Raw genomic sequence first — 49,642 nt, 5'->3', positions numbered from 1 at the left:
CTAGTGGTTCATCACAGTGGTTTTGACTCTTTGGCGGCAACTGGATAGGCGCGACCGAGTTTGGCGCGGGCTTTGTCGGTTGTGAACATCCATTTGATGCGGTCTCGCGCCTTGTTTCGCTGCCGTTGCCATGCTGCGATTTCTTTTCGAAGCCTTTTGGGATCGTCGATGCGACGGCCGAGACACTGGCGCTGCAGCACGCTGATCTCGCACTCGACCATATTGAGCCAGCTGGCGTGTTTCGGGGTGTAGTGGAACTCGAGGCGGCGCAGGATGCGACGGGCCTCGGCAGGCGCAAATGCCTGATATAGCGCGCCGGCCGTATGAATCGACAGATTGTCCTGCACCACACGGATGCAGGCGGCATTGGGATAGTGGACGTCGACGAGTTCGCGCATGCAGTGCGCGTAGTCGACCGCGGCGCGGTGGTCTGTAACCTTGACATTGCGCCAGCCGCGATGCGGATCGAAGGTGACGAAGAGATTGACGGTACCGTTGCGGCGATATTCGTAATCGTAGCGCTCGCGCTGTCCCGGTTGGGCAGGGATCGGCTGGCGTACCTCGCCGATCAGCTGGACTGGGGTCTCGTCGAAGCAAACCAGGGGCCGCTCGGGATCCGGCGCCTCGGCGTAGAGATCGAGCACATCCTCCATCCGGGCGACGTATTCGCCGTCGACATGAGGAATGCACCACATATCCCGGCGCCACGGCTTGAGGTCGTTGTCGGCCAGCCGGCGGCGCACGGTCTCGCCCGACAGGCTGGCGTGATCGGTGAGCTTGACCATCGCGTCGGCCAGCAATGTCAGCGTCCAGCGTTTGCGGCCGGCGGGCGGCTTGGCGCATGCCGTCGCCACCAGCAGGGCCTCTTCCTTGCCTGTCAGCTTGCGTTCCGCGCCCGGACGCGGCTCCTCACTCAAGGCCCGCTCCAGATTGCCTTCTACGAAACGGCGTTTGGTCCGGCCGACGGTGGAAAGGCTGACCCGGACGGTTCGGGCAATCTCCGCGTCGCAGCTGCCTGAATCGGCCGCCAGCACAATCTGAGCCCGTTTGAGTTTGCGGGCGGAATGCGTGCCGCCGCCGAGCATTGCCGTCAGTTCGTCCCGCTCGGCTTGGCTCAATTCGACCCGATAACGTACATTCATGCTTCGCCTCCTTGTCGGAGGCCGGGACGAATCCAGCTATGAGTCAAAAATCAGGCGCGCACTTCACCGAGAAGCAGGGACACTATCTCGCTTTCATCCATACCTACTCGTACATGTTCGGACAGCCGCCCGCCGAGGCCGACATCCAGCGGCATTTCCGCGTCAGCCCGCCGTCAGTCCACCAGATGATCCTCACCCTCGAACGCAACGGGTTCATTCGTCGCCAGCCCGGCGTCGCTCGAAGCATCGAGATCCTCTTGCCACCCGAAAAGTTGCCTATCCTCGGATGGCTCGGTATCAAAACGTCAAAATCACTGTGATGAACCACTAGTTGCCATCTAACCAAGCAATGTCGCTTATTGGCCCTTCGCGACATATTGCGCTGCCCACGAACCTGGTCGCTATCGGGACAAAGCGGACGTACTCTTCATCGGATCACTCTGCCGATTTATGGGTACACAGCCTGGTGCAAGGCTCGATTGTGAGCCGATAGGCGATCAGCTTGCTACCGTCAAAAACTTCTAGCGAGGTATTGCAGGCGGGGCAGTGATACTCGCCTTTCTCCCCGGGCTGCGATGATAGTTCGAGCCGTCGAAACCCAGCGCCGCACTCAGAACAGGTTACATCGCTCTTCTTCATGCGGAACTCCACCAGACTTCTCGACTGTGACTCCCAACCGCGATTGCATGCTCTTCCGCGGCACGGCTCGCGGTATCCGATACTCACCTCTTTCCGTATTCCGTGAAAACGTAGTCGCGGTTTTGCACCACCGTGTGGCACGCGAACCCGCACTTCGCGTCGTTCTCCTGCGGCGGATTGTCTGCAGTGGTGAAGGGCCTAAACGTATCGGACGCCGCGTCGTATGCGAAGGCAGCCCATCCCCATCCGCCGCTGTCCGCGAACCTCTTGCTGTCCTTCACCATGAAATCAACGTCATGCTGGACGCCCGGCACGGTCGGCTGACCGGGGTACGTCTCTTGCTTTTTCGGGCTCCAATGAATCTTCGCCATCCTGGCACCGTCCGGGAAGGGCTTGCCATTTGCGGGCACGCCTTCCTTGTAGGCGTCGATCATTGCCGCATTCCCCACGATTACGGCGATCAGGCCTTCGTTCTCGCTGAGCGCGATCACCGGCCAGTCCTCGTATCCCCTGAACTCGGAGAACGCGAGCCCGTTCGGGACTTGCACAGTGTACTTGTCCTGCGCGGAAATCGCGACACCAGCCGCCAGGGCCGCGATCGACACCGAACCACTTAAACCGATCAGCGTGCTTCTTTTCATTGTCGCATCTCCCTCATCCGGTCTGGCGGCAAATGACGATCGATTAGCTCGACGCATTGCCTTCTCCGCAGGTTCAGGACCGCGCCGACTATTGCTCACGAAGAATATCATACAGCGTGGATTTCGCGTTGCGAAAATCGGGCCGATGCCACGTTAAGGTGGATCGCAGGATGGGTTGAGCTCTTCGCGACCCCCGCGTTGCTCCACCCAACCTACGAGCCGGTATCCGTCTGCCGGCAGCGGCATTGATCTGCTCCGAGGCACGGCCGCCAGTCGACGAGATGCGCGCAATCTTCATATGATTACGACGAACATGAGCGATACATTTCTTGCAGTCGCCTTCCGCGCAGGAAGATTGTGCGTGGTGTTAAGCCCCCACGGTGAGCGATCCACCGTCGGACGGGCGCCGGATACATTGAATAGACCATTCGGGTCGCTCCGAAATTCGTAACGGCCCTGCCGCGGCGTCCAAAATCCCATGCCGCGTGAAAGGCAAGCTCCGCGTTGGGAGTCACGCAAATCCTGCTCGACGGGATAGTCCCCAGAACAATCGTGCAAGCCGAGGCGCAGAAGCCGCCGATGATTACGCGCTGGCCTGAAGCACGCAGCTTCTCATATCTGTATATGTACTTCCCGATTTGTCCGCCGCGATCGTCCGTGATCCACACGGCGGCATTGCTCGCGCGCGTTCCGATGACCAGAAGAGCCGCGGCAGCGAGCGCCATCGAGCGCTTCATGTGTTCCCCCTAAGGATGGAACGGCCCCGGCCAGCCGCGCTCGATCCTTTGGATCGACGCGCACTCGACCTTGATCCAGATCAACGAAGATGCGGACTGCTCAAAACCTGGCTCGTCTGTCTCCGGAGAGGACATCGACAGCCCGTGGGGCATCTGCGCGGACGAGCAACGAGGGCGGCACAGTGGTATGGGAATGCCTGCAAGCACGCCCTGTCCAAGAGCGACGAGATCGCCGAGCGAGCGAAGGCAGATGCGGGCGTTGCCGGATGAAGCGCGAGCCGCGAAGACCGAAGCCGCCATATCCCGATTTAGAAAGCCTTAAGGTCTCTCGTTCATATCGCGGGTTCGATGGTGCCATCGGCGCGGCGGATGCCCGGTACCGTCTGGATGCCTATCTACGCTCTCGAATAGAGCCTTCTAGCAAAGCCAGCGCGACCAACTGAAGACCTTCGGGGGGCCTGCCTCATGGGGCGGAGACGCGCGTCGACTTATCAAACCCAACGCAAGCTGCTGATTATTCGCGAATGGCGGCGCTGGCTTCAGGCTCAGTCGATCGATCGTGGGGCAGCTACCGCCCGCGATACGTTGAGCTTCTTTTGCGAACTAGAGGACAAGCGCTCGCCGCTCCTGAAATTCCAAGCGAGGGGGCGAGACAAGTGGGAAATCATCAACGGCTGGTTGCTGGCTTGCGGCCAGCATGGGGACGGACAATGCCCGCAGTCTTAGACCCGGAGGAGATTGTGGTCTTGGCCAACCACGGAGCGATGAGACTGCGCTCTGCGGTCGCGAGAGCGATGGCCTTGCTGCCCCAAGATCGCGATGTGGCGATAATCGTCCGAAAGGGTCAACTGTCGCAGTCGATCCTCGATTTCGAGCAGATCAAGGAGCTTGCGGCGCGGTGGGAGCTGGCGGAACAGCCCGTACCTCCGGGGACTGCTTCTCCGGGTCCGTAGCCATCATGCGGCTCGCTGCCGAACAGGAAACTTCCGGGCCCCCTTGAGGCGACCGAAGCGGTTCGACAGAACGGAAAGGCCAGATTCATAGCTCGCCCCGCGCCGTGGCGAGGCAGCTCATGGGATGGGTTAAGCTCTTCGAGAAACCCATCATCATCGCGGACAAATTGATGAGTTTCGCTTCCGCCTTCGCCCGTTGGGCTTCGGCGGACAAGTTGCTCCACCCATCCTAAAAGCTGCTGCATAGAGCGACCTCACCTCAATCCGGCAGACCCGCATCGCGGAGCGCTTTCGCAAACATCGCGAAGTCCTCCGGCCGGCGAAACGGCGTCAAATCTCTCAAGCTGGAAGCACTCAAGTCGGGATTGTTTTCGAGCGCCTGTGAGATGGCTTTGCGTGCCGGCTCCATCCGCCCGGCGCGAACGTTGCTGGCGGCATGGATGCAGATTGACAGCAGGAAAGCCGGGTTGTCGCGCGTTGCCTTTTCGGCGCATGACAGCGCGGCATCGTAACGGCCCGCCAGGAAATGAGCATAGGCCATGGCGCCGCGCGTGGTGTAGTACATGGACGGGTCAAGCGGACTTAGCCGCATGGCATGCGCAGCGTGCTCGAGTGCGAGGTCCGGCTCGCCTCTCCAGATTCTCAACCAGGCGCTGAGCATCCAGGCTCGTGCCAGGTTCGGATTGACAGCCAGTGCCCGATCGACGAAATCCGCGGCATCGTCGAACTCGCGGGCTAAAAAGGCGAGCGCGTAAGCTCCCATCGACAGGGCAAATGGATCGTCCGCTCCCAGATCCACCGCCTTGCGAGCCAATCGTATGGCCTCTGCGCTTTGCTGGTCGTTCGTCTCACCGAGCGCCTTGCGTCGAACATGGCACCACGCGGCCATGCCATAGGCGCAGGCAAGACGAGGGTCGAGCTCGATCGCCTTGCAAAAGAGATGCAGCGCTTCGTTGTTCGCCTGCTTGGACCAGCGAGCTTTCGCCAGCCCGCGCAGGTAATAGTCGTATGCGTCCAGATTTTCGGTTGGCTTGCGCCTGGCCCGCTTGATCTCCTCATGCTGCAGCTTCGGAGCGATCGCACCCACCACGCATGACGTCAGATGATCCTGCAGATCGAACATATCCTCGATCGGACCCTCAAAATGGTCCGCCCAGAGATGTGCCCCCGTTTCGGCGTCGATCAGCTGAGCCGCAATGCGAACGCGATTTCCGGCTCTGCGCACGCTGCCTTCGAGCGCATACCGCACGCCGAGCTCGCGGCCGACCTGCTTCACGTCCACCGGCCGCCCCTTGTAGGCGAAGCTGGAATTGCGTGCGACCACAAACAGCCAGCGAAACAGCGACAGCGCCATCGTGATATCCTCGACGACGCCATCTGCGAAATAGTCCTGCTCGGGATCGGAGCTCAGATTGGCGAATGGGAGCACGGCAATCGAGGGCTTATCGGGCAGTGGGAGGGCGACTATCCTCGCGTCTTGCTGGCCATGGATGGCCTCCAAAGGATCCGGCTTCTGTGCTTCCCGAACTGCTCCGACGAAACGGAAGCCCTTGCGCGGGAGCGTCTTGATCAGGCGCTGCGCTTCACCGCGGTCGCCGATCGCGGTGCGGGCGGCATTGAGGCGGGTCGTGAGCGCCGCCTCAGAGACGATGCGCCCTTTCCAAATGGCGTTCATCAGGTCGTCTTTGGTGACGACGCGCTCCCTGTTGCGGATCAGGTAATCGAGAATGTCGAAAACCTGCGGCGCAACGGAAACGAGATCAGCTCCGCGATGCAGCTCGCGCCGATCCGTGTCGAACACGTACTCCTCGAAGAGATAGCGCAATTGCCAATCCCCGCAGGCGACCTCCCTCAAGCCTCGGAGCCAATACTCGCGTTCGGCCCCGGGGAAATATGCCGCAGTGTTGAACGCGGGATAAGCGCTCTTTCGTTGATGCAGGTCAAAGGTGTTGGCGCCCGCCGAAGCTCGCATGGTCGCGGTCTTCAACGATTGGTGCTGCTTTGCCGTTCACTTGGTACGTTACGTTCGAGGTGCGCAAACGAGGTCTCTTGCGGAAGAAGGAGCGCAGCCCGCGCTCAACCAGAGCATTTGAGACCGAGACTGAAGCCAAGGCATTCGCACGCGCGAGATTGGAGGAAGGGCTGGTCGTCTTTGCCGGCACCCTCAATCCGCACCTGCCAAGGAAGCTGATCCATTCCCAAGGCATCGCTGACTGGCTGGCCGATGCGCGAGACCAATGCGGGCGCGTACCCTGACGATAAATAGCCAAGCGGTAACATGGGAGGGCTGCGGCCGATTGTTCTGCCCTGTTGCCATTATGGCACGCGGTTTCAGCGCTGTTTGCCTAGTTTTCCCGCACAATCTGATTTGAACAAACGTAACTGATCGTATCGAAAGCGCAGCTTGGGGATCCATCAATGAAGAAGTTTCTGATTGCCGGTGCCATAGCGTTGAGCATGGCTACTCCCGCCTTGGCGGCCGACATGGCGGTGAAGGCTGCCCCTCCGCCGCTTCCGATTCCCGTCTACAACTGGACCGGCTTCTATATCGGAGCAAACGGCGGCTGGGGCGAGAGCCGCAATTGCTGGGATTTCGCACCTGCCGTCGGCGCAGTTATCCCTGACGGGTGCAGCACGCGCTCGGGAGGCGTGGTCGGCGGTCAGCTCGGCTATCGCTGGCAGATGAACCAGTTTGTGTTTGGTCTCGAGGGCCAAGGCGATTGGGCCGATCTGAAGAGCTCCCGCGTCAGCGTGATCCGTCCCGCGTTTTCGACCACGACGAAGACGGACGGCATCGGGCTGTTCACGGGCCAGCTCGGCTGGGCCTGGAACTCCGCGCTGTTCTACGTGAAGGGCGGCGCTGCGGTAACGAGCAATCGATTCGAGGTCTTCACGAACCCCGGCGGGGTATTCGTCGCCTCTGCAAGCGCGACCCGTTGGGGCGGCGCTGTCGGCGTTGGCTTCGAATACGGCTTCACGCCGAACTGGTCCGTCGGCATCGAATATGACCGGCTCTTCATGGGCAACGCGAACAACTCGTTCTCTGTCGCCAATCCGATCGTTGCAGGCGCAGCCAATCGGATCGGACAGGACGTGGATCTTCTCACCCTGCGGCTGAACTATCGCTTCGGCGGCCCGGTGGTCGCGAGATACTGATTCTCGTAGCTGCAGATGCAAAAGCCCCGGTGCGTGCACCGGGGCTTTTCTTGTTGCCGCGCCAAACCTGCGTTTCGTGCTGACAGCGCAACGCTACGCCGCTGGTTGACGTAAGTCCCTTACCGCCGCACTCAATCCGGAATAAGAGACCTGCCCCTCCCGCCGTTGGCACCCCTCCCCCAATCGTGTAACCCCACCCAAACCCTCGCCGGGGACGAAACGATCATGACTGCGGTTGCCACGGATGAAGCGGGAGATGGCACCCGCGCGCTGATTCTTGCGCTGCTTGCGCTCGCCTGCGGGCACATGCTCTCGACATTGCTGCGCACCATTCCGGCGGTCAGCCTCGACCTGATGGCGGCGGATTTCCGCATCGAGCCGCAGGCGCTGGCGAGCCTCACCTCGGTCTATCCGTTCGCCTTTGCCGCGGCGCAGATCCCGGTCGGCGCGGCGATGGATCGCTTTGGCGTGCGGCCGGTGTCGCTCAGCCTGCTCGTGGGAACCGTGGTCGGCGCCATCGTCTCCGGCTTCGCGACGGGGCCCGAGAGCTTTGCGGCCGGGCAAGTGCTGCTCGGCGTCGCCACCTCCGGCATGCTGATGTGCCCGATGACGCTCGCTGCCAAGCAATTGTCGGCGGCGCGGTTCGGCCTGTGGTCGGGCGCGATCCTCTCGATCGGCAATATCGGCATGCTGCTGTCGTCGAGCCCGCTCGCCTTCGTGGTCGACCATTACGGCTGGCGCGCCGGGTTCTGGATTTCGGCGGTCGCCGGCGTCGCGGTGGCGTTCGCGGTATTCGCGCTGGTGCCGAACCAGCCGGCCGAGCACAAGGACGATTCCTCGCCGCTGTCGCAGATGATCGAGGTGCTTCGGCTCGGCTTCTCGCGTCCGCTACGCGGATTGATCGCGCTGGCGCTGGTGTCGCTTGCGACCTCGCTGGTGCTGCGCGGCCTGTGGGGCGGGCCGTGGCTGATGCAGGTCAAGGGACTGACGCGGGTCGAGGCCGGCAACCAGCTCGGCGCGTTCACGATCGCGATGATCATCGGCCCGCTTCTCATCGGCATGATCGATCGCAAGGTCGGCCGCCGCCGCGAGCTCGTGGCCGGCGCGCATCTAACCGGGGCGCTGCTGCTGGCGCTGATGGCGCTCGGCGCGCCGAACTACGCGGTCTCGTTGCTACTGGGGGTGCCCGTGATGCCGCCGCAATACGACCTGGTGCTGTTCGTGCTGATTGGCCTTGCGACTTCCGCCCAGCCGCTGCTGTTCGGCATGTCGCGGCAACTGGTCGACGCGCAGGTCGCCGGCAAGGCGCTCGCCGCGATCAACCTGGCCTTCTTCCTCGGTGTCGCCCTGATGCAGTCGACCACCGGCGCAGTGGCGGCGCTCGCGGGGCTGCCGGCGGTGCTGCTGTTCATGGCCGCGGCGCTGCTGTTGGGCTCGCTGATCTTCCTGGCCTATACGCGGTCGGTCTGAGGCGTCTTGCGAAATCAGGCGCCGCGGGAGATGCTGACGCGTACCAAGCATTCAAGGAAATAAATCATGCCTGTCGACACGCAAGCTGCCACCGACCGCCTCATGCGCTTCCTGTCTGTGGAGGGCGTGACTGGACAGGAAGCCGCGATCGGGCGCGAGCTTACCGCGGCGCTGAGAAAGGCCGGCGTGCCGGCGGGTGCAATCCGCTTCGACGACGCCAATACGCGCATTCCGCTGCCGACCGAGACCGGCAACCTCATCGTCGATCTGCCCGGCCGCGGCGCGCTGCACAACCAGCCGCGCATCATGTTCATGACCCACATGGACACCGTGCCGCTGTGCGCCGGCGCCAAGCCGAAGGTTTCGGGGCGCAAGATCGTCAACACGGTCAAGACCGCGCTCGGCGGCGACAACCGCTGCGGCTGCGGCGTGCTGGTGACGCTCGCCGCCGAGCTTGAAAAGCAGAAGCTCGATCATCCACCGATCACGCTGCTGTTCTGCGTGCGCGAGGAGAGCGGGCTGCATGGCGCGCGCCACGTCAAGCTGGAAGAGCTCGGCTCGCCGGTGATGGCCTTCAACTATGACGGCGGCTCGGCCTCCAACGTCACCATCGGCGCGGTCGGCGCGGATCGCTGGCATGTCGAGATCTTCGGGCGCGCCTCGCATGCCGGCGTCGCGCCTGAGCGCGGCATCTCTTCGACCATGATCCTTGCGCTGGCGCTCGCCGACCTCAAGGCCGGCGGCTGGTTCGGCAAGGTGGTGAAGGGCAAGCGCCAGGGCACCAGCAATGTCGGCCCCGTCACCGGCGGCGAGGGCCGCCCCGCGGGCGATGCCACCAACGTCGTCACGGACTATGTGCATGTGCGCGGCGAAAGCCGCAGCCACGATGCAAAGTTCTTCAAGGAGATCACCAAGGCCTACAAGGCGGCGTTCGAGAAGGCGGCAAAGCGCGTCAAGAACAGCGAAGGAAAGTCCGGCCGCGTCAAGTTCAAGGCCGAGACCGAATATCATCCGTTCCGGATGAAGGAGAGCCTTCCCGTGGTCAAACGCGCGGTCGCGGCCGTCTCCGCCGTCGGCGGAGCGCCGAACATCCGCGCCGCCAATGGCGGCCTGGATGCGAACTGGATGGTCCGCCACGGCGTTCCGACCGTGACCTTCGGCGCCGGGCAGAACGAGGCGCACACCATCGACGAATGGATCAACCTTGGCGAATACGACCGCGCCTGCGCGCTGGCACTGCAGCTTGCGACGATGCGGTGAGCTGCCTTGCGCTGCTCGCAGTTGCCGGTCAGCGCACACCGGCCTAGCCTGCCAAGAAAAGCTTGGGAGGACGCATTATGCGCATGGCAACGATCGAGACCGGACTCTACCGGATCCCCCTCCCCGTCACCCTCTCCGACAGCACGCATGGCAGAATCGCGGCGTTCGAGCTGATCACCTGCCGCATCCGCGATGCCGATGGCGCCGAAGGCGTCGGCTACACCTACACCGTTGGCCGGAACGGCGGGGCCGTCGCCGACATCCTCAGCCGCGAGATCTCCGAACTGGTCGAGGGCCGCGAGGCCGACGACACCGAGGCGCTCTGGCATGACGTCTGGTGGGGCCTGCATTATGGCGGGCGCGGCGGGCCGACCGTGCTGGCGCTGTCGGCATTCGATATCGCGCTGTGGGACCTGAAGGCGCGGCGCGCGGAGCTGCCGCTGTTCCGGCTGCTCGGCGGCTTCGATGACCACGTGCCTTGTTACGCCGGCGGCATCGACCTCGATCTTTCCGTCGATGATCTGCTCAAGCAGACCGACGGCAATCTCGCCAAGGGTTTTCGCGCCATCAAGATGAAGGTCGGCCGGCCCGATCTCAAATCCGACGTCGCGCGGGTCTCTGCGATGCGCGAGCATCTCGGCGACGGCTTTCCGCTGATGGCGGACGCCAACATGAAGTGGACGGTCGAGGAAGCCATCCGCGCCGCCCGCGCGCTTCAACCCTTCGACCTCACCTGGCTCGAGGAGCCGATCACACCCGACGATATCGCCGGCCATGTCCGCATCATGCAGGCCGGGGGCGTGCCGATCGCGGCCGGCGAGAATTTGCGCTCGCTCTGGGAGTTCAAGAACTACATCGCGGCCGGCGCGGTGTCCTATCCCGAGCCCGATGTGACCAATTGCGGCGGCGTCTCCGCCTTCATGAAGATCGCGCGGCTCGCGGAGGCCTTCAATCTTCCCGTCACCAGCCACGGCGCACACGACATCACCGTGCACCTGCTCGCGGCCTGCCCGAACCGCTCGTATCTGGAGGCGCACGGCTTCGGGCTCGACAAATATATCGAGCATCCGCTGGTGCTCGAGGACGGCAAGGCGGTGGCACCCAGGCGGGCGGGCCACGGCATCAACTTCGACTGGAAGGGGCTGGCGAAGCTTTCGGCGTAGGCAACGCTTTCTGCTGCAAGCGAGGCATACGCCGGCGCAGGATGCAGCGGCCGGATAATCCGCTATGGTGTCGAACGCCGACACCATCCGAAAGACCAAAAACCTTGACACCCGAGCTTCACCAGAAACTGACCGCGTGGCGCCAGCACCTGCATGCCAACCCGGAGCTGTCCCTGCAGGAGAAGGCGACTGCAGCTTTCGTGCAGGAGAAACTCACCGAGCTCGGCATTCCCTTCGAGGCCGGCATTGGCGGCCTCGGCATCGTTGCGACGCTGACGCGCGGGTCGGCTGACGGCCGCGTCGGTCTGCGCGCCGATATGGACGCGCTGCCGATCACCGAGGATACCGGGCTGGCTTACGCCTCGCGCAATCGCGGCGTGATGCATGCCTGCGGCCATGACGGGCACACGGCCTCTCTGCTCGGCGCGGCGGCGCTGCTGGCGGCGGACACCGACTGGAGCGGCACCGTCGATTTCATCTTCCAGCCGGCCGAGGAAGGCTATGGCGGCGCGCGCGCGATGGTCGGGGCCGGCCTGTTCGACCGTTTCCCGATGACGCAGGTGTTCGGCTTTCACAACTGGCCGGGCCTCGAAGCGGGCACGATCGCAGTCCATGACGGCGTCGTCATGGCCTCCGGCGGACGCGTCAGCATCACGATCGAAGGCCATGCGGGACACGCCGGCATGCCGCATCTGACACGCGATCCGGTGATGGCCGCGGGCCACCTGATCGTGGCGATGCAGTCGATCGTTTCGCGCAGCGTCGATCCGCTCGACACCGCCGTGCTCTCGCTGTGCACGCTCGAAGGCGGCACGGCGCGCAACCAGATCGCCGGGCGCGTCGTGATCGGCGGCACACTGCGGTTTCATCGCGAGGCGGTGAAAAACACCATCGTCGCGCGGATCGACGAGATCTGCGCCGGTATCGCGACGAGCTTTGGCGTCAAGGTCACGCCCGAGATCGTCATGGGCGTCGGCACCGTGATCAACACACCGGCGGAAGCGGGCCTTGCGTGCATCGCCGCGGACAAGGTGCAGGCGCAGCTCAGGACCGGCCTTCCGCCCAGCATGGCCGGCGAGGACTTTGCCTTCTACCTCCAGCACCGGCCCGGCGCCTTCGTCTGGATCGGCAACGGGCCTTTACGCGACGGCGCGGAGCTGCACGGCCCGCGCTACGACTTCAACGACGCGATTTTGCCGGTCGCATCCGGCTGGATGGCCGAGGTCGCCAAGACCGCGCTGTCGACGAATTAGAGCATGTCCGGAAAAGTGTGCAGCGGTTTTCGTTGCGACAAACTCGGAACCCGTTTGCGCGGAGATCGGTTCCGAGCCGCCGTTCCGGATAATGTCTGCGCTGCCGCGCGACGCGCAGCAGACAAATCAGCCAAAACGACCGAAAAGCCTGCAACCCGTTGAACCTGCTGCGGCAATGATCGCGCGACGGGGGCGCGCCTTGCCGCCGCCTCGGCGCGTGCGCTTGACGCAGGGCGCCCATAGGCGTCTAATGTCATTTGACAACAATTGTTCGCATTCCGATCAAACATAATCGAGCGACAACCGGGCAAAGCGGGCCTCACAACACCGCGTCCGCGTCACCAGAGGAAACACCGCCGATGCAAGCCATCCTCAATGGAGAGAGCACGCTCATCGTCACGATGATCGTGGCCTACATCGCCTTCACGTCCTGGCTCACGCTCAAGCTGCGCAGCACGACCAGCGACCAGTTCATGACCGGCGCGCGCGCCATGCCGGCGATCGTCGTCGGCGTGCTGATGATGTCCGAATTCGTCGGCGCCAAGTCGACCGTCGGCACGGCGCAGGAGGCGTTCCAGTCCGGCATGGCTGCGGGGTGGGCCGTGCTCGGCGCCTCGATCGGCTTTCTGCTGTTCGGCCTCCTGATGGTGAAGAAGCTCTACAATTCCGGCGAATACACCATCTCGGCCGCGATCGCGCAGAAATACGGCAAGTCGACCATGCTCACGGTGTCGGTGATCATGATCTACGCGCTCTTGCTCGTGAATGTCGGCAATTATGTCAGCGGAGCGGCTGCGATCGCCACCGCGCTGCATGTCAGCCTGCCGGTCGCGATGTGCATCATCGCCGTGGTCAGCACCTTCTATTACGTATTGGGCGGGCTGAAGGGCGTCGCCTGGGTGACGATCCTGCACAGCGCCTTCAAGGTCGTCGGCATTCTCATCATCTTCGCGGTTGCGATGTCGCTGACCGGCGGCGTTGCACCGATGCAGGCCAAGCTGCCCGCCTACTACTTCAGCTGGGACGGCAAGATCGGCTTTGCCACCATCTTCGCCTGGACCTTCGGCACGGTCGGCGCGATCTTCTCGACGCAGTTCATTGTCCAGGCGATCTCCTCGACGCCGAGCGCGGATGATGCCCGCAAGGCGACCCTCTATGCCGCGGCGTTCTGCCTTCCGCTCGGTTTCCTGCTCGCCCTGATCGGCGTCGCGGCGAAGTTCCTCTATCCCGACATGAACAGCCTCTATGCGCTGCCGGTGTTCCTGGAGAAGATGCCGCCGCTGGCCTCCGCCTTCGTCACGACCTCGCTGGTCGCCTCGATCTTCGTCAGCGTCTGCACGGTTGCGCTGGCGATTGCCTCGCTGGTGGTGCGCGATTTCTACGTCCCCCATTGGAAGCCGACCCCGGAGCGCGAATTGAAGATGACCCGCGTGTTCTCGGTCGCGATCGGCATCGTGCCACTGGTCTTCGTCTTCTTCATTCCCGAGATCCTCAAGCTGTCGTTCTTCACGCGCGCGCTGCGCCTGTCGATCACGATCGTCGCGATGATGGGCTTCTACCTGCCGCTGTTCGCGAGCAATCGCGGCGCCACGGCCGGCCTGATCGGCGCCGCGATCTCGACGACGGTCTGGTACGTGCTCGGCAATCCCTTCGGCATCGACAACATGTATGTCGCCGCCGTGACGCCGCTGGTCGTGATGGCGGTCGAGCGCCTCGTGCTGGGCCGCCCACCCGCCAGCCTCGCCTCGGCCCAGACGGCGCAACACGATGCATTGATGGAAAGGACCTCAACATGATCATGGAACGCGAGACTGCGGCCGACGGCGTCGTTCGCCAGACCGCCGGCGATCCCGACCGGTTCGACGCCTTCATTCCCTCGCCCTGCGTGCAGAATCACGCGGCCAATTTGATGCCGCTCGCCAACGGCGATCTCGCCTGCGTCTGGTTCGGCGGCACGCAGGAGGGCATGTCGGACATCTCGGTCTATTTCTCGCGCCTTGCCCGCGGCGCGACGCAATGGTCGCCGGCCGAAAAGCTGTCCGACGATTCCGCCCGATCCGAGCAGAACCCGGTGCTGTTCCCTGCCCCGGACGGCACGCTCTGGCTGATATGGACGGCGCAGCTTGCGGGCAACCAGGACACCGCCCTGATCCGCCGCCGCATCTCCCGCGACCACGGCCGTAGCTGGGGCCCGATCGAGACGCTGTTTCCCGAGCAGCGCGGCCGCGGCACCTTCATCCGGCAGCCGATTGTCGTGCTCGACAATGGCGACTGGCTGCTGCCGGTCTTCTACTGCCACAGCACGCCGGGACGGAAATGGAACGGCGACGAGGACACCAGCGCGGTGAAGATTTCCTCCGATGCCGGCGCGACCTGGCGCGATGTGGACGTCCCGGGAAGCCGCGGCTGCGTCCATATGTGCATTGCGCGCCTCGACGACGGCTCGCTGCTCGCGCTGTTTCGCAGCCGCTGGGCTGACAACATCTACGAGAGCCGCTCCACCGATCACGGCCGCACCTGGTCGGCGCCGGTTGCGACGGCGCTTCCGAACAACAATTCCTCAATTCAGTTCACGCGCCTTGCCAACGGTCATCTCGCGCTGGTCTTCAACGACAGCAGCGCGGCTGCTGCGACCGAGCGCCGCCTGTCGCTCTATGACGAGATCGAGGACGACCTTCCGCCGGTGATCGCCGGCGACGGCAACGCGGCGGACGGTCGCACCGCGTTCTGGGGCGCGCCACGGGCGCCGATGACACTCGCCGTCTCCACCGACAGCGGACGAAGCTGGACGAAGCGCGATGTCGAGACCGGCGACGGCTATTGCATGACCAACAATTCCCGCGACCAGACCAACCGCGAATTGTCCTACCCCTCCGTCAAGCAGAGCGCGGATGGCGCGCTTCACCTCGCCTTTACCTTCCATCGCCGCGCGATCAAGTATGTGCGCGTCACCGAGACATGGGTGACGCTCGCCCGCTGCAGCTAGAAACCATGGAGAAGAGGCCCCACGCGCTCGTCACGGGCGCCAGTTCTGGGATCGGCGCGGCGGTCGCCACGCGCCTCCTGCGCGACGGCTGGCGCGTGACCGGCGTCAGCCGCCGTCCTGCGCCGTTCGACCATCCCGCCTTTGATCACCTGTCGCTCGACTTGAGCGACGTCGACACCATTGCGGGCGCCGTAGCGGCCCTGGAGCCGACCGCGCTTGTTCATGCAGCCGGCATGCTCAAGGTCGGTCCGCTCGGAGCGCTCAACCACGACGACGGCGCCGCGATGTGGCGGCTGCATGTCGATGTCGCCGAGCGCCTCGCCAACGCGCTCGCGCCTCGCCTGCCCGAAGGCGGGCGCATCGTGCTGATCGGCAGCCGCACCGCATCGGGCGCGGCCGGCCGCGGGCAATATGCCGCGACGAAAGCGGCGCTGGTCGCCCTCGCCCGATCCTGGGCAATGGAGCTCGCGCCGAAAGGCATCACCGTCAATGTCGTCGCGCCGGCCGCCACCGAGACGCCGATGCTGAAGGACCCGACGCGCGCCGATGTCGCGCCAAAACTGCCGCCGATCGGCCGCTTCATTCGTCCGGAGGAAGTCGCGGGCGCAGTCGCATTCCTGCTCTCGGCGGAAGCCGCCGCCATCACCGGCCAGCAGATCGTGATCTGCGGCGGCAGCTCGCTCTGATCTTCACGAGGAATCGACCCGTGGCTGCTCCGGATCGGTTGCTGTACGATGCATCTCGTTCAAGCAAGCGAGATCCAGATGAACCGGCGCGAGTTTGTTTCGGGATTGACCCTTGCAACCGCGTTTGCAGGTCTGCTGCCGACCGGCGCCGCGGCGGAGGGCAAGCGGGTCGCGCTGGTGATAGGCAACGGTGCCTACAGGAACGTGCCCACGCTGCTCAATCCGCCGAACGACGCCGGCGACATCGCCGCGGCGCTGAAGCGGCTCGGCTTCTCGGTCTCCCTGATCACCAACGCCAGCTTCGATGAGATGCGTCGCGGCCTGATCGCATTCGGTCGCGAGGCCGCTGGTGCCGACATGGCGACTGTGTACTTCGCAGGCCATGGCATGGAGATCAATGGCGAAAACTGGTTGATCCCGATCGACGCTGAACTGAAGCGGGACACGGATGCGGCAAACGAAGCCATCAGCCTGCAGGGCGTGATGTTGCAGGTTTCCAACACCACGAGCCTTGGCCTCGTCATCCTCGACGCCTGTCGCAACAATCCATTTGCCGTCAAGATGAACCGCTCGCTCGCCACGCGGGCGGCCCCGAGCGGCGGGCTCGGCCGCATCGAGCCCGTCGGTAACGTCCTCGTCGCTTATGCTGCACGGGACGGCACCACGGCGCTTGACGGTGACGCGCGCAACAGCCCGTTTGCGGCTGCGCTCCTGCGCAACATCGAGGCGCCTGGCGTCGAGGTTACATTCATGTTCCGTAACGTGCGCGACGACGTGATGGAAGCGACCCGCAACGAGCAGCAGCCCTTCGTCTACGGCTCGCTGTCGCGCAAGGCGATTTATCTCGCCGGCCGGCCATCGGGCGGCGCCGAGGGAGCCGAGCCTGTCACCGCGCGTCCGGCCGTGGTCTCCCCTGCACCCGCGCCGACATCATCGACGATCGATCCTGCGCTGGTCGGCACCTGGGAGATCATGGTGCCGAGCGGCCGAGGACAGTCGCGATGGATCTGGCAGATCATGGGTGACGGCACCTACAAATTCCACGCCGAGCCACAGCGCTCGGCTCGTCCGCACGAAGGCATGATGACGGCCGCGAATGGCCGCTGGACCCTGCATGCCCTCAGAGGCCTCTCGGGCTATAGCGATGCTGGCGCATACGAGATCCGCGACACGCTGGCGGTGATCACGGGCAAGCTGGGCACCGGCGCCTGGAAGCGCAGCGCGGAGTGACGGCGTGGCCCGATACATATCCGCTAGATGATGCCGTCTTGCCGAAGCACTGCAATCGCTGCCGCGTCGTAGCCGAGTTCGGCCAGGACAAGGTCGGTATGCTCGCCGAGCGTCGGCGCACGCGTCGCGATCTCACCCGGCGTTTCCGACAGCCGGACGGCGGCGCGTGCGACCGGCGCGCGTTTCGGCAAGCCCGGATAATCGACGTCCTGCATGAAGCCGGCGGCGCGAATGTGCGGATGATCCAGCGCCTGTTGCGGGCTCAGGACGGGCCCGGCGGGAATCATCGCACGTCCCAGCGTATCGACAGCCTCCTGCGTGGTGCGCTCGGCGCACCAGCGCGCCATCCGCGCGCTGATGATGGGACCGTTGTCGCCGCGCTTGATGTCGTCGGCAAAACGCGGATCGCCGAGCCATTGCTCCTCCTCACCCATCAGCTTCGCCCAGCGCTTGAATAGCGGATGACCCGTGACCTGGCACAGCACCCAGCCGTCCCTGGTGCGGTAGATGTCGGCCGGCGCGGCGGTCTGGCCGAGATTTCCGGTCGGAACGCGATTGACGTTGATTACCGCCTGCTCGATCAGCGTGGCATTGGTGAAGGACAGCGCGGTGGCAAGCAGCGCGCCCTCGACGATCTGCCCGCGCCCGGATTTTCCGCGCTCGATCAGCGCGGCAAGTGTCCCGAACGCGCAATGCAGCGCAGTTCCGAAATCGACCCAGTTCACCGCGGCCCGGTAAGGCGGATCGCCTTCGCCCGTCATGTACACCGAACCCGACATGACCTGCCCGACACCGTCGAAGCCGACGCGGTCGGACCAGGGCCCCGGCCCGCCGAACGCCGTTGCCGTCGTCAGGATGATGTCGGGCTTGATCGCCTTCAATGAGCAGTAATCGAGCTTCATTGCGCGCAGGGTCTGCGGCGGCAGGTTGGCGACGACGACGTCCGCGGTCGCGACCAGGCGGCGCATCACCTCCTGTCCCGCCGGCTTCATCGGATCGAGCGTGACGCACTTCTTGTTGCGGTTGACCTGCAGAAACAGCGCGCCTTCGCCGCTCTCGCCGACCGGCGCTACGAAGCGATCCTCGCTGCCGTCGCGCTTTTCCACGCGAATGACCTCGGCGCCGAATTCGGCCAGCAATGTCGCGCAATACGGCCCCGCGATATAGCGCCCGAAATCGAGGACGCGCACGCCCTCCAGAACTCCCCCCATCGATCTCTTCCCTTATGTTTCGGCCAGATTACAGGGAACAGCTTCCACGGCAAGTTGGCAACCGCTAGTCTATGCCAGCAGAAGTGATCACCCTGTGGTTCGACTGGTCGCTGTTCTGCTCTAGTATGCCTCGTCCGTCATCCGTACCCAGGGCCGCCCTATGCCGCAGCAATTCGACCGATCCACCGAGGATCTCGGCAACGCGATCCATCTCGAGCACGTCAACATCCAGGTCCCGGATCAGCGCCTCGCCAGCTTGTTTTACGTCGCGGGGCTCGGGCTCACCCGCGACCCCTACCTGATGGTGTCCGACACCAACATGTGGATCAATGCCGGCCAGAGCCAGTTTCACTTGCCGAGCGGCAAACCCCAGGTGCTGCGCGGTCACGTCGGACTGGTCGCGGCCAGCATCTGTTGTTCCGCGAGACCGACCGGCCCCAGCCGGACTATGACGGCCATCATGTGCAGATGTACATCACCGATTTCTCCGGTCCCTACCGAAGGTTATCGGCGCGCAAGCTGATCTCCCGCGAGGACAATCAATACCAGTACCGGTTTTGCGACATCGTCGATCCCAGCAGCGGCAAGCATCTCTTCATGGTCGAGCACGAGGTGCGCAGCGCAACCCACCCGATGTTCATGCGGCCGATGGTCAATCGCAATCCGGCGCTGACCAACCGCAACTACGCTTTCGGCCACGATCAATCGCTCTGGGCGATAGGGCTGGATCAGTACGAGGGATAGGGAGCGGCACGGAGAGCCTACGCCGCTCCCGGGACCCTCAGGTTCATATGCCGGTTGACGTCCTTGTAAAGAAGATAGCGAAACCTACCGGGGCCACCTGCGTAGCACGCCTGCGGGCAGAACGCGCGTAGCCACATATAGTCTCCGGCCTCGACCTCCACCCAATCCTGATTGAGACGGTAAACGGCTTTGCCCTCCAGGACATAAAGGCCATGTTCCATGACGTGCGTCTCTGCGAAGGGGATCGACGCGCCCGGCTCGAACGTGACGATATTGAGGTGCATGTCATATCGCATATCGGCCGGATCGATGAAGCGTGTGGTCGCCCACCGTCCGTCCGTGTCGGGCATGGGTGTCGGCGCAACCGAGTCTTCATTCATCACGATGAGATCGGGCGCAGCGAGCCCGGCCACCCGCTGGTATAGTTTGCGGATCCAATGAAACTGCGCCGGGCTCGAGCTGCGGTTGCGAATGCGCCAGGCGCAGCCGGGCGGGATATAGGCAAAGCTACCCGGCAGCAGCTCCCGTTCTCCATCTGCGAGCGCGAGACTCAACTTGCCGCCGACGACAAAGAGCGCAGCTTCGGCCTCCTTATCCGGTTCCGGCATTTCACTTCCTCCAGCCGGCGCCACGTCCATCAGATAATGGGCAAACGTCTCGGCGAAACCGGAGAGCGGTCGCGCCAGCACCCAGAGGCGCGTGTTGCCCCAGTGCGGCAGATGACTGACGACGATATCGCGCTGCACTCCGTTGGGTATGACGGCATATGCGTTCGTAAACACTGCGCGGCCGCTCAAGAGATCCGTCTGGCGCGGATGGCCACCCTGCGGCACGTGATAGGTTCGCGATGACATTCTCAAGCCTCGTGAAAGTTACCGGTGCAACGTGTCAACGTGCAGCTGCCCTGCCCGCGGACCAAATTACGAAAGGGGGATCCGGTTAAGATCGAGCTGCATCGTCTCGTCCAACCAATGCTCTTCGAGATTCCCGTCATCGGCCTTTCGGTCGACAACAAGGAACGGGCTTGCGTCCTTGAGAGCAAGGAGCGGATGGTGCCAGCAATTCCGGGCATAGTTCACACCCTGGTGCCCCGTTGCCGCGAACGCCCGATAGCTGGAGGGTGCGAGGGGATCCGTGCAGACCACGACCAGCCAGTCCGCTCCGTTCAAGGGCATGAACATTTGGCTCCCAAGCGGGTGGCGCTCCATCAGGCGAATCGCGATCGGCGCAGGCCGCACCGAGGCAACGAACCAGCTGATGTTGATCTGTCCCCCCTCCGCAGCAACATCGATCCTGGCGAGGTCGTTGAAGCGCCGCGCATAGCCCTGGTTGATCGACAGCGGCGTCAACCCGTCGGTTTCGACCACTTCACCGAACGGCGCGAACGCCTGCTTCGTCAAGCGCTCAATCGAAAGCGTCAGCATCGCCGGACCTTATCCGCATTCTCGTTTTCAAGACGTCTGCAGACCTGCGACCGGAGCATCTGGGTCGAGTGTATCGACACCTGGAGTCTCACTTGCGGGATCTACCTCGCCGTTCAGGATGCGATGCGTCTTCGCCCGATCGAGATCGCCTTCCCATGAGGCGACGACGACGGTCGCAACGCAATTTCCAACATAGTTGCCGAGCGCGCGGGCGATGCCGATGAACCAGTCCACGGACAGAATGAGGACCAGTCCGATCGCCGGAATCGCCGGAATTGCCGCCAGAGTCGCCGCGAGAACGACGATGGCCGATCCCGGAACACCGTGAGCACCCTTGGAGGTCAGTAGCGCAATGCCAAGGATCGCCATCAGATCACCCGTAGCAAGCGGCGTATTGGTCGCCTGCGCGATGAACACCGCTGCCAGGGTCAGGTAGATCGAGAACGCGTCCAGATTGAACGAGTACCCGGTCGGGATCACCAGGCCGACCGTTGAACGCTTGATACCCAACAGCTCGAGCTTTCGCATGGTCTGCGGAAGCACGCTGTCGCCCGCAGCGGTGCCGAGAACAATCATCAGCTCCTCGCGCAGGTAGGCGAGTAGCTTGAACAGGCTGAAGCCCGACAGCCGCATGATCGCTCCGAGCACGACAACCACGAAGAGGATCACCGACAAGTAGAACAGTGCAACCAGTCCCCCGAGTTGCTTGAGCGAACCAATTCCGTACTTGCCGACGGTGAAGGCGATCGCGCCGAAGACACCGATCGGGGCAAGCCGGACGACGAAATTCATCATCTTGAAGATGATCTCGTTCGCGCGCTCGATGAACTCGACGACCGGCTTGGCGCGTTCGCCGCACAGTGACGCGGCGCAACCAAACATGATCGAGACGATCAGCACTTGCAGGACATCGCCTGAACTGAAAGCACCCACCATCGTCGAGGGGATGAGCTTCATCAGGAATTCGGAGACGCCGCCGCCTGCGACCTGAGCCGCGGTCTGACTGAACCCGCTGAGTGCCTTGGCGTCCAGCGTTCTCGGGTCGATGTTCATGCCGGCGCCGGGCTGGAAGTAATAGGCCAGCGCGATGCCGAACACCAAAGCGATGGTGGTCACGATCTCGAAATAGAGAAGCGAACGGATGCCGACCCTTCCGACTTTCGAGAGATCGCCGGCCGCTGAAATTCCCTGCACCACGACGCAGAACACGATGACGGGCACCAGCATCTTTATGAGCTTGATGAAGCCGTCGCCGAGAGGCTTCATCTGCAACGCAATGTCCGGATAGGCAACGCCGAGCGCGATACCGGCTGCGAGTGCAACGACCACCTGGAAGAAGAGTGACTTGAAGATCTTGGGCACGGCTTTCCTCGCTCGCTGGGCTTCCATCGGTCTGGCTTGGTCGGCCTGAGCCTCTGCCACTCTTGTCTTTGGCGACGACGGGGTCGCTGCGTACCGAGCCGTCCGTCGACGGACTAGCTCTCGATGCGGAACGTGCGACGCGACATCGAGACGGCTCTATCGGTCATTCGTTGACGATGCTCGATGGCAAGTCCAATATATAGAACGACACGATCAATAGGTTTTTGCTATGGATCTCCGCCAGCTCCGATACTTCGTTGCAGTTGCCGAAGAGCGCAGTTTCACCCTCGCCGCTCGACGGTTGAACCTCTCGCAGCCGCCGCTGAGCCAACACATTCAGACGCTCGAGGCCGAGCTCGGGACTCAACTCCTCTACAGGACCAGCCGCAGGGTCGAGTTGACGCAGGCCGGCGAAGCCATGCTGGTGCGGGGGCGCGCGATCCTGCAACAGGTCAAAGCCACGGAAACCGAAGTTCGGTCGATCGGCGCGGGCCTGGTCGGCACGCTGGATGTCGGAGCAACCGGCTCCATCCTGCGCGGTCGTCTTGCCGAGATGCTCGCGGCCTACCGCAAGGTCGCTCCATCGGTGAAGATGACAGTGCATGAGCAGGCACCGGCGCTGCAGATCGCGGCACTCCTCAACCGCACGACGAACATCTGTCTCATTCGCGGCATTCCCGCCGAACGCGGTCTGACCAGCGAGCTCGCATGGCGGGAGCAGGTTGTTCTCGCAGTGCCCCGCACCCATCGACTGGCGCAACGCAAGCGCATCGCCCTCGGCGAACTGGCGTCGGAGGATCACGTCATCCTGGATCCGGATAGCTCCGATTATGCGCGCTATGTCCAGAAATGCTGTGTCGATGCGGGCTTCCTGCCGCGGGTGTCCCAACAGGTCGTCGACGCCCAGTCGATGCCCAGTTTGATTGCCGCGGGTTTCGGCGTGGCACTCGTGCCCGCGTCGATTGCGCGCTTCACGACGGCCGACATCGTATTCCTTCCGATCAGGCCCTCACCGCCCGCGGCCGACGTTTTTCTGGTGTCCAGAGAAGACGAGACGTCGATGGTGGTGCACAACTTCATCAGGCTGGCCCTCCGACACCTGAGCCACCGCAAGAGCCTGAGCTAGTTCCCCCGCCGCTTCGAGCCGATGCGGTTGCGGATCAGACCCCTTCGGGCGAAGTGCCGTTGCGCTGCCGCCAGAATGGCGCGTCGGGAAAGCGATGTTCGGATGCGTAGATTGCGCTCTGCGTGGCGAGATAGGACGCGATCCCTTCCAGGAACTGTCGTTCATATTGCCGGAGAGCAGTGTCATTCCGAGCCAAGAGGCCCATTGCACTCTCGGCAGCCTGGATGCCGCTCCAGAGCGCGGTGGCAAGACCGTTCGCGCCCAACGGATCGAGGGCACTCGCGGCATCACCAGCCCGGACGATGCGATGGTCGATCAACTTTGACGTTGTTACGGTGCTCGCCGGCGCGAATTGCAGTTGTGCGCACGTCGCCACGTCGATGCCCAGGCTCGCCAGGCGCGCCGAGACCGCGCTGGTCTGCGAAGCCATGTGTGCCCACAGATGCATGTCTTTGCGCAGTCCCGCTGGCAGCAAATCCGAATCCGTAAAGAAGCCGAGCAGGATCCGGTCGCGGGGCATCACCGACATGTACCACCACCCCGTCGCCACGGCCTCGACAAGAGTAGCCGGCACGGCTTCAGCACCATCCTCGAGGTCGAAGATGCCGTAACAGGCCACCAATTTGTCGAGGCGGCGAAGCGGCGCTTCGGATCCGGCCGTCACGGCAGAGCGGCCCGTGCAATCGACGACGAACTCCGCTTCGATCGAGGAGCCGTTGGCAAGATCGACAACGACGCGTGTCGGCGATCTCGATAGCTGCCGAGCCTCGGTGGAGAGCCGCTCGACGCCGTCGGCGTCAAGCGAGTCCGCCATGCGCTGTTCGAGCCGTTGCCGATCGATATGCCAGCCCGATTCCTGGTGTAACGTGTCGCGCCGGAGCGCGGCGCGACCCCACACGGAATAGCGTCCCTGACACGCGATCGCGGTCTCCGCGTCGAGCAAGCCTGTCCAGTCGAGGCTTTCCAGATAGGGAGACGCCCGAAACGAGAGCGTTTCGCCGCGATTGGCGACGTCGTGTCCGGGCGCAATGAGAAGGGGACGGCATCCGCGCCGCAACAGGGTGCGGGCGCAGGCCATCCCTGCCATTCCCGCGCCCAGAATTACGACCTCGTGCATTCCCGTCTAGGTGGGGTCTTTGATCGCCGAGAGATCGAGCGTACCGCGCTGCACTTCGACAAAGACATCCTGGGGAATGCCGGGGAGATCCTTCGGTCCGGTGCGGCGCACGACGACGCCCATTTGCGTCCACAGCGCGATCATTCGCCGTAGTCCGTCGGTGTAGCTGGCCTCGACATGTAGACCGATTCCAGCCGCCCCCCGCGACCATGCAACTCGCGAGTGATAGAAGCGAAGTCGCTCTTCGGCCGAAAGATCCGCCCGCATCATCTGCTTGTAGAAGCCTTCCGGCAGCACATCGACGGGGAGGAGTGCGGGCCACCATACGGGTGTCGGGAAACCCTCTCCGGTGAGCACGGACTGGCAACTGAACGCATCGCCCTGCCAGGGGACGCCCATCCATCGCGTGAGGTCGCCCGGTGCCTGCGGCCCGACGGGTGCACCGTCGTCGCTCCGGCCGGGATGACCGGAGAAGACGTTTTGTGGATTGAGCTGCAAGCCCACGTCCTGAACGAGGCTCTTCCTTTTGGAGATGGCGATGCGGAAGGGCAGCGGCGTTTCCTTCGTCGAACGATAAAGCTCGGCGTGACGGATCGGCCATGTAATTTCCACGCCTGGATGGAACGCACCACCCGAACACGCATCCAGCGCCGCGCGGGTGAGCGCTTCCGGCCGCAGCGACAACGGCATGTCGTCGAGCTGCGCGACGGCGTCGGCTGCCGAATCGTTGAAGTCGTTGGTGAACGCACCTTTGGCCCAGAGGCTCAGGATCTGGTATTGGGTGGACGTCAGCGTGAGCCAGCTATTCGGGCTTGCCGGGAAGTTGACGCCATCACCCAGCATTGGCGGCAGCGCGTCGGCGCGACGGTCTTCGCCGCCGGGCTTGCGGAATGCAGCGAGAACCTTTTCGCGTGCGGGACGGGCCTTTTCCGTGGGGTCAGCAAGCGTTTTGATCACGACCGGATCCGAAAGGTCGTCAAGATCCTTCCAGGCCTTGCTGAGGTAGGACGCCTGCACAATCCACTGCATCATGCCGGAACGCCGCAGGATCGGGAGGACATCCCGGCGGAACGACACCGGTGCGGCCGGCATTTTCATATGCCCAGACGCGATCATCGCTTCACGTGCAGCGTCGTAGAGACTGACGATCGGTTCGATCTGGGGCGCGAATTTCGGACCGCAGCAGACCACCCAGGCCGGCTCGCAATCCACGTCCGCACCGCCGATCCGGACCGTGCCCTTCACCCAGCCATCACACCAGTCATCATGCCATCCGTCATTGTTGGTGAAATCGCGCACCGGATTCTGCGGCAGAGCGGAATTCGAGACGCCATCGGCAGGAAACACCAGAAGACGACCGGCGTCGTCGGTGCGCAGATGACCGAGCGTCACCGGCATGTTCTTCCAGAACCGACCAGCCATGCGGTAGGTCGTGTCGCGCCCGTCCGCATTCGTCGAAGCGCCATCGATCCGAACCGGGCCGGCGTCGATGACCAGCATCTCTTCGCGGCGAGCGTGCTCGATTTGGGCGTTACGCGGCGCGCCGGGAATGCCGGGCGCGCTGTCGCCACCATCCATCGCGTTTGAGTAGCCGTACCAGGCCGCCTTGCTGTTGGCCACGTGCACGGTCCAGCGCAGACCATCGGATGCACCCAGCTCGCGCACCACGCGCCCCTGATCGTCATAGCCGTACACGCGAAAACGCTGGACTTGCTTCTTGAGACGGCTCGGTCCCTGCTTGAAACCGCCCGGCGGCTCCGTCATCAGCCCGGGAACCTCGGGTGCGATAAACCATTCATCGCCATTGCCGACGCGGGAAAAGCCGATCGCCGGGAAAATCGCCGCACGCACGATGCGCGCGCCGGCCGGCGCTGGCTCCTGCGCCTGCACCGGCAGCACCGCCGCCTTGAAAAGCGCAGGCGCAGCAAAACCGAGCGCGGATGCGTTGATCAGAAAATCGCGGCGCTTCATGAAATGAGAATCTCCGGCTTTGATCTGCTATTGCCGGCGGATTCGCGCAGCGGTTGCAGAAACCGGACAAGCACTAGGTAAAATTCTTTAACGGGCGATTATCATCGCTTCGCGCGCATGACCGCGGAGAAGGTGCAAGCATCGCTGCGCCGCGACCTCGCCTCCCGGATGCCGGTGAAGATTTCGCCTTCTACCTGCACACCGGCCTGGTGCCTTCGTCTGGATCGGCAACGCGACGCTGCGCGACGGCACAAAGCTTCACGGCTCACGAGGTCAACGCGGCACCCCGCCGAATGAGACTGCCGAATACGATCCTCTTGAACTCCCTCAAGGCAGTGTCGTTCTTGTCAGCGCGCATGCGCAGGAGGGCCCCCTCCCAGCTATTCAACAAAAAGTCAGCCAGCGAAGTGGCTGAAAATTCGAGTGAGATCTCGCCGACATTCTGGCCCTCTGAGATGCATTGCTCAAACACGGCACTCCAGGATTTGAAGTGCTTCATCAATTGCTGACGTATCATCGCACTGTGGTCGGCAGCCTCCGCGCTGAAATTGCCGAGCAGGCAGCCGCGCACGAAGTTGGACTTCCGAAACGCCGCGATACGATCGTCGAAAAAGGCCTCGAGACGAGCCACCGGGGTCATTTCGGCATTGCAAAGGAAGGCGCGCAGCCTTGTCAGGCCGCGATCGGAATATGCGTCGATCACTTCAGCCCCGAATGCCTCTTTGCTGGCGAAGTATGTGTAAAACGACCCCTTCGGGACTTCTGCCTGCTCAACGATGCCTTGGATTCCGGAGGCGGAATAGCCGTCAGCGTGGATCACCCTGAGGCCGGCTTCGATCAGGTTTTCCCGTGTGCCGTGCTTCGGCTTCGGACCGCGGCGGGCTTGGCGAGTTTCCATTTCCATGCCTCTTGACTAATTGCAGACGACCGGTCATATTTTAATTTATAGACACGCAGGAACGGCTGTCAAGCAGCCTGTTCCGCCTGCGCGCCTGGTTACTTCTCCGTGGCGCACGGCTTCGCCGACGACCTGGTTTCGTGAGTCCCCTCATGCCGACCGGCCTCTCCTGATCCACCCGGACGCTCCAACGGAGCGTCGAGCCCTTGCGGCGGAGTCTATCGATGACGACGACAAACAGCCTGAAATGGGACGTCCTGACGAGCAAGCGTCCCGGCCTCAGCCGCGACCTGCCGCCCGGCAAGGAAGAGCTGACATGGGTTGCAAACTCCTCAACCCTTATCCATGGCGAGAAGGATGCCGTCCTCGTCGACACCTTCCTGACCATCGAACAATCGCAAAAGCTCGTGGATTGGGTGGCCGCGAGCGGCAAGAACCTCAAGGCGATCTATGTCACCCACGGGCATGGGGACCATTTCTTCGGTCTCGCGCCCCTGCTGGCCCGTTTTCCGGAAGCCAGGGCCGTCGCGACGCCGGGGATCGTCACAGCGATGCGGGAGCAGCTCTCGCCGGCCTGGATCGACAATTTCTGGCGGCGACTTTTTCCGGGTGAGATTCCCGATCGCCTGCTCATCGCCGAACCTCTGGAACACGACGGCCTGGAATTGGAAGGGCATCGCCTCGTCCCGGTCAATGCAGGACATACCGATACGGCGGAATCGACTTGCCTCCATGTGCCGTCAGTCGGCCTGCTGGTCGGCGGCGATGCCGTCTATAACGGCATCCATCCCTATCTCGGCGAGACCGATCGACAGAGCCGGCGCGAATGGATCGATACGCTCGATCGGCTCGAGGCGCTGCAGCCGAGAGCGGTGATCGCGGGCCATAAAGTGCCGGAGAACGATGACGATCCGCGTATCATCGGCGAAACCCGCCAATATCTGCGCGACTTCAACCGGCTGGACGAAACGACGGCCACCGCGCGCCAACTCTACGATGCGATGCTGGCGCTCTATCCGGATCGCGCCAATCCGGGCTCGCTCTGGGGCGCCGCGAACACGGCCAAGAAACAACCCTGACATTGCCCCCATCACCTCACAGAGGTTCTCGCACATGAAACATGTCGTGCTTGCAGTTCTTGCCATGATGATCGTCGCGCTGAACGGACGTGCATACGCCCAGCCAAATGAAGCCGAAGCACAAGCTCTATTCACGCGTTTCGTCGCGGCGCAGAATGCGCATGACGTGAGCGCGGTGAAATCCATGCTCTGGAATTCGCCTCAAATGCTCTTCTTTTCGCGAGGCACCGAATTCAGAGGGTCGGAGGCGGCAGCCGACCGCTTCAAGGAGTACTACCAAGGCACTTGGCATCTCGAACCCGAGATGTCCAAATTTCATGTGGCCACGATCACCAATGATGTCGTGCAGATTCTGGTCCCTATCAAGTTCACGCGAGCGCTTCCAGGCGCCCAGCCGCAAAGCGACACGTTCCTGATCAGCCAAACCTTCGTTCGGGACACGCAGGGCTGGCAGATTGCTTCGATCCTGCCGATCGAAAATACGCAATTGAAACAATAGCAGCGCGCGCGACTGGTCGCCGGGACCGGTGACCTCCGCGGCAAATGTTAGCGATCGACCCAGCTTCAGAATCTCTATTCCAAACGCGCCCACAAGATTTGGCGGGAATGGATGTGCCTGTAAAACGAACTCATCAGCCTGAGCGCTGGCTGGGGCGGGAGGGATCGAACCTCCGAATGGCGGAATCAAAATCCGCTGCCTTACCGCTTGGCTACGCCCCAACTGGCGACAGAAGGAACAGCGGAAGAGCAGGCTACCGCAGAATCCCTCAGGCCGTGCCGGTCTATAGGGAGCGGGGCGGCTTTTCAACCGCCTGGAGGGCAAAATACCACAGGCCCCTGGGCGCTGCGCCACACTCTATTATCATTATGGTCGCGACGATTGACCCGTTCCCGGCGGGCTTGGCCGCCTGATCACCGGCTGCGCGGTCCCGGCAGTTGAGACCTCCCCCGTTTCATGGGAATACGACGCCAACGATGTCCACGGGAGTGAGCCATGACCTACCGCGCGCCGATCAATGACATGCTGCTGTCGCTCAACCACGGCGCGGGCCTGAAGGCCGCCGTGGAGGCCGGTCACTACGGCGATTTCGACGCCGAAATCGTCGCCGCCGTGCTGGAGGAAGCCGGCAAGTTCGCAACCGACGTGCTGGCGCCGCTCAACCGCGTCGGCGACGAGCACGGCATCAAGCTCGACGCCGGCAAGGTCACGACCGCGCCGGGCTGGCCGGATGCCTACAAGCGCTGGACCGACGGCGGCTGGAACGCGGTGTCCGGGCCGGAAGCCTTCGGCGGCCAGGGCCTGCCGCTCGCGATCAACGCCGCCTGCACCGAGGTCTGGAGCGCCTCCAACATCGCCTTCGGCCTCTGCCCGCTGCTCACGGCTTCCGCGATCGAGGCGCTGGAGGCGCATGGCAGCGAGGAACTGAAGACGGTTTATCTGGAGAAGCTCGTCACCGGCGAGTGGACCGGCACCATGCAGCTCACCGAGTCGCAGGCCGGCTCCGATGTCGGCGCGCTCCGCACCCGCGCCGAGCGGCAGGCGGACGGCACCTATCGCATCAAGGGGACGAAGATCTTCATCACCTATGGTGAGCACGACATGACCGACAATATCGTGCATTTCGTGCTGGCGCGCCTGCCGGACGCGCCCGCCGGCACCAAGGGCATTTCTCTCTTTCTCGTTCCCAAGTTCATGGTCAACGCCGACGGATCGCTCGGCGCACGCAACGATATTTTTGCGAGCGGCGTCGAGCATAAGCTCGGCATGCATGCCTCCCCCACCTGCACCATGACGATGGGCGACCATGGCGGCGCGATCGGCTTTCTGATCGGCGAAGAGAACCAGGGCATGCGCTGCATGTTCACGATGATGAACCAGGCGCGCCTCGGCGTCGGCCTCGAAGGCGTCGGCATCGCCGATCGCGCCTATCAGCAGGCGCTCGCCTACGCGCAGGAGCGCAAGCAGGGCCGCGCCGTCGGCAAGAAGGGCGACGGCTCCGACGCGATTTTCGTCCATCCCGACGTCAAGCGCATGCTGATGCGGATGCGGGCGCAGACCGCGGCCGCACGCACCATCTGCTACGCCACGGCGGTTGCGATCGACGTCTCCACGCGCGCCAGGGATCCGAAAGTGCGGGCCGATGCCGCCGCGCGCGCGGCGCTGCTGACGCCGATCGCGAAGGGCTATTCCACTGATATCGGCAACGAGGTCGCCTATCTCGGCGTGCAGGTTCACGGCGGCATGGGCTTCATCGAGGAGACCGGCGCCGCCCAGCACTACCGCGATGCGCGCATCACCGCGATCTACGAGGGCACCAACGGCATCCAGGCGATCGACCTCGTCACGCGCAAGCTCGCGGCGAACGGCGGCGCCGCGGTGTGGGCGCTGCTCGACGAGCTTTCCACCATCGTTAAGCAGGTCGAAGCTTCCAACGATCCGGCCTTCGGCACCACGCCCATGAAGCTGCGCGAGGCGCTTGCGGCGCTGACGCGGACGAGCAAGTGGCTGCTGGAGCGCGTTGCCTCCGCGCCCAACGACGCGCTCGCCGGCGCGACGCCTTATCTGCAGCAGTTCGGCGCCACGCTCGGCGGCTGCGTGCTCGCGGCCGAGGCGCTCGCCGCCAAGGGCGACGGCAATGCCGAAGCGCCCCGCTACGTCTCGCTCGCCCGCTTCTTCGCCGAGAACATCACGGTGCAGGCAGGAGCACTCGAGCACACCGTGACGGAGAGCGCGGAGTCGGTTGCGGCGGCGGATGCGGTGTTGCTGGGGTAAACGGCCGTCAGGAGTGTGGACGCGTAGGGCGGGTTAGCGAAAGCGTAACCCACCACTTTTGTGGCCGCCGAAGAGGTGGGGTTACGCCTAGCGGACGGCGCTTCGCGCAGCCGCCAGGGCTAACCCAACCTACGGATCCGGCTACGATCCCTCAGCACTTGCCCCCGGCCGCCACAGCACGATCCCTGCGGCGACCAGATCGAGCACGACGCAAAGCGCGAACGCCATCGTGTAGTTGCCGGTGAGGCTGCGCGCGAGGCCGATGATGCCGGGGCCGAACGCGCTGACGATGCCGCTGATCGACGTGCCCAGTCCCATCGCGGCCGCGAAGGCGTCGCGGCCGATCTCGCGCTGGATGATCAGCGGTGGGAACGTGATCATGTTGCCGATCGAAAAGCCGTAGACAGCGCAGCAGACGAGCAGCACCGTCGGGCTCGTGCTTTGCAGGAGCACGAACAGCGCCGCCGCCTGGCTCGTCATCGACGCTGAGCTTGCAAGCCGCGGATCGAGCCGGTCGACGAACAGGCCGAGCGACAGGCGACCGACGACGGCCATCGTCGCCATGATGGTCACCGCGAAGCCTGCGGCGGAGCGTCCGATGATCGGTTCGAGGAACGTCACCTGGTGAACGATGAAGCCCATCTGCGCCAGCAGCGCGATCGCGAAAGGCAGCACCATGGTCCAGAACGCCGGGTTGCCGAGCAGCGCCTTGCGGGAATGCGCCGCGGGCCTGCCGCCGGCGGACCCGCCACCGCGGGAAGGCTGCGACACATCGGCCGGCCAGCCGACGAAGGCCACGATGACAGGCAACAGCAGCACCACCATTGCGGTGGTGGCCGCCAGCATCGCGGAACGGAAGCCGATGCTGCCGGTCAGCGTGAGCAGCACGGGCACGAGCACGATGCCGCCGCAGGTCGCGCCGTTGAAGGCGAGACTGAGCGCGAGGCCGCGGCGCCGCTCGAACCAGGAATTGAGCACGGTGGCGATCACCACGGTGCCCATGCCAGTCCAGCCGAGCGACATCAGCGCGTAGGCGAGATAGAGCTGCCATGGCGCCGCCATCAGCGCCAGCAGGATGGTCGATGCGCCGAGCGCCGACAGGCCGCCCAGGATCAGCGAGCGCAGCCCGACGCGGGCGAGCAGATCGTCGGTGAAGATGACGAGGACGGAGGTCAAGAGGAACGAGAACGTGCTGGCGGCGGACACCAGCGTGCCCGGCCAACCATGCGCGCGCTGAAGTTCCGAAAGATAGACGCCCTGCCCGTAGAGGCCGAAGCCGAACATGAAGAAGGCCATCAGAAAGCAGGCAAGCACGACGCGCCAGCCGCGATAATGCGGTGAGGATTCGTCGATGCTCTCTGCGGCAATCTTCAATCGCGCACTCCGCCAAATCGGAGGGACGGCGCCGATCGTGCCGCACAACCAGCGGTTTTTCAAATGAAACATTGTAGCCGATTGTTGCAATGCGCAATTGCGCTTATGGGGTAGCGCCACAGCAGTCCTGCGCGGCTTTCCCGTGCGAACACACCCCGGCCCATCGTCATGCGCCAAGAGCAAGGGATCACCGTCGAAAAGGTTGAGAGGCGGGATTGGCACGCCTGTGAGATCATGTAGGCTGAGACGTCGAGACTCGGCAATGGCGCCCGGGGGATCCTTATGGCGAACGGCAACATCATCGTGACGGAGGAACGCGCAACGCGCGTCATCACCTTGCGCCGGCCGAGCAAGAAGAACGCGATCACGCAGGATATGTATCGCGAGATGAGCCACGCGATCGACACCGCGCAGAACAATCCCGACATCCGCTGCATGATCATCACCGGCGGCTCCGGCGTGTTCACCGCCGGCGACGACATCGACGACTTCCTCGCGGCGGACTCGTCGAGCCCGGAGATGCTGACGAACGGCGCCAAGTTCCTCTATTCGCTCGCTCTCAACGCCAAGCCGATCATCGCCGCGGTGGACGGCGTCGCGATCGGCATAGGCACCGTCCTGCTGTTCCATTGCGACTATGTGCTCGCGTCGACGGCCGCTACTTTTTCCGCGCCCTATATCCATCTCGGGCTGGTTCCGGTCGGCGCATCCAGCCTCTTGATGCCGAACACCATGGGCTACCAGCGCGCCTTTGCCATGCTGGTGATGGGACGGACCTTCACCGCCGCGGAGGCGGAAGCCGCCGGCTTCGTCAACACCGTGGTCTCGCCGGGACACACCGAGGTTGAAGCGCGCAAGGTGGCGCGGGAGATCTGCCGGCTGCCGGCCGAGGCGGTCGCGACCTCGCGCAAATTGCTGCGCATGCCGCCGGAAGAGCTCACCCGCCGCATCGACCAGGAAGGCCACCTGTTCGGCGAGCGGTTGAAGTCGCCCGAGGCCGTGGCTTCGTTCAACGCGTTTGCGAACAGGAAGAGGCGGTAGGCGGGCGTCAACCATCCGGTTGTCGTTCCGGGGCGCGACGAAGTTGCGAACCCGGAATCCATTGGACCGCAGCGTTGGTGGATGAATGGATTCCGGGCTCGCGCTTTGCGCGCCCCGGAATGACGGCGGGGCAACAATGCTTCGTGAAATCTTCGCGGCGAACGTCTAGTCTGGTTCCATGCGACACGCGTTCCGACTCATCGTTACCGCCCTCACACTGGCGCTCGCTTCCGCCCTGCCCGCTGCTGCACAGACGGCTACGCCCGTCGAGCTGCGCATTCTCGCGATCAACGACTTTCACGGCAACCTGAGGCCGCCGCCGGGCGGCATCCGCATCGGCGATCCCGAGGACAAGGCCAAGAAGGTGCCGGTCGCGGCCGGTGGTGCCGAGTACATGGCGACGCTGGTCAAGCAGTTGCGCGAGGGCCACAAGAACACGATCTTCGTCGCCGCCGGCGACCTGATCGGGGCGAGCCCGTTCCTGTCGGCGATGTTTCACGACGAGCCGTCGATCGAGTCGCTCTCGATGATGGGGCTTGCGATCACCTCGGTCGGCAATCACGAATTCGACGAAGGCACGGCCGAGCTGCTGCGGATGCAGAATGGCGGCTGTCATCCGGAGGACGGATGTCAGGGGCCGCATCCCTTCACCGGTGCGAAATTCCACTATCTCGCCGCCTCCACCATCGAGACCGCGACCGGCAAGAGCATCCTGCCGCCCTACGAGATCAGGGAGTTCGACGGCATCCCTGTCGCGTTCATCGGGCTGACCTTGAAAGAGACCGCCGGCATCGTCTCGCCCAAAGGCATTGCCGGGCTCGAATTCCGTGACGAGGCCGAGACGGCGAACGCGCTGGTGCCGCAACTGAAGGCGCGCGGCGTCGAGGCGATCGTGGTGCTGATCCACCAGGGCGGCGAGCCGACCGGCGACTACAACGAATGCCCAGGCATTACGGGGCCGATCGTCGAGATCGCAAGGAAATTCGACCGCGCCGTTGACGTCGTCGTCAGCGGCCACACGCATCGTGCTTACGTTTGCCAAATCGACGGGCGGCTCGTCACCAGCGGTGACAAGTACGGCACGCTGGTCACCGCGATCGATCTCACGCTCGATCCCGCCACGCGCGACATCGTCGGCGCCAAGGCCGAGAACGTCATCGTCGCGAACGCCTCGCTGGCAAAGGACCCCGAGCAGACCGCGCTGATCGAGGCCTACGACAAGGTTTCGGCGCCGATCGCCAACCGTCCCGCGGGGTCGGTGACGCAGACGCTGTCGCGCGTGCCGAACGAGGCCGGCGAAAGCGCGCTCGGCGACGTCATCGCGGATGCACAGTTGTTTGCGACCCGCGATGCCAAGGACGGCGGCGCCGTCATGGCCGTCACCAATCCCGGCGGCATCCGCACCGACATCGTGCCGAAGGAGAACGGCGCGGTGACCTTCGGCGATGTGTTCTCAAGCCAGCCGTTCCGCAACCGCCTCGTCACCATGACGCTCACCGGAAGCCAGCTCAAGGATTTGCTGGAGCAGCAATGGCTCGATCCGAAGCGGCCGCGGATCCTCCAGGTCTCGAACGGGTTCAGCTACACCTGGGACGCATCAAAGCCGTTCGGCGAGCGCGTGGTTGCAGACAAGATGACGCTCGACGGCAAGCCGATCGAGCCCACGCAAGGCTACCGCGTCACCCTCAACGACTACCTCGCCGTCGGCGGCGACGGCTTCACCGTCGCCAAGCAGGGAACATCACCGCAATACGGCGGTTACGATGCCGATGCGCTGTTTGCGTTCTTCAGGGCGCACGGGCCGATCGGTCCGCTGCCGCCGACCCGCATCCTGCGCATGAATTGATCCGGATCAAACGGGCCGAACCGGGACCAGTGTTTGCCATTCCCGGCCAAACGCATAGATTGGGTTTTGCATTGCGTTTTGGCGCCGGATGCGCCAAGCGACATCGAGAGCCCGTATTCGTGAGCACGACCTGATGAGCACGCTTCTCCTCTCCCACAAGGCCTGCCTCGACCACGTCACGCCGCCGGGACATCCCGAGCGGCCGGACCGTCTGCGCGCGGTGGAGGAAGCGCTGTCGCACGAGCGTTTCCAGTTTCTGGCGCGCGACCAGGCGCCCGAGGGCGATCTCGACCTCGTCACGCTCTGCCACAACGAGCATTACGTCACCGAGCTGCGCCACATCGCGCCGACCAGCGGCCAGGTCTATATCGACGGCGACACTTCGATGTCCCCTGGTACCTGGGAAGCGGTGATGCGCGGGGTCGGCGGCGCCGTCGCCGCCACCGAAGCGGTGATGGCGGGCGAGCATCGCAACGCCTTCGTCGCGGTGCGCCCGCCCGGCCATCACGCCGAGATCGGCAAGCCGATGGGCTTCTGCTTCTTCGACAATGTCGCGATCGCCGCACGCCACGCGCAGCGCAAATTCGGCGTCGAGCGTGTCGGCATCGTCGATTTCGACGTGCATCACGGCAACGGCACGCAGGATATCTTCTGGTCGGATCCGACCGTGATGTACTGCTCGACCCACCAGATGCCGCTGTTTCCGGGCACCGGTGCCCGCTCCGAGCGCGGCGATCACGACACCATCGTCAACGCTCCGCTCGCCTCGGAGGACGGTGGGCCAGAATTCCGCAATGCGTTCGAGAGCCTGATCCTGCCACAGCTGACCAAGTTCAGCCCCGAGCTCCTCATCATCTCGGCCGGCTTCGATGCGCATTATCGCGATCCGCTGGCTTCGCTGAACCTGCGCGCGGAGGACTACGCCTGGGTCACGCGGAAGCTGATGGACCTTGCCGACAAGACCGCAGGTAGCCGAATTGTCTCGGTGCTCGAGGGTGGCTATGATCTGCAAGGGTTGAAAGAATCTGTTACGGCACATGTCGGCGCCCTGATGGGCGCCTGAAGACACCCGCCACATTACGCCCGCAAAACTCTGCTTTCTCAGTGGGGTAAGTGAATCGGGCAATCGGAAACGGATATGGCCGAAAATACCCAAGTCGACGTCTCCAGGCTCACCTTCGAGCGCGCGATCGAGGAACTCGAAACGATCGTGAAGCGGCTCGAGGACGGCAAGGTGCCGCTCGAGGAATCCGTCACGATCTACGAGCGCGGCGAGGCCCTGAAGCGCCGCTGCGAGGAACTTCTGCGCCAGGCCGAGGCGCGCGTCGACAAGATCACCACGGATGCCAGTGGTCAGGCCGCCGGAACTGCCCCCCTCGACGTGCAGTGAATCCGGCATCCTTTCGGATGCCCTAAGAGCCATCTGGAACCTTGCGAGCCTTTCCGGAGCGCCGGAGGCCAAAAATTTCCTCGATTTCGCCCCCAAAAGCCCTTTAGGGAACCGGGCGCGAGGAACGTTCCGCCCGGGGCCGTGGTTAACCAAGCCGGCCTGCCGGTTGCGCCTGCATACCCCTAATTGGCCCAGCGGGTTGGCTTTGGACGAAGCTTTGGTGTAAAGCTTCGTCCACTGTGGCTTTTTGCAAGCCTTTCGTAAGCACCGTTTGCTGGCGATATGCGCTTCAAATCGCTAATGAAATTGGCTGGGACGGGCGAAGCCGATCTTCGTGACAGGGATCACAGAGACTGAACCGGAACGCACTTAAGCTCACTTAAGCTTGAAGACGGGGCTTTGCCCCGCGCAGGTGGCTCCGACGGTTGAGGACTCGCGCTGCGCCGATATTGTGCAAACCCATCGCGCGCCGGAATGACCTTCCGGCGCTGACAAATTGGAAATCGCCGTGAACGCATACAGTAAAACGCCGCTTCTCGACACCATCCGGACACCGGATGACCTTCGCAAGCTCAAGATTGAGCAGGTCCGCCAGGTCGCCGACGAGTTGCGGCAGGAGACCATCGACGCCGTTTCCGTGACCGGCGGCCACTTCGGCGCGGGTCTTGGTGTCGTCGAGCTCACCACCGCGATCCACTACATCTTCGATACGCCGCGCGACCGACTGATCTGGGACGTCGGCCACCAGGCCTACCCGCACAAGATCCTCACCGGCCGGCGTGACCGCATCCGCACGCTGCGCACCGGCGGCGGCCTGTCCGGTTTCACCAAACGCAGCGAGAGCGACTACGATCCGTTCGGCGCCGCGCATTCCTCGACCTCGATCTCTGCCGGCCTCGGCATGGCGGTGGCGCGCGACCTCTCCGGCGGCAAGAACAACGTTATTGCAGTCATCGGTGACGGCGCGATGTCGGCCGGCATGGCCTATGAAGCCATGAACAATGCGGGCGCCATGAACTCGCGCCTGATCGTCATCCTCAACGACAACGACATGTCGATCGCCCCGCCGGTCGGCGCCATGAGCGCCTATCTGTCGCGGCTCTATTCCGGCAAGACCTACCGCACGCTCCGCGAGGCGGCGAAGCAGATCAACCAGCGCCTGCCCAAGATCATCGCCAACCGCGCCAACCGCGTCGAGGAATATTCCCGCGGCTTCATGATGGACGGCGGCACGCTGTTCGAGGAGCTCGGCTTCTACTATGTCGGCCCGATCGACGGTCACAATCTCGACCATCTGCTGCCCGTGCTGAAGAACGTGCGCGACATGGAGACCGGCCCGATCCTGGTCCACGTCGTGACGCAGAAGGGCAAGGGCTACGGCCCGGCGGAGGCCTCCGCCGACAAGTACCACGCCGTCGTCAAGTTCGACGTCGCGACCGGCACGCAGGTCAAGGCCAAGCCCAATGCGCCGGCCTATCAGAACGTGTTCGGCCAGAGCCTCGTCAAGGAAGCCGAGAAGGACGAGAAGATCGTCGCCATCACCGCGGCCATGCCGTCAGGCACCGGCGTCGATATCTTCAACAAGGCGTTCCCGGACCGCACTTTCGACGTGGGTATCGCCGAGCAGCACGCGGTGACGTTTGCCGCCGGTCTTGCGACCGAGGGCTACAAGCCGTTCTGCGCGATCTACTCGACCTTCCTGCAGCGCGGCTACGACCAGATCGTGCACGACGTCGCGATCCAGAATCTGCCTGTCCGCTTCGCCATCGACCGCGCCGGCCTCGTCGGCGCCGACGGTGCGACACATGCCGGCTCGTTCGACAACGCCTATCTCGGCTGTCTGCCGAACATGGTGATCATGGCAGCGGCCGACGAAGCCGAGCTCGTGCACATGGTCGCGACCCAGGTCGCGATCAACGACCGTCCGAGCTCGCTGCGCTATCCGCGCGGCGAAGGCCGCGGCGTCGAGATGCCCGACGTCGGCGTTCCCCTCGAAATCGGCAAGGGCCGCGTGATCCGCCAGGGCAACAAGATCGCCCTGCTCTCCTTCGGCACACGTCTGGCCGAATGCGAGAAGGCAGCCGACGAGCTCGCCGCGCATGGCCTCTCGACCACAATCGCTGATGCGCGCTTCATGAAGCCGCTGGACACCGACCTCGTGCTCAAGCTCGCCCGCGACCACGAGATCCTGATCACGATCGAGGAAGGCTCGATCGGCGGCTTCGGCTCGCATGTCGCACAGTTCCTGACCGACCAGGGCGTGCTCGACAGCGGCATGGTCAAGTTCCGCACGATGGTGCTGCCCGACGTGTTCCAGGACCACGACACGCCGAACGCGATGTACGCCCGCGCCGGTCTCGACGCCAAGGGCATCGTCGCCAAGGCGTTCGAGGCGCTCGGCAAGGACGTCAAGACCGAGACGGTCAAGCTCGCCTGACGGCGAGCCTCCTTCACCTCTCCCGCTTGCGGGAGAGCATAGGCCGCCTCCGGCGGCCGTCCTCTAAGAACGCCGAGGCTTGCCTCGGCTATGCCGAAGGGGCGGGTGAGGGCTTTATCGTCTTGAGGGTCCTCGCTTGCGGAGACCCCCTCTCCCCAGTCCTTCCCCGCAAGCGGGGGAGGGAGCGCAGTTTTCGCCGCGGCTTGTAGCTCGTCTGATTTCTTCAGAGCAGTCACTCCATGAAAATCTATCTGGCAGGCCCCGACGTGTTCCTGCCGGATGCGGTGGAGGTCGGCCAGCGCAAGGCTGCGATCTGCGCTGCACACGGGCTCACCGGTCTCTATCCCCTCGATAACGAGGCCGACCTCACCGCGCCCGACGCCTCGCGCCAGATCTTCTGCGGCAACGAGGCGATGATGGACGCAGCCGATGCCATCATCGCCAATCTCACGCCGTTCCGCGGCGCAGGTGCCGATCCCGGAACCGTCTACGAACTCGGCTACATGGCCGGCCGCGGCAAGTTCTGTCTCGCCTACTCCAATGACGGCGCCGTCTACGCCGACCGCGTCGGCCGCTTCATCGACCTTACGTCCGAAAACGGGCGGCTGGTCGATGCGCAGGGCCTGACCGTCGAGGATTTTGGCCTCGTCGACAATCTCATGATGGTCCATGCGCTGGAGCTGCACGGCTGTCCGCTGGTGACGCCGGCCGAGATACCGGTCGACGTCTGGCATGATCTTGCAGCGTTCGAGGCTTGCGTCCGGATGGCGGCCGCGCGACTTATTGCTAAATAAGCGCTGGTCCTTCGGAGAGCGTGATGTCCCCTCCCCGCAAGCGCGCGGATGTACTGCTGGTCGAGCGCGGCCTGTTCGAGAGCCGGGCGCGCGCGCGCGCGGCGATCGAGGCCGGCCTTGTCACCGCCGACGACAAACTGGTGGCGAAGCCCTCCGAGACCATCGCAGAGGACGCGGTGATCCAGGCCGAGCCGGCGCATCCCTTCGTCTCGCGCGGCGGCGTCAAGCTCGCGGGCGCGCTGGAGCGCTATCCCATCGACATCGAGGACCATGTCTGCCTCGACGTCGGCGCCTCCACCGGCGGCTTTACCGAGGTGCTGCTCGCGAACGGCGCGAGCCTCGTCTTCGCGGTCGATGTCGGACGCGAGCAGTTGCATCCCTCGCTGCGCGGCCATCCCAAGATCGTGTCGATGGAGGAGACTGACATCCGCAGCTATGAGGGCAAGCGGCTTCCGGCACGGCCCGACATCGTCGTCATTGACGTCAGCTTCATCTCATTGAAAACCGTGCTGCCGGTGGCACTGTCGCTCGCGGCGGCGCCGATGAGCTTGCTCGCGCTGATCAAGCCGCAGTTCGAGGCGGACCGGAAACACAACAAGAAGGGCGTCATCCGCGACGCCGCCGTGCACCAGGAGATCTGCGACGACATCGCGGCCTTCGCCGCCTCGCTCGGCTGCACCAACATCGAGGTGTTTGCGTCCCCGATCAAGGGCGGCGACGGCAATATCGAATTCTTCCTGGGCGCGCGCCGTGGTTGAGCGCTTGATGATCGATCACGTCGGCCATCGCGGCGACGGCGTCTGCCTCGACACGCGCGAGGCGATCTATGTACCCTATGCGCTCGGCGGCGAGACCGTCGAGGTCGAGCATGTCGCCGGCAATCATCCCGATCGCCGCAAGCTCCTCGCGGTCGACGTCGCGAGCCCCGAGCGCATCGANGAGCCGTTCTGTCCACATTTCGGCGTCTGCGGCGGCTGCGCGATCCAGCATTGGGCGGCCGAGCCCTATCACGCCTGGAAGCGCGGCCTCGTGGTCGAGACGCTGGCGCAGGCCGGCATCGAATGCGAGGTGGCGCCGCTGGTCGATGCCCATGGCGCCGGCCGCCGCCGCGTCACGCTGCATGGCCGGTTCGGCACGCACGACATCCTCAAGGTGGGCTTTGCCGCCGCAAGTTCGCATGACGTCATTCCGATCCATCGCTGCCCGATCCTCGATCCCGCGCTCGACGGCGCGCTCGATGCGGCCTGGGCGCTCGCCGAGCCCCTGACGTCCAGGATGCCGGTGACGAAGCCGCTCGACATCCAGGTCACGGCGACCAAAAACGGCCTCGATGTCGACGTGCGCGGCTCCGGCCCCTTGCCGACAGCGATGGTGACGGCGCTGTCACGCGTTGCCGAGCAGCATCGCTTGGCGCGGCTGTCGCGGCACGGTGAACTGGTGCTGCAACGCCTGCCACCGACGGTGCAGATGGGCCGCGCCGAAGTGACGCTGCCGCCGGGCTCCTTCCTGCAAGCAACCGTGGCGGGCGAGGAGACGCTTGCGGCGCTGGTTGCGATGCGCCTCGGCAAGGCCAAGGAAGTCGCCGACCTCTTCTGCGGCGTCGGTCCGTTCGCGCTCCGGCTCGCGGAAAAGGCGCACATCGCCGCCTATGACAGTGACGCCCCTGCGATCGCGGCGCTGGCGAAGGCCGCGCGCACGCCGGGACTGAAGCCGATCAGGTGCGAGCCGCGCGACCTGTTCCGTCGCCCGCTGATGCCGCAGGAGCTCCGCGACTTCGATGCCGTCGTGTTCGATCCGCCGCGGCAGGGCGCGCAGGCGCAGGCAATCAAGCTCGCAGCGAGCAAGGTGCCGGTCGTGATCGCGGTGTCCTGCAACGTCGCGACCTTCGCCCGCGACGCGCGGCTGCTGATCGACGGCGGCTACAAGATCGACAAAGTGGTGCCCGTCGACCAATTCCGGCACACGCCGCATGTGGAATTGGTGGCGAGGTTTACGCGATAATGTCTTAACGGCGAAGGCCGCCGAAAACCGGCGACTCGCCGGGCAGCATGGAGGAGTTGATGTCGCTGTCCATGCGCCCCGACTGCTGCTGCGTGTAGCCGGCCCCGAACGACAGGCTGAGGTTGGAGGTCGGCTTGAATTCGACACCCGCGAACGCGCTGTAGCCAGGTGTGGCGCTGGAGGTGAGCGGCGCAAGCGAGCTGCCAAGGCCGTTGCCGTATTTCAGCGTGTCGAGACCGGCAAAGAACGTGACGGGCATGCCGCCCGCGGTCTTGTAGTTGTAACCGAACTGCGTGCCCTCATAAGAGAGCGTAGCAAAATTTCCGGATGATTGCGCCTGGCTGAGGCCGTTCCAACCAATGTTGCCGCGCTGGCTCCCGACAAAGAAGCCGTTCGCAAAATTGTAGCGCCCGCCTGGATCGCCGGCATTGAAGCTTGGAAAATTGCCGTAGGTATCGGAGCTCTGGCCGGCACTGTCGCCGAAGCCGAAAGCGCCGCCCGGTATCCAATACCTCAGGGGCGCAACTTGCGCGTGGACCGGCGCGCCGCCGAAGCAAAGCACCGCGACTAGAGTTGCGAGACCGCAAGAACCTGCAAGGCTGGACATTCAAGCTACCGTCGAAAAGCTCAAGAATTATACTCTCCGGGCATCGTGAATACCAGCGAGGCGGTGCCCATCATCGCTTCATCCAGTTCCAAGGAGGCGTCTTCCAGGCGATTTCGTGCCGACGCCAAGCGATCGGGGCGGCCGTCCGTCCTGACGCGTTGAACCTGCCGCGCGCCGGCTTGACCCATGGAGAGGACCCGCGGAGACACCTCTCGCGCAAGTGAGCGGCCATGCCGCGGTTCGGCACTGCGCAAGACCTGTAAATGCCCCGAGATTGCATGGAGGCTGTGATGGAGATCAATTCCGACAGGTTAAATGCCTTTATGGGTAAGTTGGTCACCGAGTTCGGCGCGGCGATGAACGCATCGCTGGTCCTGCTGGGGGACAAGCTCGGTCTCTACCGTACCCTCGCCGCCAAGGGACCGATGAACTCTTCCGAGCTCGCCAGCGCCACCGGAACCACGGAGCGCTATGTCCGCGAATGGCTGGCGAGCCAGGCGGCGTCCGGCTACATCGAATACGATTCCGCTTCGGGCAAGTTCTCGATGCTGCCGGAGCAGGCGATGGCGCTTGCCGACGAGGACAGCCCGGTTTTCCTCGGCGCGTTCGGCAGCGTCATTGCCTCGACGTTTCTCGACGAGCCGAAGGTTACGGACGCATTCAAGTCCGGCAAGGGTGTCGGCTGGAACCGGCGCAGCGAATGCCTGTTCTGCGGCACGGCGCGCTTCTTCCGCACCGGCTACAAGCACCATCTGGTGCAGGAATGGCTGCCCGCGCTCGAAGGCGTCGTGGAGAAGCTGAAGCGCGGCGCAAAGGTCGCCGATGTCGGCTGCGGGCACGGCGTCTCGACGCGGCTGATGGCGGAGGCATTCCCGAATTCCCGCTTCTACGGCTTCGACTATCACGAGGGCTCGATCGAGGCCGCGCGGAAATCGGCCGCTGAGGCCAAGCTGGGCGATCGGGTCAGCTTCGCGGTTCATTCGGCCAAGACCTATCCGGCCGAAGGCTATGATCTCGTCTGCTTCTTCGATTGCCTGCACGACATGGGCGACCCTGTCGGCGCCCTCAGTCACGTACGCGAATCCATGGCCAAGGACGGCACCTGCATGCTGGTCGAGCCGTTCGCAGGCGACCGCCTCGAGGACAACCTCAACCCGGTCGGGCGGGTTTATTACGCGGCCTCGACCATGATCTGCACGCCGGCATCGCTCGATCAGGAGGTCGGCCTCGCGCTCGGTGCGCAAGCCGGCGAGGCAAGGCTGCGCAAGGTCGCGCGCGAAGGTGGCTTGACGCACTTCCGCCGAGCCGCCGAAACGCCCTTCAACCTGATCCTGGAGGCGCGGATCTGATCTGCCTCATGCCGGGTGCGCGGGCCGTCGCGCGACATAGCCGACCCGCAAGCCCGGCACGAAGCCGCAAGCCTCATAGAACCGATGCACGCGCGGGTCCTTGCGGCCGCTCTGCATCAGGACCTGATGACAGTCCTTCGCCCAGGCCTCGGTCAGCGCCGCCGCGACGACGGCGCGTCCGTGGCCTCGCCCCTGATAGTCGGGATGGGTCACGACATTCTCGAGAAAGCCGTGACGCCGGCCGCCGCGCAACAGGTTGGGCGCGGTGATGAGCATGCAGGTGGCGACGATCCTGTCCTCGGCATCCGAGACGAACACCGCAAGATCGTCGCGCGCCAGGGTCTCTACCCAGATTTCTTCGGTCTTTTCTCGAGACTCCGCGCTCGCGCTGACATCGGAGGCGCGGAACAGCGCGAGCAACCCGGCAAGATCCGACGTTTGCGCAAGTCTGGCGTTCGCCATCGATTTCACCCAGCCAGGACGATGAGGCAGTCTTGCCTGCTGCCAGCCCCGTTGGCAATGCGAACCATCAATCACCGTCCGGAGTTGACCATCCTCCGCAAGAGGACCATACCCGCAGCGGACGCACACGGCACCGTGCGAGGCTTCACCCGATGGCAGCGCAGACGGACATCCACCGCGATCCGCTCATCGAGCGGGTCGTGTCCATGCTTGGCGGCGTCGCAGGCGTCGAGGCCATCGTGCTTGGTGGCTCGCGGGCGCGAGGGACGTCGCACGAAAACTCCGACTACGATATCGGGCTGTATTTCTCTGACAACCGCAAGCTCGACACAGATCGCCTGCAACAGGCGGCACGGCAGCTCGCCGACGATCCGGAGGCGACGACGGTCACCTCGGTCGGGGAATGGGGACCGTGGATCGTCGGCGGCGCCTGGCTGACGATCGAGGGACAGAAGGTCGATCTGCTCTACCGGAACATCGATGCGGTCCGGCGCACAATGGAGGCCTGTCGGGCGGGACAGATCAGCATGGACTATCAGCCCGGACATCCGCACGGTTTCTGTTCGGCGATCTGGATGGGCGAGATCGCCTGCTGTCAGGCGCTGCGCGACGAGCGCGCGGTGATCGCGGAACTGAAGTCGATCGCACTACCCTATCCGAAGCCGCTGCGCGACGCGCTCATCCGGCGCTTCCGGTGGGAGATCCTGTTCAGCATCGAGAATGCCGAGCTTGCCGCGCTGCGCGAGGATCAGATCCATGTCGCGGGCTGCGCCTACCGCGCGCTCACCTGCGTCGCGCAGGTCCTGTTTGCGTTGAACGGGGAATATCTCATCAACGAGAAGGCGGCGTTGCAGCAGGCGGCGGAGTTTCCGCTGACGATTCCGGACCTGATGGAGCAGACGTCGGCGATCTGGCGACGCATCGGAAACCACGCATTCGGGACGGCACTTTCGAACCTCCGCGCGATCGAGCGGACGCTGGTAACGCTCGAAACGCGTTGATCCGACGCCGCGCCCGTGAGCATGCCAGCCAATTCCGCCAGGCGGGCGCTCCACCCGACGGTCCCGCCGATCGCCATGGCGCTGCCGCAGTCACATGCGGCACTCGAATGACAACTGGTTGGATGCGTGCCGCAACTTTCGGGAAACCGACCGGCAATTGAGTGCGTAGACCAAACCCGCGCGGATCGCGCCGTGAGCGGCTATGCCGTTTTGTCCACCGAGGATGATGAACCGGCCGGCGGATACTTCGTCACGCCCACCGTGTAGAACTTGCTGCCGACCTGGTAGATGATCTTGCCGTTCTTGCCATCATCCGTCGCGATCTGCGCCTGGCCGAACATGATGACATTCTTGTAGACCATGCCGGTGCCCTGGCGGGTGATGCCGTCAGTTGTGACGCTGACCAACGCTTCCTTGCCGTTGATGGAGAGCACGCGAAAACTTGCGCTCTTGCCGTTGTCGGCCGAATAACCGCCCCAGCTTCCAATGAGACGGTTGTCGTCCGCTGGTGGCGCCTGCTTTTTCAGGTAGGCGCTCGCCTTGCCGCCACCCGCGGAGAACACGAGCGCCGCACCCTTGCCGTCCTTGGTTCCGATCGAGACCGAGCCGAAGCTGATGGTCGCGCCGTCGACCTGGCCGAAGCCGCGCTCGGTGCGTCCGTTATGGGTGTATTCGACCTGCGCCCGGGCGCCGCGAATGTTCACGACCTTGAAGCTGACGGCCTGGCTGTTTCCCGCCCAATTGCCTTTCCATTCACCGAGCAGATTGCTCTGGTGATACATCCGCTCCATCGCGGGCGAGATCTGGCTGGTGCTTTGCGTGACGATGGCCATTGGATTGCGCGACGGACAAGTTCGACGAAACCGATGCCGCTCGGGATATTGGCAATGTCCAGACACAGATGGAAACAATTGGACACGATTGGATTAGGCGCCGCCGTAGTTGACGAGCGGTTAAATTCAACCGAAGGGCGAGGTGAGACAAATAGTCTCATTCGAGATGCGCGTCAGCGTCCCCAGCGGTCCTGCCAGATCTTCTCGCCGATCAGGCAGTTCACGCGCGGCTCCTTGTCTGCGACGCGCCTCACCGGACGCTCGGGCGTACGGCCGGCGACCTCCATCAGCAGCTTGGTGCGGATCGCCTCCTTGAATTTCTCGCGGTCCTTGATCGCGATCACGAAGGAGCCGGGGCCGCCGACGACGCAGTCCTCGTAGTAGTAGTCGAGATTGTCGATATCCATGGTCGAGTAGGACGGCTCCTTGACCATGATCGGCAGGCCGTTGATGACGATGCCCTTCTCGAGCGCCGCATCGCGCGCGACCGTGACCGGGCCACCATTATTGTTGGGCCCGTCGCCGGAGATGTCGATCACGCGGCGAAGCCCATGATAGGGATCCTCGTCGAACAGCGGCATCGCGAAACCGATCGCGCCGGAGATCGAGGTGCGCGAGGCGCGCCGGATCGGCGTCTTCATGATCTCGGCGGCGACCGCATCGGCCGTTTCGGGTCCGTCGATCACCCGCCAGGGAATGATGATCTTCTGGTCGGTGGAAGCGGCCCACTCGAAATAGGTCACCGCGATCCGTCCGTTGGGACCCAATTTGAGCGCCTGCAAGAACTCCTTCGACTGGATCGCCTGCGCGTAGCCTTCGCGCTGGATCGCGAGCTCGTCCATGTCCATGGAGTAGGAGACGTCGACCGCCAGGATCAGCTCGACATCGACCGACTGGGCATCCTTGTCGGCGGCAGCTTGCCGCTGCGGCTGATATCCGGATCCCGGAGCCGCGACGCTCGCGACATCCCCACCGGCGAGCACGCCGGCAACCAGCACAGCCCCGATCGAGAATAGCAAGCGCATCGCGCCCTCCCGTCGTATGAAGCGATGGTGACATGCAATCGCGCTGCCGCAAAGCGCGAAGATCGGCTCGGCTTCACATTCGAGTTAGCCTTTGCGAATGAGGGATTTGCGCCGTTGCGCAAAGCTGCCGCAGCTCCGCCATCGTCGCGCCGCCGCGCTTGCGCAATCGCTCACGCACAGTCATTCCGGGACGGCTCGAAGAGCCGAACCCGGAATGACGGACGAGGCCGCCACTATTGTCCGCCGCGGTTTCCATGCTAGGCTTGCACGACCGATGGGGATGGAGTCCCCCGATAACCGCCCGCCGGCCGACGACCGTGATGGGCTGATGACTCCTGCTCGAGGTGGGGCAATGCGAAGCCCTGCCTTCGGCGGGAGCATGGACAAACCCGCCGATGGCGGGTTTTTTGTTGCCTGATGACGAAAGGCAAGACGTGACGACGACGGCAAATCCAGCACTCGGCCGGGTCCCGAAGGGGGTCTGGGTCCTCGGCTTCGTTTCGATGCTGATGGATATCTCCTCCGAGATGATCCACGCGCTTCTGCCGGTTTATCTCGTCACCGTGCTCGGTGCCTCGACGCTCACCGTCGGTTTCATCGAGGGCATCGCCGAGGCGACCGCCTCGATCACGAAGATCTTCTCGGGCGCGCTGTCGGACTGGCTCGGGCGACGCAAACTGCTCGCGGCCCTCGGCTATGGGCTCGCCGCCTTCACCAAGCCGCTGTTCCCGCTGGCGCCGAGCGCCGGATGGCTGGTCGCGGCGCGCTTCATCGACCGCGTCGGCAAAGGCATTCGCGGCGCGCCGCGCGATGCCCTGATCGCCGATCTCGCGCCGCCGGGTCTGCGCGGCGCGAGCTTCGGCCTGCGCCAGTCGCTCGACACCATCGGCGCCTTCGTCGGGCCGCTGGCGGCGATCGGGCTGATGTGGTCGACCGCCGACAATTTCACCGCGGTGTTCTGGGTGGCCATTGTGCCGGGCTTCCTGTCCTTCGGATTGATCGCGCTCGCGGTGAACGAGCCGACGCCGGACGCAAGCCGCGAGTCGGCAAAAAATCCGCTCAACCTCGCTGCGATGCGGCAGCTTGGCGCGGTGTATTGGCGCGTGGTGGCGGTCGGCGTCGTCTTCACGCTCGCGCGCTTCAGCGAGGCCTTCCTGATCCTGCGGGCGCAGAGCATCGGGCTCAACGCGATGTGGGTGCCGGCCGTGCTGGTGCTGATGAACATCACTTACGCGCTCTCCGCCTATCCCGCCGGCGTGCTGTCCGACCGGATCAACCGGACCGGTCTGCTCGCGTTTGGCCTCGTGCTCCTCGCCGCCGCCGATCTCGCGCTCGCCTTGCTGCCGAGCCTCGCCGGCCTTTCGCTCGGCGTCGCACTGTGGGGCCTGCACATGGGGCTGACGCAGGGACTGTTCTCGGCCCTCGTCGCCGACGCCGCGCCGCCAAGCCTGCGCGGCACCGCGTTCGGCTATTTCAGCCTGTTTACCGGGCTGGCGATGCTGGCGGCCAGCATCATCGCCGGCGCGCTGTGGGACGCTTACGGTCCGCCCGGCACGTTCCTTGCCGGGCTCGGCTTCGCGCTGGTCTCGCTGGCGGGCCTGCTTGCAATCGGCAGCGGCATCACGGCGCCTGCCGCGACATCAGAGGGGTAATGATGAACACCAGACCAGATGAGGGGCTGACGTGCTGAGCGGATTGGTTGCAATCGTGATCGGCAGCGTGCTCGGAGGATGCGCGCGCTATTTCGTCTCCGGCGCGATCGCCCGGCGGATGGGCGAGACATTTCCCTGGGGCACCATGACCATCAACGTCAGCGGCGCGTTTCTGATCGGCATTTTCGGCGCGCTGGCGACACATCCGGGCTCGGTCTTCGCCTCGCCCAACCCATGGCTGTTCGCCGTCACCGGCTTCCTCGGCTGCTACACCACCGTGTCCTCCTTCAGCCTGCAAACGCTGACGCTGGCGCGCAGCGGCGAGCAGCTCTCCGCGCTCGGCAACATCGTGTTCTCGGTCGGCCTGTGCCTTACGTCCGTCAGTTGCGGCTTCTTCCTTGCGGATCGGTTTGGGGGTTAGCTGCACATGAGCGTCCCCACCTCGGCCGACCGCTGGCGCAGCGCGAGGCTCTATACCTGGGTTGCCGCCGGCAGCATCATCGGCGGCCTGGCACGCTATCTCGTCGGTCTCGCGCTCGACACCGGACCGGGCTTCCCCTTCGCGACGCTGTTCATCAACGCCACGGGCTCGCTGATCATCGGCTTCTACGCCACGCTGACCGGGCCTGACGGTCGCCTGCTGGCGCGCCCCGAGCACCGGCAGTTCGTCATGACCGGGTTCTGCGGCGGCTACACCACCTTCTCGACCTTCAGCCTGGAAACCTTCCGCCTGTTCCACGGCGGCATGAAAGCCACCGCGCTGGCCTACATCGCGTCCTCCGTCATCTGCTGGCTGGTCTCGGTGTGGC

The 49,642-nt window shown here is 64.1% G+C and carries 42 protein-coding genes, 1 tRNA gene, 3 pseudogenes and 1 riboswitch; of the genes and pseudogenes, 29 read left to right on the top strand and 17 right to left on the bottom strand.

The genetic code is table 11. The features are described from left to right. Window positions 1-11: 11 nt before the first annotated feature. Window positions 12-1,142, bottom strand: a complete 1,131-nt coding sequence (locus AXW67_RS20150; protein WP_063675747.1) for an IS630 family transposase — start codon at window positions 1,140-1,142, stop codon at window positions 12-14. Window positions 1,143-1,180: 38 nt separating this feature from the next. On the opposite strand from AXW67_RS20150, the gene AXW67_RS20145 reads away from it, so the two are divergent. Then, window positions 1,181-1,462 (top strand): LexA family protein, encoded by a 282-nt coding sequence (locus AXW67_RS20145; RefSeq protein WP_063675745.1) that lies wholly within the window; start codon window positions 1,181-1,183, stop codon window positions 1,460-1,462. A 402-nt stretch (window positions 1,463-1,864) separates the two neighbouring features. On the opposite strand, the gene AXW67_RS20140 is transcribed toward AXW67_RS20145, so the two are convergent. The 3 genes from AXW67_RS20140 to AXW67_RS20120 form a co-directional block, all read right to left on the bottom strand. After that, entirely contained in the window at window positions 1,865-2,422 is a 558-nt protein-coding gene (locus tag AXW67_RS20140) for a cytochrome P460 family protein (protein WP_063679247.1), read from the bottom strand. 302 nt (window positions 2,423-2,724) lie between these two features. Further along, window positions 2,725-3,159, bottom strand: a complete 435-nt coding sequence (locus AXW67_RS44185; protein WP_063679246.1) for a hypothetical protein — start codon at window positions 3,157-3,159, stop codon at window positions 2,725-2,727. A 1,212-nt stretch (window positions 3,160-4,371) separates the two neighbouring features. Next, on the bottom strand, window positions 4,372-5,937 hold the full coding sequence (locus AXW67_RS20120) for a winged helix-turn-helix domain-containing tetratricopeptide repeat protein (RefSeq protein WP_063679258.1): 1,566 nt from the start codon (window positions 5,935-5,937) through the stop codon (window positions 4,372-4,374). A 593-nt stretch (window positions 5,938-6,530) separates the two neighbouring features. Here AXW67_RS20120 and AXW67_RS20110 point away from each other — a divergent pair. The 9 genes from AXW67_RS20110 to AXW67_RS20070 all read left to right on the top strand — a co-directional run bounded on the left by AXW67_RS20110 (window position 6,531) and on the right by AXW67_RS20070 (window position 17,316). Beyond that, window positions 6,531-7,268 carry an outer membrane protein gene (locus AXW67_RS20110; RefSeq protein ID WP_063679244.1) on the top strand — a complete coding sequence of 246 codons (738 nt, stop codon included), beginning with the start codon at window positions 6,531-6,533 and terminating at the stop codon, window positions 7,266-7,268. A gap of 225 nt (window positions 7,269-7,493) precedes the next feature. After that, the gene (locus tag AXW67_RS20105; protein WP_063679243.1) at window positions 7,494-8,738 is read left to right on the top strand and encodes an MFS transporter; all 1,245 of its coding nucleotides are present in this window, start codon (window positions 7,494-7,496) and stop codon (window positions 8,736-8,738) included. 66 nt (window positions 8,739-8,804) lie between these two features. Continuing rightward, complete coding sequence (locus AXW67_RS20100) at window positions 8,805-9,998, top strand: M20/M25/M40 family metallo-hydrolase (protein ID WP_063679242.1); 1,194 nt, start codon at window positions 8,805-8,807, stop codon at window positions 9,996-9,998. Between the two features lie 74 nt (window positions 9,999-10,072). Continuing rightward, a complete protein-coding gene (locus AXW67_RS20095; protein ID WP_063679257.1) occupies window positions 10,073-11,161 on the top strand; it encodes a mandelate racemase/muconate lactonizing enzyme family protein in 1,089 nt (362 codons plus the stop codon). Between the two features lie 104 nt (window positions 11,162-11,265). Then, window positions 11,266-12,414: an amidohydrolase gene (locus AXW67_RS20090; RefSeq protein WP_063679241.1), complete on the top strand. Its 1,149-nt coding sequence runs from the start codon at window positions 11,266-11,268 to the stop codon at window positions 12,412-12,414. Window positions 12,415-12,773: 359 nt separating this feature from the next. Next, a complete protein-coding gene (locus tag AXW67_RS20085; RefSeq protein ID WP_063679240.1) occupies window positions 12,774-14,210 on the top strand; it encodes a sodium:solute symporter family protein in 1,437 nt (478 codons plus the stop codon). Continuing rightward, window positions 14,207-15,400 carry a sialidase family protein gene (locus AXW67_RS20080; RefSeq protein ID WP_063679239.1) on the top strand — a complete coding sequence of 398 codons (1,194 nt, stop codon included), beginning with the start codon at window positions 14,207-14,209 and terminating at the stop codon, window positions 15,398-15,400. The genes AXW67_RS20085 and AXW67_RS20080 overlap by 4 nt, the downstream gene beginning before the upstream one ends. Before the next feature lie 5 nt (window positions 15,401-15,405). After that, window positions 15,406-16,086, top strand: coding sequence for an SDR family NAD(P)-dependent oxidoreductase (locus AXW67_RS20075; protein WP_063679238.1), 681 nt, complete (start codon window positions 15,406-15,408; stop codon window positions 16,084-16,086). Window positions 16,087-16,164: 78 nt separating this feature from the next. Beyond that, window positions 16,165-17,316 (top strand): caspase family protein, encoded by a 1,152-nt coding sequence (locus AXW67_RS20070; protein ID WP_161491274.1) that lies wholly within the window; start codon window positions 16,165-16,167, stop codon window positions 17,314-17,316. Window positions 17,317-17,339: 23 nt separating this feature from the next. On the opposite strand, the gene AXW67_RS20065 is transcribed toward AXW67_RS20070, so the two are convergent. Beyond that, entirely contained in the window at window positions 17,340-18,527 is a 1,188-nt protein-coding gene (locus AXW67_RS20065) for a CaiB/BaiF CoA transferase family protein (RefSeq protein ID WP_063679236.1), read from the bottom strand. A 160-nt stretch (window positions 18,528-18,687) separates the two neighbouring features. Here AXW67_RS20065 and AXW67_RS44865 point away from each other — a divergent pair. Then, window positions 18,688-19,271, top strand: a pseudogene (locus tag AXW67_RS44865) (hypothetical protein). A gap of 17 nt (window positions 19,272-19,288) precedes the next feature. On the opposite strand, the gene AXW67_RS20055 reads toward AXW67_RS44865, so the two are convergent. From AXW67_RS20055 to AXW67_RS20045, 3 genes are all read right to left on the bottom strand, one after another. Then, window positions 19,289-20,125 (bottom strand): bifunctional allantoicase/(S)-ureidoglycine aminohydrolase, encoded by an 837-nt coding sequence (locus tag AXW67_RS20055; RefSeq protein ID WP_063679235.1) that lies wholly within the window; start codon window positions 20,123-20,125, stop codon window positions 19,289-19,291. Window positions 20,126-20,191: 66 nt separating this feature from the next. Next, window positions 20,192-20,695 carry an ureidoglycolate lyase gene (locus AXW67_RS20050; RefSeq protein WP_063679234.1) on the bottom strand — a complete coding sequence of 168 codons (504 nt, stop codon included), beginning with the start codon at window positions 20,693-20,695 and terminating at the stop codon, window positions 20,192-20,194. Window positions 20,696-20,722: 27 nt separating this feature from the next. Next, window positions 20,723-22,057 carry a C4-dicarboxylate transporter DctA gene (locus AXW67_RS20045; RefSeq protein WP_063679256.1) on the bottom strand — a complete coding sequence of 445 codons (1,335 nt, stop codon included), beginning with the start codon at window positions 22,055-22,057 and terminating at the stop codon, window positions 20,723-20,725. A 229-nt stretch (window positions 22,058-22,286) separates the two neighbouring features. On the opposite strand from AXW67_RS20045, the gene AXW67_RS20040 reads away from it, so the two are divergent. Further along, the gene (locus AXW67_RS20040) at window positions 22,287-23,183 is read left to right on the top strand and encodes a LysR substrate-binding domain-containing protein (protein WP_063679233.1); all 897 of its coding nucleotides are present in this window, start codon (window positions 22,287-22,289) and stop codon (window positions 23,181-23,183) included. Between the two features lie 34 nt (window positions 23,184-23,217). Here AXW67_RS20040 and AXW67_RS20035 read toward each other — a convergent pair whose 3' ends face one another. From AXW67_RS20035 to AXW67_RS20025, 3 genes are all read right to left on the bottom strand, one after another. Then, window positions 23,218-24,300 (bottom strand): NAD(P)/FAD-dependent oxidoreductase, encoded by a 1,083-nt coding sequence (locus AXW67_RS20035; RefSeq protein WP_063679232.1) that lies wholly within the window; start codon window positions 24,298-24,300, stop codon window positions 23,218-23,220. 6 nt (window positions 24,301-24,306) lie between these two features. Continuing rightward, window positions 24,307-26,271, bottom strand: a complete 1,965-nt coding sequence (gene goxA / locus AXW67_RS20030) for a CTQ-dependent glycine oxidase GoxA (RefSeq protein ID WP_063679231.1) — start codon at window positions 26,269-26,271, stop codon at window positions 24,307-24,309. A 265-nt stretch (window positions 26,272-26,536) separates the two neighbouring features. Continuing rightward, window positions 26,537-27,169 carry a TetR/AcrR family transcriptional regulator gene (locus AXW67_RS20025; RefSeq protein WP_201723695.1) on the bottom strand — a complete coding sequence of 211 codons (633 nt, stop codon included), beginning with the start codon at window positions 27,167-27,169 and terminating at the stop codon, window positions 26,537-26,539. A gap of 224 nt (window positions 27,170-27,393) precedes the next feature. Here AXW67_RS20025 and AXW67_RS20020 point away from each other — a divergent pair, with 224 nt between their 5' ends. After that, complete coding sequence (locus AXW67_RS20020; protein WP_063679229.1) at window positions 27,394-28,248, top strand: MBL fold metallo-hydrolase; 855 nt, start codon at window positions 27,394-27,396, stop codon at window positions 28,246-28,248. Between the two features lie 34 nt (window positions 28,249-28,282). After that, a complete protein-coding gene (locus AXW67_RS20015; protein ID WP_063679228.1) occupies window positions 28,283-28,747 on the top strand; it encodes a YybH family protein in 465 nt (154 codons plus the stop codon). A 146-nt stretch (window positions 28,748-28,893) separates the two neighbouring features. Here the strand turns inward: AXW67_RS20015 and AXW67_RS20010 are convergent. Beyond that, window positions 28,894-28,968: transfer RNA gene (locus AXW67_RS20010), tRNA-Gln, on the bottom strand. 274 nt (window positions 28,969-29,242) lie between these two features. Between AXW67_RS20010 and AXW67_RS20005 the strand changes: the two genes are divergently transcribed. After that, the gene (locus AXW67_RS20005; RefSeq protein WP_063679227.1) at window positions 29,243-31,021 is read left to right on the top strand and encodes an acyl-CoA dehydrogenase family protein; all 1,779 of its coding nucleotides are present in this window, start codon (window positions 29,243-29,245) and stop codon (window positions 31,019-31,021) included. 141 nt (window positions 31,022-31,162) lie between these two features. Here the strand turns inward: AXW67_RS20005 and AXW67_RS20000 are convergent, their stop codons facing one another. Continuing rightward, window positions 31,163-32,395 carry an MFS transporter gene (locus tag AXW67_RS20000; RefSeq protein WP_063679226.1) on the bottom strand — a complete coding sequence of 411 codons (1,233 nt, stop codon included), beginning with the start codon at window positions 32,393-32,395 and terminating at the stop codon, window positions 31,163-31,165. Window positions 32,396-32,677: 282 nt separating this feature from the next. Between AXW67_RS20000 and AXW67_RS19995 the strand changes: the two genes are divergently transcribed. From AXW67_RS19995 to AXW67_RS19960, 9 genes and pseudogenes are all read left to right on the top strand, one after another. Further along, the gene (locus tag AXW67_RS19995) at window positions 32,678-33,436 is read left to right on the top strand and encodes an enoyl-CoA hydratase-related protein (protein ID WP_063679225.1); all 759 of its coding nucleotides are present in this window, start codon (window positions 32,678-32,680) and stop codon (window positions 33,434-33,436) included. 178 nt (window positions 33,437-33,614) lie between these two features. Next, window positions 33,615-35,282, top strand: a complete 1,668-nt coding sequence (locus AXW67_RS19990; RefSeq protein ID WP_063679224.1) for a bifunctional metallophosphatase/5'-nucleotidase — start codon at window positions 33,615-33,617, stop codon at window positions 35,280-35,282. Window positions 35,283-35,415: 133 nt separating this feature from the next. Then, window positions 35,416-36,345 carry a histone deacetylase family protein gene (locus tag AXW67_RS19985; protein WP_027554316.1) on the top strand — a complete coding sequence of 310 codons (930 nt, stop codon included), beginning with the start codon at window positions 35,416-35,418 and terminating at the stop codon, window positions 36,343-36,345. A gap of 75 nt (window positions 36,346-36,420) precedes the next feature. After that, window positions 36,421-36,672: an exodeoxyribonuclease VII small subunit gene (locus tag AXW67_RS19980; RefSeq protein WP_014497196.1), complete on the top strand. Its 252-nt coding sequence runs from the start codon at window positions 36,421-36,423 to the stop codon at window positions 36,670-36,672. Window positions 36,673-37,180: 508 nt separating this feature from the next. Then, window positions 37,181-39,109: a 1-deoxy-D-xylulose-5-phosphate synthase gene (dxs, locus tag AXW67_RS19975; RefSeq protein ID WP_063679255.1), complete on the top strand. Its 1,929-nt coding sequence runs from the start codon at window positions 37,181-37,183 to the stop codon at window positions 39,107-39,109. Between the two features lie 239 nt (window positions 39,110-39,348). Next, the gene (locus AXW67_RS19970; protein WP_063679223.1) at window positions 39,349-39,903 is read left to right on the top strand and encodes a nucleoside 2-deoxyribosyltransferase; all 555 of its coding nucleotides are present in this window, start codon (window positions 39,349-39,351) and stop codon (window positions 39,901-39,903) included. A gap of 23 nt (window positions 39,904-39,926) precedes the next feature. Next, window positions 39,927-40,661 carry a TlyA family RNA methyltransferase gene (locus AXW67_RS19965; RefSeq protein WP_027554311.1) on the top strand — a complete coding sequence of 245 codons (735 nt, stop codon included), beginning with the start codon at window positions 39,927-39,929 and terminating at the stop codon, window positions 40,659-40,661. Beyond that, window positions 40,654-40,841, top strand: a pseudogene (locus tag AXW67_RS44170) (RNA methyltransferase); the annotation flags it as partial. The gene AXW67_RS19965 and the pseudogene AXW67_RS44170, both read left to right, overlap by 8 nt. A 1-nt stretch (window position 40,842) precedes the next feature. Beyond that, window positions 40,843-41,904 (top strand): class I SAM-dependent RNA methyltransferase (locus AXW67_RS19960; protein ID WP_245315641.1); only part of this gene is annotated, 1,062 nt, incomplete at its 5' end. A 4-nt stretch (window positions 41,905-41,908) separates the two neighbouring features. Here AXW67_RS19960 and AXW67_RS19955 read toward each other — a convergent pair. After that, the gene (locus tag AXW67_RS19955) at window positions 41,909-42,511 is read right to left on the bottom strand and encodes a hypothetical protein (protein ID WP_063679221.1); all 603 of its coding nucleotides are present in this window, start codon (window positions 42,509-42,511) and stop codon (window positions 41,909-41,911) included. 290 nt (window positions 42,512-42,801) lie between these two features. Here AXW67_RS19955 and AXW67_RS19950 point away from each other — a divergent pair, with 290 nt between their 5' ends. Then, entirely contained in the window at window positions 42,802-43,860 is a 1,059-nt protein-coding gene (locus tag AXW67_RS19950) for a class I SAM-dependent methyltransferase (protein ID WP_063679254.1), read from the top strand. 6 nt (window positions 43,861-43,866) lie between these two features. Here the strand turns inward: AXW67_RS19950 and AXW67_RS19945 are convergent, their stop codons facing one another. Next, the gene (locus AXW67_RS19945; RefSeq protein WP_063679220.1) at window positions 43,867-44,322 is read right to left on the bottom strand and encodes a GNAT family N-acetyltransferase; all 456 of its coding nucleotides are present in this window, start codon (window positions 44,320-44,322) and stop codon (window positions 43,867-43,869) included. A gap of 152 nt (window positions 44,323-44,474) precedes the next feature. On the opposite strand from AXW67_RS19945, the gene AXW67_RS19940 reads away from it, so the two are divergent. Continuing rightward, window positions 44,475-45,323, top strand: coding sequence for a nucleotidyltransferase domain-containing protein (locus tag AXW67_RS19940; protein WP_063679219.1), 849 nt, complete (start codon window positions 44,475-44,477; stop codon window positions 45,321-45,323). 200 nt (window positions 45,324-45,523) lie between these two features. Here AXW67_RS19940 and AXW67_RS19935 read toward each other — a convergent pair whose 3' ends face one another. Then, a complete protein-coding gene (locus tag AXW67_RS19935; RefSeq protein WP_063679218.1) occupies window positions 45,524-46,156 on the bottom strand; it encodes a hypothetical protein in 633 nt (210 codons plus the stop codon). Window positions 46,157-46,329: 173 nt separating this feature from the next. Continuing rightward, window positions 46,330-47,181, bottom strand: coding sequence for a DUF1194 domain-containing protein (locus tag AXW67_RS19930; protein ID WP_063679217.1), 852 nt, complete (start codon window positions 47,179-47,181; stop codon window positions 46,330-46,332). Between the two features lie 267 nt (window positions 47,182-47,448). After that, window positions 47,449-47,526, top strand: a riboswitch (Fluoride riboswitch). Window positions 47,527-47,615: 89 nt separating this feature from the next. Between AXW67_RS19930 and AXW67_RS19925 the strand changes: the two genes are divergently transcribed. The 3 genes and pseudogenes from AXW67_RS19925 to AXW67_RS19915 all read left to right on the top strand — a co-directional run. Continuing rightward, a complete protein-coding gene (locus tag AXW67_RS19925) occupies window positions 47,616-48,833 on the top strand; it encodes an MFS transporter (RefSeq protein WP_145927730.1) in 1,218 nt (405 codons plus the stop codon). Between the two features lie 31 nt (window positions 48,834-48,864). Then, window positions 48,865-49,254 carry a fluoride efflux transporter CrcB gene (crcB, locus tag AXW67_RS19920; protein ID WP_063679215.1) on the top strand — a complete coding sequence of 130 codons (390 nt, stop codon included), beginning with the start codon at window positions 48,865-48,867 and terminating at the stop codon, window positions 49,252-49,254. A 6-nt stretch (window positions 49,255-49,260) separates the two neighbouring features. Next, window positions 49,261-49,642, top strand: a pseudogene (locus AXW67_RS19915) (fluoride efflux transporter FluC); the annotation flags it as partial.

Source organism: Bradyrhizobium neotropicale (genome assembly GCF_001641695.1).
GTDB lineage: Bacteria > Pseudomonadota > Alphaproteobacteria > Rhizobiales > Xanthobacteraceae > Bradyrhizobium > Bradyrhizobium neotropicale.
The sequence above is the reverse complement of the archived record's forward strand: the minus strand, read 5'-3'. Positions and strand labels throughout refer to the sequence as shown.

Excerpts from the sequence above, each read along its gene's own strand:
- AXW67_RS20150 (WP_063675747.1), bottom strand. The coding sequence starts at position 1,142 with ATGAATGTACGTTATCGGGTCGAATTGAGCCAAGCCGAGCGGGACGAA.
- AXW67_RS20145 (WP_063675745.1), top strand. The coding sequence starts at position 1,181 with ATGAGTCAAAAATCAGGCGCGCACTTCACCGAGAAGCAGGGACACTAT.
- AXW67_RS20140 (WP_063679247.1), bottom strand. The coding sequence starts at position 2,422 with ATGAAAAGAAGCACGCTGATCGGTTTAAGTGGTTCGGTGTCGATCGCG.
- AXW67_RS44185 (WP_063679246.1), bottom strand. The coding sequence starts at position 3,159 with ATGAAGCGCTCGATGGCGCTCGCTGCCGCGGCTCTTCTGGTCATCGGA.
- AXW67_RS20110 (WP_063679244.1), top strand. The coding sequence starts at position 6,531 with ATGAAGAAGTTTCTGATTGCCGGTGCCATAGCGTTGAGCATGGCTACT.
- AXW67_RS20105 (WP_063679243.1), top strand. The coding sequence starts at position 7,494 with ATGACTGCGGTTGCCACGGATGAAGCGGGAGATGGCACCCGCGCGCTG.
- AXW67_RS20100 (WP_063679242.1), top strand. The coding sequence starts at position 8,805 with ATGCCTGTCGACACGCAAGCTGCCACCGACCGCCTCATGCGCTTCCTG.
- AXW67_RS20085 (WP_063679240.1), top strand. The coding sequence starts at position 12,774 with ATGCAAGCCATCCTCAATGGAGAGAGCACGCTCATCGTCACGATGATC.
- AXW67_RS20080 (WP_063679239.1), top strand. The coding sequence starts at position 14,207 with ATGATCATGGAACGCGAGACTGCGGCCGACGGCGTCGTTCGCCAGACC.
- AXW67_RS20075 (WP_063679238.1), top strand. The coding sequence starts at position 15,406 with ATGGAGAAGAGGCCCCACGCGCTCGTCACGGGCGCCAGTTCTGGGATC.
- AXW67_RS20070 (WP_161491274.1), top strand. The coding sequence starts at position 16,165 with ATGAACCGGCGCGAGTTTGTTTCGGGATTGACCCTTGCAACCGCGTTT.
- AXW67_RS20065 (WP_063679236.1), bottom strand. The coding sequence starts at position 18,527 with ATGGGGGGAGTTCTGGAGGGCGTGCGCGTCCTCGATTTCGGGCGCTAT.
- AXW67_RS20055 (WP_063679235.1), bottom strand. The coding sequence starts at position 20,125 with ATGTCATCGCGAACCTATCACGTGCCGCAGGGTGGCCATCCGCGCCAG.
- AXW67_RS20050 (WP_063679234.1), bottom strand. The coding sequence starts at position 20,695 with ATGCTGACGCTTTCGATTGAGCGCTTGACGAAGCAGGCGTTCGCGCCG.
- AXW67_RS20040 (WP_063679233.1), top strand. The coding sequence starts at position 22,287 with ATGGATCTCCGCCAGCTCCGATACTTCGTTGCAGTTGCCGAAGAGCGC.
- AXW67_RS20035 (WP_063679232.1), bottom strand. The coding sequence starts at position 24,300 with ATGCACGAGGTCGTAATTCTGGGCGCGGGAATGGCAGGGATGGCCTGC.
- goxA (WP_063679231.1), bottom strand. The coding sequence starts at position 26,271 with ATGAAGCGCCGCGATTTTCTGATCAACGCATCCGCGCTCGGTTTTGCT.
- AXW67_RS20025 (WP_201723695.1), bottom strand. The coding sequence starts at position 27,169 with ATGGAAACTCGCCAAGCCCGCCGCGGTCCGAAGCCGAAGCACGGCACA.
- AXW67_RS20020 (WP_063679229.1), top strand. The coding sequence starts at position 27,394 with ATGACGACGACAAACAGCCTGAAATGGGACGTCCTGACGAGCAAGCGT.
- AXW67_RS20015 (WP_063679228.1), top strand. The coding sequence starts at position 28,283 with ATGAAACATGTCGTGCTTGCAGTTCTTGCCATGATGATCGTCGCGCTG.
- AXW67_RS20005 (WP_063679227.1), top strand. The coding sequence starts at position 29,243 with ATGACCTACCGCGCGCCGATCAATGACATGCTGCTGTCGCTCAACCAC.
- AXW67_RS19995 (WP_063679225.1), top strand. The coding sequence starts at position 32,678 with ATGGCGAACGGCAACATCATCGTGACGGAGGAACGCGCAACGCGCGTC.
- AXW67_RS19990 (WP_063679224.1), top strand. The coding sequence starts at position 33,615 with ATGCGACACGCGTTCCGACTCATCGTTACCGCCCTCACACTGGCGCTC.
- AXW67_RS19985 (WP_027554316.1), top strand. The coding sequence starts at position 35,416 with ATGAGCACGCTTCTCCTCTCCCACAAGGCCTGCCTCGACCACGTCACG.
- AXW67_RS19980 (WP_014497196.1), top strand. The coding sequence starts at position 36,421 with ATGGCCGAAAATACCCAAGTCGACGTCTCCAGGCTCACCTTCGAGCGC.
- AXW67_RS19970 (WP_063679223.1), top strand. The coding sequence starts at position 39,349 with ATGAAAATCTATCTGGCAGGCCCCGACGTGTTCCTGCCGGATGCGGTG.
- AXW67_RS19965 (WP_027554311.1), top strand. The coding sequence starts at position 39,927 with ATGTCCCCTCCCCGCAAGCGCGCGGATGTACTGCTGGTCGAGCGCGGC.
- AXW67_RS19955 (WP_063679221.1), bottom strand. The coding sequence starts at position 42,511 with ATGTCCAGCCTTGCAGGTTCTTGCGGTCTCGCAACTCTAGTCGCGGTG.
- AXW67_RS19950 (WP_063679254.1), top strand. The coding sequence starts at position 42,802 with ATGGAGATCAATTCCGACAGGTTAAATGCCTTTATGGGTAAGTTGGTC.
- AXW67_RS19945 (WP_063679220.1), bottom strand. The coding sequence starts at position 44,322 with ATGGCGAACGCCAGACTTGCGCAAACGTCGGATCTTGCCGGGTTGCTC.
- AXW67_RS19940 (WP_063679219.1), top strand. The coding sequence starts at position 44,475 with ATGGCAGCGCAGACGGACATCCACCGCGATCCGCTCATCGAGCGGGTC.
- AXW67_RS19935 (WP_063679218.1), bottom strand. The coding sequence starts at position 46,156 with ATGGCCATCGTCACGCAAAGCACCAGCCAGATCTCGCCCGCGATGGAG.
- AXW67_RS19930 (WP_063679217.1), bottom strand. The coding sequence starts at position 47,181 with ATGCGCTTGCTATTCTCGATCGGGGCTGTGCTGGTTGCCGGCGTGCTC.